The organism is Bacillus sp. MD-5 (genome assembly GCF_002201875.1).
Classification (GTDB): Bacteria; Bacillota; Bacilli; order Bacillales; family Bacillaceae; genus Bacillus; species Bacillus stercoris.
On the sequence record NZ_CP021911.1, the window covers coordinates 345080 to 402750 of the forward strand.

Below are 57671 nucleotides of genomic sequence, written 5' to 3' on the forward strand. Positions count from 1 at the left end.
CGCCTGGATTTTCAGCATTGCGGGCATGATGTTTAGATACGCGAACTTTCAAATCATAAAAAAAGAGCAGGAACTGGTGATTTCAAGAGGAATTATTGAAAAACATCAAGTCACGATTCCGTTGCGAAAAATTCAAGCAATTAAAATAAAAGAAAACATCATCCGCCAGCTTTTCGGCTTTGTAACGGTGTCCATCGTCAGTGCGGGCGGCGGCGACCGTGAAAAAGAAGAAGGTGCGTTGACCATTCTCTTTCCAATGATTCATAAAAAAAAGCTTCCGCACATGCTTCGAACATTTACGCCGGAATACACGCTGGAAGAAAACTGCCGCCGCCTGCCGCGGCGCGCGTTGAAACGCTATTTGTTCCGTTCTGTCATTTTTTCGCTCTTTTTGATCATTCCGTTATGTATTTTCTTTCAGCCCTGGGGCTACCTGTCGGTCATCCTGCTTCCGATTGAATTGTTTTTCGGCTATCTCGCGTATAAAGACGCTGCGTGGACAATCAATGGGAACCGTCTGCAGCTGACGTCTAGATTTATAGGCAGAACAACCGCCATTGTACTCAAAAAACGAATGCAGGTTTGCAAGTTCAGCCAATCCTATTTCCAAAAGAAAGGCCGCCTGTATACCATTTCTACTTCAGTGAAATCATCGAGCCACATGGAAGAATTAACGGTGAGGGATGTAGGTGAAGAGGATGCAGCCTTCATTTTAAACTGGTACTCATATGAAAAAGCGGACGGTTAATACCGCCGCTCTTTTTTTTGCACACACAAAAACGAAAGAAGAAACCCGCCGCATAGTCCAAACAGATGAGCCATCATGTTAATATTGGAGTTGATAAACGACATGAGAACGGCAAATGCGAGCAGTGTGATGATCATTTTGGAATGCTCCTGCCCAATTAGCTCGTTGCGAAAAAGAACCATAAACAGGTACACGCCGAATAGCCCGAAAATGGCGCCTGAAGCCCCGACATGCACGTAATCAAGCGGCTCTGTAACATACGTGCCGATATTGCCGATGATGCCGGAGCCGGCGTACACAAGAAGGAAGCGCGCTTTTCCCAGCATGCGTTCCAAAGCCGGGGCAAATAAAAAGATGGACATGGAATTAAACAGCAGATGTGTGAAACCGGCGTGCAGCAAAATCGGTGTGATCAGCCTCCACCATTCACCGTTAGCGACACCTAGATTATAGCCTGCGACAGTATCCCTCCATAAAACGACTGAATGGACAGGAAGTGAAAAAAACAGCCAAAGAACAGCTTGCAAAGCCAATATAAAGGTGACAACGGGATAAAGCCTGATAAACGTTTGAAAATTTTCAGTCCGTATAAACATTCCGAGCCCCTTTTCTTCATTTTGGTATATCTATAGTAACACGTTTATGAGACAAACCATTTAAATAGTACGTGCGCAAAGGAGGTTATCATACATGATTTACGGCATTGGACTGGATATTACCGAGCTTAAACGGATCGCCTCTATGGCTGGACGCCAGAAAAGGTTTGCCGAGCGGATTTTGACGCGAAGCGAACTTGACCAATACCATGAGCTTTCAGAGAAAAGAAAAATCGAATTTCTCGCAGGCAGATTCGCGGCAAAAGAAGCGTTCTCAAAAGCATTTGGCACCGGTATAGGGAGGCAGCTCAGCTTTCAGGACATTGAAATTAGGAAAGACCAAAATGGCAAGCCCTACATCATTTGTACCAAACTGAGCCAGGCCGCCGTTCACGTATCAATCACTCACACAAAAGAATATGCTGCCGCGCAGGTTGTGATTGAAAGGTTGTCAAGCTAGTCTGCATATTAGGGAAACCCCACTCATATATTTGATAGTGCATTAAGGGAGACAAGTTGTTTGAGGCTTTTATGGTACGCATCTGTTCTGCCTAAACGTGTACCGAGCGTACCGTTAAAGTCAAACAAGCGATTTCTTCCTTTTACATCAATTGAGAAAAAGGGGTTGAAAAAGGTGAGAAAAAGCTTTGTTTTGCTTTTAACGGGACTGCTTGCTGTTCTTATTCTTTCTGCCTGCGGGCAAAAAACACAGCAAGATATTGTGGCCGGGTTAGATGAAAAGGCGAAAGAATACACCTCGTACAAAGCAAAAGCGAAAATGACCATCGAGACAGGGAGTGAGCCTCAAGTATACAATGTGGAAATCTGGCACAAAAAGCCGTCTCTGTACAGGGTTTATTTAGAAAATCCGAAAAAGGACCAAAACCAAGTCATTTTACGAAATGAAAACGGAGTATTCGTTCTCACGCCGTCTTTAAATAAGAGCTTCAGATTTCAAAGCGACTGGCCGAACAACAGCAGTCAGGTCTATCTGTTTGAATCGCTCGTAAAGGATGTTCAAAACGATTCGGATGCAGTTTTCACAGCGAAAGAAAAGAAATACGTATTCGAAACAAAAACAAACTATCAGCATAACAAAATGCTGCCGACGCAAGAAATCACATTTAACAAAAAGGATATGAGCCCGTCATCTGTCAAAGTGATGGATACTGACCGGAAAGTGATGGTCAAAGTAGAATTCAGCAGCTTTGAATTTAATAAACAATTTGATAAAGAATCATTTGACGAAAAGAAAAATATGACCCTTTCTCAAATGGATGTTGCCACAAGCGCGAAGCCTTCCGATACATTCGCGGTCAAAACGCCGCTGGAACTGCCGCTTGGCGTAAAGCTGCTTGAAGAAAAAGATATTTCTACTGAAGACGGGAAGCGCATCATCATGACGTATGGAGGAGAAAAATCATTTACGTTAATTCAGGAAAAAGCCCAGATTGCCAAGGCCTCCTCCTCCGTTACGCTGAACGGCGAACCGGTAAATCTCGGCTACACCATCGGCGCTTTGTCGGATGCATCATTATCATGGACATATGACGGCGTTGATTACCTTCTCTCTTCTAAAGATCTTTCTAAAGAGGAAATGGTGACAGTAGCGAAAAGCATGCAGGGACAATCATCGAAATAACCGCCAAAGGCCAAACATGATTTGGCCTTTTTTTCGTTAGACATCGTTTCCCTTTGGCCTTTAATTTTAGTATGATATGTAAATGATATTGAATAAAAGCTAGGAAGTGTCGTAATGAGCACAAAACCTTTTTACAGGGATACGTGGGCGGAAATTGACCTGTCCGCGATAAAGGAAAATGTCAGCAATATGAAAGAACATATCGGTGAACATGTCCAGCTAATGGCAGTTGTAAAAGCAAACGCCTACGGGCATGGTGATGCAGAAACAGCAAAGGCTGCTCTTGACGCAGGTGCTTCATGCTTGGCCGTAGCCATTTTGGATGAAGCGATTTCACTGCGTAAAAAGGGCTTGAAGGCGCCTATATTGGTGCTCGGCGCGGTTCCCCCGGAGTATGTGGCAATCGCTGCTGAGTATGACGTGACCTTAACAGGTTATTCTGTTGAATGGCTTCAGGAGGCAGCCCGCCACACGAAAAAAGGTCCTCTTCATTTTCATCTGAAGGTCGATACGGGGATGAACAGGCTTGGGGTCAAAACAGAGGAAGAAGTTCAGAATGTGATGGCCATTCTTGACCGCAACCCCCGTTTAAAGTGCAAAGGGGTATTTACCCATTTTGCGACAGCAGATGAAAAAGAAAGAGGCTATTTCTTAAAGCAGTTTGAGCGTTTTAAAGAGCTGATTGCTCCGCTGCCGTTAAAGAATTTGATGGTCCACTGCGCGAACAGCGCCGCCGGACTTCGGCTGAAAAAAGGCTTTTTTAATGCAGTCAGATTCGGCATCGGCATGTATGGCCTTCGCCCGTCTGCTGACATTTCGGACGAGATACCGTTTCAGCTGCGTCCGGCATTCACCCTGCATTCGACGCTGTCGCATGTCAAACTGATCAGAAAAGGCGAGAGCGTCAGCTACGGAGCCGAGTACACAGCAGAAAAAGACACATGGATCGGGACGGTGCCTGTAGGCTATGCGGACGGCTGGCTCCGAAAATTGAAGGGGACCGACATCCTTGTGAAGGGAAAACGCCTAAAAATTGCCGGCCGAATTTGCATGGACCAATTTATGGTGGAGCTGGATCAGGAATATCCGCCGGGCACAAAAGTCACATTAATAGGCCGGCAGGGAGATGAATATATTTCCATGGATGAGATTGCAGGAAGGCTCAAAACCATTAACTATGAAGTGGCCTGTACAATAAGTTCCCGCGTTCCCCGTATGTTTTTGGAAAATGGGAGTATAATGGAAGTAAGAAATCCTTTGTTGCAGGTCAATACAAGCAATTAGCTTACTTATATGGCGAATTTATAAAACAGCTTTGCTTGAAGAGTGAATAATGGTATCATTATCACTGGATGGATAAAAGAGTCGTATCCGTAAGTTTGGTGGAGGTGTATGTTTTTTGTCTGAATCCAGCGCAAGAACCGAAATGAAAATCAGCTTGCCCGAAAACCTAGTAGCTGAATTGGATGGTGTAGCGATGCGGGAGAAACGAAGCAGAAACGAACTGATATCACAAGCAGTGAGAGCGTATGTCAGCGAACGAACAGCTCGTCACAACCGTGATTTGATGAGACGCGGCTATATGGAAATGGCGAAAATCAACCTGAATATTTCTTCTGAGGCTCACTTTGCGGAGTGCGAGGCTGAAACGACAGTTGAGCGCTTAGTCAGCGGAGGATAATCATTTGATTGTGAAACGCGGCGATGTTTATTTTGCTGATTTATCTCCTGTTGTTGGCTCAGAGCAAGGCGGGGTGCGCCCGGTTTTAGTGATCCAAAATGACATCGGAAATCGCTTCAGCCCAACTGCTATTGTTGCAGCCATAACAGCACAAATACAGAAAGCGAAATTACCAACCCACGTCGAAATCGATGCAAAACGCTACGGTTTTGAAAGAGATTCCGTTATTTTGCTGGAGCAAATTCGGACGATTGACAAGCAAAGGTTAACGGATAAGATTACTCATCTGGATGATGAAATGATGGATAAGGTTGATGAAGCCTTGCAAATCAGTTTGGCACTCATTGATTTTTAGACATATTTGCAGGTTGCTCACAAAGAGCAACTTTTTTTGTTTTCAAAAAACATAAACGATATAATAATGAAATAACGAAAAAATATGTTGTTTTTTATTGGGAGGTAAGCGAATTTGATGTCGAACCAGACTGTATACCAGTTCATTGCCGAAAATCAAAATGAACTGCTCCAACTGTGGACTGACACACTAAAAGAATTAAGCGATCAAGAATCCTATCAGCTGACTGACCAAGTGTATGAAAATATATCTAAAGAGTATATCGACATTCTGCTGCTGTCTGTTAAGGACGAAAACGCTGCTGAAAGCCAAATCAGTGAACTGGCGCTTCGGGCGGTCCAAATCGGAATTTCTTTGAAGTTTTTGGCTACTGCGCTTGCTGAATTCTGGAAACGTCTCTACACGAAAATGAATGATAAGAGATTGCCAGATCAAGAGAGCACGGAGTTAATCTGGCAGATTGACCGATTTTTCAGCCCGATTAACACAGAAATTTTTAATCAATACTCAATCTCATGGGAAAAAACAGTATCCCTGCAAAAGATCGCGCTGCAGGAGCTGTCTGCACCGCTTATTCCGGTGTTTGAAAATATCACCGTGATGCCGCTAGTTGGAACAATTGATACAGAACGCGCGAAACGAATTATGGAAAACCTTCTTAATGGCGTTGTCAAACACCGTTCCCAGGTCGTGCTGATTGACATTACCGGTGTCCCTGTCGTCGATACGATGGTTGCCCATCATATTATTCAGGCATCAGAAGCGGTAAGGCTTGTCGGAGCAAAATGCCTGCTGGCCGGAATCCGCCCGGAAATTGCTCAAACCATCGTTAACCTGGGGATTGATTTATCCCAAGTTATAACTAAGAATACCCTGCAAAAAGGAATTCAAACAGCGTTGGAAATGACGGATCGAAAAATCGTTTCATTGGGGGAATAACATTGTGAGACATCCAAAAATCCCGATCTTGAAACTGTATAATTGCTTATTAGTGTCCATTCAATGGGAACTTGATGACCAAACTGCATTAACCTTTCAAGAAGACTTATTAAATAAAATATATGAAACAGGTGCTAACGGCGTTGTCATTGACCTGACATCTGTGGATATGATTGATTCATTTATCGCAAAAGTGCTGGGCGACGTCATAACAATGTCCAAGTTAATGGGGGCAAAAGTTGTCTTGACCGGCATTCAGCCCGCTGTGGCAGTGACGCTGATCGAACTTGGAATCGCGCTTGAGGAAATCGAAACAGCGCTCGACTTAGAGCAAGGGCTTGAGACATTGAAGCGGGAATTGGGGGAATAGCGAATGAACGACCAATCCTGTGTAAAAATCATGACAGAATGGGATATTGTAGCCGCCAGACAGCTGGGACGAAACGTTGCGAAAGAACTGGGTTTCGGCACTGTAGACCAGGCTAGAATTACAACGGCTATTTCAGAATTAGCCAGGAATATTTATTTATATGCCGGCAAAGGGCAGATTGGAATTGAACAGGTCGCAGACAGAGGAAAAAAGGGCCTGAAAATCATAGCGGAAGACCAAGGGCCGGGAATTCCTGATATCCGAAAAGTCATGGAAGACGGATTTTCAACGTCTGGAGGACTTGGTGCGGGACTTCCCGGGGTCAAAAGGCTGATGGATGAATTCAGCTTAAATTCCGTATCGGGGGAAGGAACAGAGATACAAGCCATCAAATGGCTTCGGTAGGAGGTAAGAACGTGGATTTTAGGGAGGTTATTGAGCAGCGGTATCATCAGCTGCTTAGCCGATATATAGCCGAATTAACAGAAACATCTTTATATCAAGCCCAAAAATTCAGCCGAAAAACAATCGAGCACCAAATTCCTCCGGAAGAAATCATCAGTATTCATAGAAAAGTGCTGAAGGAGCTGTATCCAAGTCTCCCGGAAGATGTGTTTCATTCGCTGGATTTTTTAATAGAAGTCATGATTGGTTATGGAATGGCTTATCAGGAGCATCAAACCCTTAGAGGGATACAGCAGGAAATCAAATCAGAAATTGAAATCGCAGCTAATGTCCAGCAGACGCTGCTCGGAACAAAAATTCCGCAGGAGGACGCGCTGGATATCGGTGCCATCAGTGTGCCTGCCAAACAGATGAGCGGTGACTACTACCACTTCGTCAAAGACAAGGAATCCATTAATATTGCAATCGCGGACGTGATCGGAAAAGGCATTCCAGCTGCTCTCTGTATGTCCATGATTAAATATGCAATGGACTCATTGCCGGAAACGGGCATACACCCTTCTCAGGTGCTGAAAAATTTAAATCGTGTTGTTGAACAAAACGTTGACGCTAGTATGTTTATTACGATGTTTTATGCCAATTACAATATGGACAAGCATCGATTTACATATGCTTCGGCGGGACATGAACCGGGATTCTATTATTCTCAAAAAGACAACGCGTTTTATGATTTAGAGGCTAAAGGACTCGTTCTCGGCATCTCGCAGGATTATGACTACAGACAATTCGATCAGCATCTGGAAAAGGGTGATATGATCGTTTTATTTTCTGACGGCGTCACAGAATGCAGAACAGAAAACGGTTTCTTGGAGCGTCCTGATTTGCAGAAGCTCATTGAGGAACATATGTGTTCCTCCGCGCAGGAAATGGTCAAAAACATTTATGACAGCCTCCTCAAATTACAGGACTTTCAGCTTCACGATGATTTTACGTTAATTGTTTTGCGGAGAAAGGTTTAACGTCTGCCAGACGAGGGTATAAAGCAACTAGTGATTTGAAGGAAAATTTGAGGTGATACGGATGAATATAAATGTTGATGTGAAGCAAAACGAGAATGATATACAAGTAAACATTGCAGGAGAAATTGATGTATACTCAGCGCCGGTGCTCAGAGAGAAGCTTGTGCCTCTGGCAGAACAAGGTGCGGACTTAAGAATTTGCCTGAAAGATGTCAGCTACATGGACAGTACCGGATTGGGCGTTTTTGTAGGGATCTTTAAAACAGTGAAAAAACAAGGCGGTTCGCTAAAACTTGAAAATCTTTCTGACCGGCTGATCCGACTGTTTGACATTACAGGCCTGAAGGACATCATTGATATTTCTGCAAAGTCAGAAGGTGGAGTGCAATGAAGAATAACGCTGATTACATCGAAATGAAAGTGCCGGCCCAGCCTGAGTATGTGGGAATTATAAGACTGACGCTGTCAGGCGTCGCGAGCAGAATGGGCTATACGTATGATGAAATTGAAGATTTGAAAATCGCAGTCAGTGAAGCGTGCACAAATGCGGTTCAGCATGCTTACAAAGAAGATAAAAATGGGGAAGTGTCAATACGATTCGGTGTGTTTGAAGACCGTTTAGAGGTTATTGTGGCGGATGAAGGAGACAGCTTTGACTTTGATCAAAAGCAGCAGGATCTAGGGCCGTACACACCTTCGCACACAGTTGATCAATTATCAGAAGGAGGGCTCGGTCTATATTTAATGGAAACGCTCATGGATGAAGTTAGAGTGCAAAATCACTCCGGCGTCACTGTAGCGATGACAAAGTATTTAAATGGGGAGCGAGTTGATCATGACACAACCATCAAAAACTACGAAACTAACTAAAGATGAAGTCGATCGGCTCATAAGCGATTACCAAACAAAGCAAGATGAACAGGCGCAGGAAACGCTTGTGCGGGTGTATACAAATCTGGTTGACATGCTTGCGAAAAAATATTCAAAAGGCAAAAGCTTCCACGAGGATCTCCGCCAGGTCGGCATGATCGGGCTGCTCGGCGCGATTAAGCGATACGATCCTGTTGTCGGGAAATCGTTTGAAGCTTTTGCAATTCCGACAATCATCGGTGAAATTAAACGATTCCTCAGAGATAAAACATGGAGCGTTCACGTGCCGAGACGAATTAAAGAACTGGGGCCAAGAATCAAAATGGCAGTTGATCAGCTGACGACTGAAACACAAAGATCGCCGAAAGTTGAAGAGATTGCCGAATTCCTCGATGTTTCTGAAGAAGAGGTTCTTGAAACGATGGAAATGGGCAAAAGCTATCAAGCCTTATCCGTTGACCACAGCATTGAAGCGGATTCGGACGGAAGCACCGTCACGATCCTTGATATCGTCGGATCACAGGAGGATGGATATGAGCGAGTCAACCAGCAAATGATGCTGCAAAGCGTGCTTCATGTCCTTTCAGACCGTGAAAAACAAATCATAGACCTTACGTATATTCAAAACAAAAGCCAAAAAGAAACTGGGGACATTCTCGGTATATCTCAAATGCACGTCTCGCGTCTGCAGCGCAAAGCTGTGAAGAAGCTCAGAGAGGCCTTGATTGAAGATCCCTCGATGGAGTTAATGTAATGATCCAGGTTGAAGAAAACGAGCATATTCAAACTCTAGTATATCAACTGAATAAAGAAGGAAAATCGATTTGCGGAGACAGCTTTTTTATGAAAGCTGATGACAAGGAATTAATTTGTGCGGTTGCTGACGGACTTGGAAGCGGATCGCTTGCAAACGAATCCTCTGCAGCCATCAAAGACTTAGTGGAAAACTATGCGAATGAAGACGTACAAAGCATTATCGAACGCTGTAATCAGGCGATGAAAAACAAAAGAGGCGCCACAGCATCTATCCTGAAAATCAATTTTGAACAAAGGCAGTTTACGTACTGCTCTGTCGGCAATGTACGGTTTATTCTGCATTCCCCGTCTGGTGAAAGCTTTTATCCTCTGCCGATTTCGGGCTACTTATCAGGCAAGCCGCAAAAATACAAAACGCACACCGCCACTTATGAGAAGGGTTCAAAGTTCATTATACATACAGATGGACTCAACGTACCCGATATCCGCTCCCATTTGAAAAAGGGCCAATCGGTAGAAGACATATCGAATTCGCTGAAAATGTATACGACATCGAGAAAAGATGATCTGACCTATATTCTTGGACATCTGTCCTAGGAAACCAGAAAAAGAAGCTGGACATCCGGCTTCTTTTTTTGCGGTTGACTATTAGTAAGTGCGCTTATTATAATTAATAAGTGAACTTATCATTTTTGGGGGCTTATGGGATGTGGAATGATGAATACAATGCGATAGCTGATGCGAATATAGAAAAAATCTGGAGCCGTTATCAGGAAACAGAAACATGGGATCAATGGGATGCGGGTCTTGCATCAGCTTCTTTGAAAGGACCATTTCAAAAGGGAACGGAAGGAACATTGCTTCTGCAAGGAAAAACAGTTCCTTTTTGGTTTGAGCATGTGGAGAAACATCGGTCATTTTCTATCATGGCCAACATGCCGCATAACAATGTAAAAATGGAATTTTCTCACGTGCTTCAAAAGCAAAAAGAAGGTTTGCGTATCACACATGGAATTGTATTAGAAGGTGCTGAAGCAAAAAAATGTGGAGAAATCATTGGTACTGAACTGTCTAAAGACATCCCGGCGGCTGTCAGCAGGCTTGTTCACCTATGCGGAGGAGTGATAAAATGAACACAAATTATTGGATCGGCGTTGTGTCAGAGCAGCATGTATTAAAAGGTGCTGCCGGCGGTTTTGCACAGCTGTGCCATGGAAAAAAAGCCCCGCTCGCCAAAATGAAAGAGGGAGATTGGCTGATTTATTATTCTCCGAGAGACGCATATCCAGATGGCAAACTGCTGCGAAGCTTTACTGCGATCGGCAAAGTGAAAAGCGGAAATATCTATCCGTATCAAATGGCTCCGAATTTTATTCCATACCGATTAGATATAGACTATTATCCATGCCATAAAATCGGTTTTTACGACATTAAATCAAAGCTTGAATTTGTTCAGGAAACCAAGCATCTTGGCTTTTTATTTCGGAGAGGACATTTTGAAATCAGCAAAAATGATTTTTTGACAATAGCACAAGCGATGGGAGTTAACATAAGTGGAATGGCACTCTAAATTTAGCGGTCCGAACACAAGCCCGGGCTTTTTATTATGGCAGGCCACGCAAAGCTGGCAGCGGAAAGTGGGAAAAGCATTGGCTGAGTTTGACCTGACCCACGTTCAATTTGTTCTGCTGACCTCGTGCAAGTATATGATTGCTCACGGAGAAACCGTCACGCAAAAAAAACTTGCAAGCTTCAGCCAGACCAATATCATGATGGTTTCGGAGGTTGTACGGACGCTTGAGAAAAAAGGATTTATCCAAAGAAGCAAAAATCCCCAGGATAAAAGAGAGGTTCTTTTGTCGATTACAGAAACAGGCGAAGAAAAAGTAACAGCGGCTCTGCCGATCGTTGAGGAGATTGATCAAGTTTTCTTTTCAGCTGCGATGAAAAAAGAGAATTTTCTGAGCGGCTTACAGGAACTATTGAAACATGAGTAAAGATACGGGCAGCGCCAGCTGTCTTTTTTTATGTGTTTTTTTCGGTTTTTGATACACTAGAGAAAGAACGACAATATTGGAGGCTTTGGTTATATGGAAACGTCAGCCCTTTTAAAACAGCAAATTGCGAAAGAAATAGGTTTGTCACAAAAACACGTTGAAAGTGTCATCCGCCTGCTGGAGGACGGCAACACAGTCCCGTTTATTGCCCGGTATCGAAAAGAGCAGACGGGTTCAATGGATGAGGTTCAGATTCAAACGATTTCTGAACGCTGGCAATACATACAAAACCTGAATCAGCGAAAAGAAGAAGTCATCAGGCTGATTGCAGAGCAGGATAAACTGACAGATGATCTAAAACGTAAAATCGAGCAATCGGTGAAGCTTCAGGAAGTGGAAGACCTTTACCGCCCTTATAAACAAAAACGCAAAACAAAGGCGACAGTCGCTAAAAGCAAAGGCCTGGAGCCGCTTGCCGACTATATCCTGACACTCCCCCAAGATGATCGTCTGGCAAAAACAGCAGAACAGTACATCAGCGAAGAAAAAGAAGTGTTCACACGAGAAGAAGCGATTGAAGGCGCCAAGCACATTATTGCGGAACAAATCTCAGACGAGCCGTCTTTCAGAAAGTGGATTCGCCAGGAAACCTTCAAAAAAGGAACCATTAAGTCTGTTGCCGGAAAGTCGGCAGACACGGACGAAAAAAATGTGTATGAAATGTATTATGAATATGAAGAGCCAATCGCAAAGGTCGTTCCGCACAGGGTGCTGGCAATGAACCGCGGCGAAAAAGAAGACATTTTAAAGGTATCGATCGAACCGCCTGCGGATCACATTAAAGCGTATTTAGAAAAACAAATCATCAAAAACCGCTCAACATCCGTAAAAGAGATTTTACAGGAGACAATTGAGGACAGCTATAAAAGACTGATCCAGCCGGCAATCGAGCGTGAAATCAGGAAAGAGCTCTCAGAAAAAGCCGATGAACAGGCGATTCATATTTTCTCAGAAAACTTGAGAAAGCTTCTGCTTCAGCCGCCAATGAAAGGCAAAACTGTGCTCGGTGTTGACCCAGCCTTTCGAACCGGCTGTAAGCTCGCTGTGTCAGATGAGACCGGAAAAGTCTTGAAAATTGATGTAATCTATCCGCATGCGCCAGTCAACAAAACAAAAGAAGCCCATGAAAAAGTGAAAAAGATTCTTGAGCAATATCAAGTCGAGATGGTGGCGATCGGAAACGGCACAGCATCCAGAGAAACAGAACAATTCATTGTCAATGTACTAAAGGATATGCCGCGCAAAATTTATTATGTAATTGTCAATGAAGCTGGAGCAAGCGTCTATTCGGCTTCTGAGCTTGCCCGAGAAGAATTCCCTGACCTTAAGGTTGAAGAGCGCAGTGCCGTATCTATTGCGCGAAGACTTCAAGACCCGCTCGCGGAGCTCGTTAAGATCGATCCAAAGTCTGTGGGTGTCGGACAGTATCAGCATGACGTCAGCCAAAAGCGCTTAAATGAATCTCTGCGGTTTGTCGTCGAAACGGTCGTAAACCAGGTTGGAGTAAACGTCAACACAGCATCTGCCGCGCTGCTTCAGTATGTAGCGGGATTATCGAAGTCTGTCGCAGGCAACGTTGTCAAAAAACGTGAGGAAATCGGAAAGTTTTCAAATCGAAAAGAACTGAAGGACATCCCAAGGCTCGGTGCGAAAACTTACGAGCAATGTATCGGTTTCTTAAGAGTGCAGGAAGGAACAGAGCCTTTGGATAGAACAGGCATCCACCCGGAAAGCTATAAAGAAACAAAAGAGCTATTGAAAAAACTCGGGCTTTCAACAGAACATATCGGCACGGCGGAATTGAAGGACAAAATCAATCAGCTGGCACTTTCTGAAACGGCAAAAGAGCTGGGAATCGGCGAAATCACTCTGAAAGATATTTGTGAACAGCTGACAAGGCCAGAACGCGATCCCCGTGACGAGGTGCCAAAGCCTTTGCTGAAAACAGACGTCCTTCAGCTGGAAGATTTGAAAGAGGGAATGGAACTGCAGGGCACCGTGCGCAATGTAGTGGACTTTGGAGCGTTTGTTGATATCGGAGTCAAACAAGACGGGCTTGTGCATATCTCAAAACTCAGCAATCAATTCGTCAAGCATCCTCTTGATGTTGTCTCTGTCGGCGATATCGTGACAGTTTGGGTTGACGGCGTAGATGTACAAAAAGGCAGAGTATCGCTGTCTATGGTAAAATAAAAGCACTGCTTACGAGCAGTGTTTTTTCCTATAGAAATACCAGCATTGATTCAGCAGTTTAATTTGGTAATTATCTTTTTCAAGGAACGCTTTTTGCATCTGCTTTTTAAGCCAATTTGGCATAGGCTCATTCCTCCTCAGCTTTTATCATAAGAGGGACAGTGATTACCATATTGTATGCGAACGGTGAATTGTCCCGTTCAATGTTTTTTAAGTGAGGTGCACTATGGATAATATAGAGCTTCAAAAGCTGACAGAGGATATTTCTGAAACGTACTTTAAAAAGCCGTTCCGCCATCAGGCGCTTTTTAATGACAGGCTTAAAACCACTGGCGGCAGGTACCTGTTAACCTCCCATAACATTGAATTGAACAGAAAATATTTGATTGAACACGGCAGGGAGGAACTGATCGGCATCATCAAGCATGAGCTCTGCCATTATCATCTTCACCTTGAAGGAAAAGGGTACAAGCACAGAGACAGAGATTTTAGAGTGCTTTTGCAGCAAGTCAACGCGCCGAGGTTCTGTACACCCCTTAAGAAAAAAGCGGAAAACAAAAAAACTTATATGTATATCTGTACGGCCTGCGGCCAACAGTATATAAAGAAGCGGGCTATGAACCCTGACAGATACAGATGCGGAAAATGCCGCGGGAAAATAAAAAGAATTTTTTCGTGAAAAAGGTTGACGAATATGGCAAGCCTATGTTACATTATAAAAGTCGTCACGAGAGATAAATAAAAACATTTACCTCTTGACACTGAAAATCAAGGCTGATATAATAAGTCTTGTCTCATTATTCCACAGTAGCTCAGTGGTAGAGCTATCGGCTGTTAACCGATCGGTCGCAGGTTCGAATCCTGCCTGTGGAGCCATATTGGAGAAGTACTCAAGTGGCTGAAGAGGCGCCCCTGCTAAGGGTGTAGGTCGCGTAAGCGGCGCGAGGGTTCAAATCCCTCCTTCTCCGCCATAAGATTTCGATATAAGTTCTCAACCATCGGCCCGTTGGTCAAGCGGTTAAGACACCGCCCTTTCACGGCGGTAACACGGGTTCGAATCCCGTACGGGTCATTCCATTTCGTTGGGCTATAGCCAAGCGGTAAGGCAACGGACTTTGACTCCGTCATGCGTTGGTTCGAATCCAGCTAGCCCAGCCATTTTTATTTTTTGAAATCGAATAGTAAGAGCCATTAGCTCAGTTGGTAGAGCATCTGACTTTTAATCAGAGGGTCGAAGGTTCGAGTCCTTCATGGCTCACCACTTATCTTTTTGCGGGTGTGGCGGAATTGGCAGACGCGCTAGACTTAGGATCTAGTGTCTTACGACGTGGGGGTTCGAGTCCCTTCACCCGCACTTTATTTACAAAGTGCACGCAAATGGGTTTTACTAGGTTAAGAGCCTACTAAACCAGCACAAACAATTTAATGATCACGCGGTCGTGGCGGAATGGCAGACGCGCTAGGTTGAGGGCCTAGTGGGTGAATAACCCGTGGAGGTTCAAGTCCTCTCGGCCGCATCAATGATACCAAGGGTTTAGAGTACCTTGGTATTTTTTGTGTCTTTTGAACAGAACGTATTTTGTGACTAAAACTGACCACTTACTTTAAGTAGGTGGTCTGATTTGTCCGCAAAAGTATATAGTTAAATAAGATAAAAAGGCATAGTATATTAGCATACAAAATATGTTATGTCCTTTTTGTTTTAATAACGCATCCGTTATTTTAAGCGTACGATTTTACTTTATTATGGAATAAAAACAAGTGTCGGTCAGCTTGCTTCCATCTGCGGATAAATCATCATTTCTTAAAGTGCCTTCGAATACAAACCCAAGTTTTTCTGGAATAGCACGACTTTTGAGGTTTGTTGATTCACATCTTATTTCAATTCTTCTAAATTTAATATTATGTAACCCAAAGGTAGCTAATTTTTTTACTGCTTCTGTCATATATCCATTCCCGCCAAATTTAGTATTTACCCAGTACCCAATTTCACATTTAGGAATGGTCCAGTCAATCCTCTGAAGGCTAGTTATTCCTATAAAGTTATTGCTAGCTTTATCAAAAATAAGAAAACGAAAACTTTCCCTCTTTAAAAAATTTATATGAGCATTTCTTAAATTTATCTCTGTTTCTTCAACAGTAGGAAGTTCTTGAGCAAATGGCAACCACGCTTTTAATTCATTAAAGGAATCCCTAATCGCTTGGTTTACAATTTTTCCGTCTCCTGTTTGGTGTGGTGCTCGAAGGATTAGTCTTTCTGTTTCCAATTGTAAAGGCACATCTAACAATAAAGGATTCATTTGATTTCTCCTCTCGGAAGTTCAATGTTAAAAATTGAAAATAAGTAATGAAAACTCTTATCTCTAAGAAATAATTTTTGAGGACGAGTTACAACTTCTTGGTACCTATTTGTTTATCTATGACACCTCCAGTAAGAATTGAATATTTTTTATTCTCATCAAAGAATTTTTTCACCTAGAGTAATTCACATTTAACCTCACATACATTTGATTTTGGTTTGCAATTCATCGATCTTATTAAGTTCATACTCATAATCACAGTTTTCTTCTAAAACAAAATTCATAGTTTCAAAGAAACTTCTCGCATTCTTTAAGAGTGATTCAAAAAAATCAAGTTTCGGTAGCAACACTTTTTGTTGTTGGCCAATCTGAAATAACAACATATCATTCGATATTGATTTCATTTTCAATAGAAGGGGTTGATCTGGAAAATAAGTTTCGCTTTCTCCTGTTTCATTAGCTTCTTCAATTAGATTTAAAAAATAAGCCCACAATTGGTCAACCAAGTCCCACATAGTGACATCAAGCAAAACTTTTTCACCATATTTTAAAATAATCGCCCCTGATAAATAGTAAGAGTCTAACTGTGGTTTTATGTTCTTTAGTCCCTCTATATTGCTAAGTGGAACAAAGTAATCGTCAATATTATTTTTTAAGATTGAAAGATCGTTTATCTTCTTATTTGGCCTAAGAATTAATGATTGAATATAAAACATTTTACCTCTCCTATTTTTCAGGATAGAATTGTTCTACTCTCCCTACCTCATACGATCTTTATATCTTTTGCTCCGTTTCAGCTTCAGATAACAAGGACTTGGCTTCAAAACTGTCAATGTAGAGAATTCATAACTAAATATTACCATAGATGTGAAAGAATCAAAGGAGGTACTGAATCTTAGATCCTTTAAACATAATGGGACTTACAAAGTTGAGGGATTTTATTTAGAGGAAGATACCAAAAATACTAGTATCTTTATTATTTTTGGTTTAGAGGTATAAGTCTTTATAGAACATATTCAAATTAATCATCATCTAAAACTCATAACAAACGTAGGTGATGGGAATGAAAAAGGAATTGCAATAAATATAGATTTCAAAAGGTGAGAGTCTATCTTAGAAAACCATACCAAAGCATCTTGGTATGGTTTTCTAACACCTTTATTTTGAGAATTGTAAAGATTAATCTTCCCAATCCTCATCTTCATCTAAGTCCTCTTTACCTTTTTCAAGTCGCTGAAGAAAAAATTCAAGAAAATTACATGCAGCAGTATAACCATATCCTTCACTGTTATCCCAAAGAATAACTGGACACTCTCCATCCACCATTCTGTTTGTATCAAGACAATAAGAGAATTCATCTATATACTCAATAACAACAAGACCTGGTATAAGACCGTAAAATGTTCTGTATTCTTTTGTTTGCTCTACAACTTCAGCACCTTCAGAGTCATAACCAAGGATCATTGTTCCGTATGCACCACCAGAACCATACTCTTTTAAAAACCATTTATAACTTTCGGGGAGAGAAACTTCAAGTTCTTCTTCTATCTCGTGAATCTCTTTTTCGCTGACTCCTCCAGTGATAATAGAGAATTCTTTGTTTTCTTCTAAAAACTTTTGTATTGTTGAGTAATCCATAAAATTCACCTCTTGCTGTTGTTTTTCAAATTGTTGTGCTCTCCATTTCCAATATCCCTTTCTAAATTTGTCCAAATTGTCATGCTATGTTGCATAAGAAAAAACCAGCTTTCACGGTTGAGGAGTTAGTGGAAATTATCAACGATAATAGATAAAAGCCAACCATTGTTTAAATCGGGTTGCTGCTCCATTTTTACTCCCAATTAGAAATTACAAATAAATGCACTTAATTAAAAAGAATTCGGCGCTATATAGGATTTGTGACGGGAAATACAGGTTTCACTTTATTGAGAGCTGATGGAAAATAAAGAGACAATAAATATTGTTGCTGGCTTGTCTCTTTATTCCATAAGGAGGCTCTAACTTTGCCGATTCAATCGTCTTTGTCTCAGAATGCCGATTATTAGAAAGGAAATCACTCCAATAATGCCGTAAATAAAAAAAACAACTAAAAGTTTAAGGTGTTCCAATGACGTTAAGAGAATCAGAATAAAAGGTATAAAAATTAAAAATATCAAGTTCAAAATAGAGCGTTTATTTACTAGAACCCACTTTCTCTCAATCATGTCATCCAGACATGCAACTAAAAAGAATAGACCAAATAAACCAGTTGTTAATTTTGTTATGTTCCAGAATGGATGTTGGGAAAAACCTAGGGAAAATGCAAGAACTAAGTATAATACAACTAGTGCTGAAATAATTGGAGGAATAAATACATCTTTTAAATTAGATAGTGAGCGAGTTATAGTTTCCATAATGCTCTCACTATATATAATGTTATCATTGAACTTTATTAACTTAATAGCCTTTAAAATTTCATTTTTTATCTTTTCTGATTTATACCCACTAGATTCATCGAGGTTTTTTTCTAAGATGTTTCTTATTATCAAATAGGTTTTTAAATCAAGCAATGGTAGTTGAGTTTGTACATATTTTAAAAATTCATCATCGGTCAAACTTTCTCTTCCAATAGTATGATACTGTTTTAATATCTCTGAAATAATCTTTAGTGAATTTTCTCTCTCTGTCTTTCGAAGTTCCTTATCTTTTTCATAAACAGATTTGATTTGTCGGCTTAGCCAAATAGTGAATATAAAAATAAGTGTTATAGTTAGACCAAGCAAAGTATTGTCTCCAACAAGGTTTTTAACAGAATCCAATATTAACTTTTCCATTCTTTGTTCTCCTTAGCATCATTCTTTTAATTAAATAGTATACTGCTGAGCAATGATTAAACTGAAGAATTTCATAAAAAGAAACCAGTTCAGATAAAGAACTGGTTAGAATAAACTCAAAGAATTAATGATTAAATAAAGTTTTCTTTGAAAGAACGAACTTTTCAGTATTGAATGATTGGTTATCTTGTTTCCATTTCACTTGAACCGTTATCTTAGATCCTTTTAGATCAGATTCTTCTAAACGCTCTAAAAATGAAAATGATTTTTCTTTAGCTGATCCATCGCTAGAGGTACCACCTGAATAATCTTTCATAGGGATATCGCTGTTAAAATCTGAAGAATCAAGAAGTGTTTTATTATCTTTCATTATTGTTATTGATTCTATATAAGTTTTATCAGTTTTATCTTTATCGCCAATCCAAAGAATCTCCCCGCTAAACTCTTTTGGAGCATCTTCATTCTTTTTAAAGACTACTTCCCAGTTGTGATCCTTACTTTTACCTTCCCAGTTAGGATATTCGAGATTGTAATGGTTATAGGTTTTTAATGAGAAAAACACTAGGAAAATAATCACCAAAGCAGAAATTGTAAATAAAATAGGTCTTTTATACTCCTTTTTCATAAATAACCTCCAAAAAATGTATTGATTTTTCCTCAAAAAGTAATTACTATATGATAGTACCATAAATTCAAAAAAGGAGAAACAAATGAAAAAAATTGCACTTAGTCTTATAGTAACATCAGCTTTGAGTTTCACTTTCCTTAATAATGCTCATGCAGCTGAAGCTGAAAATGAGAACTTAACAGTCAAGCAAGGGGAAACCGAAGTTCAAAAGTATTTAAAAGCACAACATTTGAATTATAACATTAATTCTCAGGATTACATTAATTTTCTTCAAAGTATTAATGAAAAAGCTGATGAGATAACAAAATCAGGTTATAACTTTTCTTTAATGGAAGTCTATTCAGATACTTATTTAGAGGAATTGGCTAAGTACGCCGCCCAAGAAGAAAAAAAGGATGAGAATGGTGAAGTAGAGGTTGAAAACTTTGATCTTCCTAAACAAGTTGAAAATGAAACTGTTAAACAAGTACAACAAGAAAATATAAAAGAAGACAAACAAGCTGAAGCAAAAGTTGAAGAAATTAAAGAAGAATCAGGTCAGATTCCAATTGACTATATGGCAAGTACTAATTCTAATTCCTTTTTTGTAACTCAATTGGGGTCTAGTTACAGTAGATCGGCTGCAAAAAAATACATGGTTAACAATTGGAATAAGAAGACGAGTCAATATGGGTACTATGGAGAAAATAGCGGTGGAGGAGATTGCACAAACTATGCATCACAGGTAGTTTTAGCTGGTGGAATGCCAATGAATACTACGGGGTTCAGCTTTAATCGTGGTCACCATAAAACCACAAAAGGTTGGTATAATCAATCAGTGCCTAGAAGTGCGGCAAGAACATATTCAACTTCATGGACTGTTGTTTCAGATTTTTATACATATTGGGCCGGTACAAAAAAACATAAAGTATACAATTTAACAAGTCCTAAGGATGTTTCAAAGTATGTGAAGACAGGTGACGTTATTCAGATGTACTCTAAGTCGTCTAAAAAATGGAAGCATACTGCAGTTATCTATGATGTTTATAAAGGGTATCCAAGATATTCTGCACATTCAAGTGCACACTTATATGCACATTTAGAAAAAGACTGGAAATCAAAGTATTATAAATATAGAGTTATCAAATTCTAACCCTAACAAAAATTGAACTAGTTACTTTGTGTGACTGGTTCTTTTTTGTCTAAAAAAACTAGAGATGGATTATCGGATATTATCTATAATGAATACTCACTCCATTTTCACACCTGGAAAATTAACAACACTAAAATCATTTGAACATAATGAAAGTTGATGAAGAAGGAAATAAGGGGGGGATTTGCTCAATTATTGACCATTATTCATACAAACTATTGAAATGATGTAAAGTGGGGTTAGAAAGTGTAATAAAAATAAACTTTCATCACCAATGTTATAGATTTACTATGTTGAGAGCCTTTCTAAAACAAACAAGAAAATCTATGATATGTAATCAAATCAAAAAATAAACGGAAAAGATACCAGTTCAAATTAAAAGAACACGAGTTTATAGTAAGCTCAAAGATTAACTTCCTATATATTGTAAAATAAACTTCATATTTATTTACATATAGAGATTGGAGTCTGAAATGAAAAAAAGTAAGTTTATTTTAGTAACTATTCTTTCTATTATTCTATTAGTCTTTTTAAGTTGGTTCTTTTATACTGCGACCCATCAGCCGTCAATTCTAAAGGGACACTCAAAAGATGGAAAATGGAGTGTTATCTATTCTCCTGAAAAAGACATAGATCTTGCAAGGCAAGACTTATGGGCGGTTCATATTACATGGAAAAGGGATTCTGAGTTTTCAATAAAAGAGGTTGTGTTTAAAGAAAATGGTGTTGTTGAGGCATCAGGTGACGCAACAGATGAACCTAAGAATGCTAAAAAAATAGCAATAGCGATAATGGGAGATCCACCAAATATGAATAATGATTATACAGTAGAAGTTATTTGGGAAGAGAATGGGAAAACACAAAAAGACATTATACAAGTAAATAAAGAAATCAAGCGGTCTTTTGTTATTCCTAATGTAATAAAAAGAATTTTAAGTTTAGGATAAAGCTAAAATACTCTCATGGCATAAAAATTTTTAAAAAGCAGGTAAATAGCGCCTGCTTTTTCGTGTTTAATCTTAATTTTTCACCTTAACTGATTACTTCGAGCAGGGCTGTTACTAAGTAAACATCAATAATAAGGTAATTTTTTTAAAAAGACCGCTACTCCAATTTTACTCCTCAATATGAATAAATCATTATAAAACTTTATAATCAATATAAATAAACACTGATATATAAAGGTTTTATAACAGAAAACAAAGATTCACTTTATTGAGGGCCTAGTGGGTGAATAACCCGTGGAGGTTCAAGTCCTCTCGGCCGCATCTCAATGATACCAAGGGTAGAAGATCTTTGGTATTTTTTTGTGATCTTTTTTATTTTTAAGGTTTTTACTTCTTTTTACTCCACTTGTTAGAATAATTCATCCCTTGTAACTTTTGGACGAATTAAATAATTAGGAGTGGAAATAAAAAAATGTACATCACAAGTTTTAGAGGGTGAATAAAAAGTGGAAAAGAATTTATTGTTTATCTATACTTAAGAAGGAAAAGGAATTAGATGTTTAATTATGAAAACTTTCACTTATCAAAAACATGATCATAATAGGTATAAAACACACCGTATAACATGGTTGCAACCGTAAGTTGACAAAGTGCATTTGCTGGAAGATAGAAAGGAGAGCGCTGTTTTCATACAATGTAGTCATCAAAGTAAAGGAGTTCTTAACTATGACATTTGGTGAAAAACTTTTTAAGTTGCGAAAAGAAAAAGGTCTGTCACAGGAAGCTTTAGCAGAGAAAGTAAACACGACAAGGCAGGCGATTAGTAAGTGGGAAAATGGGCAAGGGTTTCCTGAAACAGAAAAGCTTCTAATGATTGGAAACATTTTCGAAGTATCAATTGATTATTTGTTAAAAGACTCTGCTGAACCTCGTCCCGATAACAAAGAAGGATATTATGTAAGCAGAGAAATGGCAGACGGCTTTTTATTGCATCAACGCAAAGTTTTCAAGTATTTATCTTTCGGACTGAGCATGCTTATTTTTTCCACTGTCCCTTATTTGGTTTTTAAACAAGAACCAGCTATTTATACACTCCTTATCATTATTATAGCAGTACTCGGCATTGGAGCTATTGTGACAGGAATGATTACGGAAGAAGATAAATATAAGGTACTCAAGAAAGAGGCTCTGATTTTTGATCAAAATCATCATAAAGAGCTGACAGCGAGATATAAAGATATTAAAAGAAGGTATGCTGCTATCATGGTCGTTGGAGTTTGTTCTATTGTAGCAGGCGTAATTCCTTTTCTTCTTGAAAGAAAACATATAGCCTCAGGTTTAATTGCCTACTATCCAGTTTGTGTAGTTTTGATAGCTGTAGGTGTCTATATCTTGATTCGTACCTTGCCAATCATAGAGGCATATCAAATAATGGTGAAAAACGAAGAGTATATAAATAGATTCGGCTTTAAGCTTAGTAAAAAAGTGAGAAAAAGAATGGATAATATCTAATAAAAGAGCCTAAAAAGGTTCTTTTTTTCATTATGAAAAAAGATTAAGCTCTCAGTTAATCTTAATTTGAAATAGGTTCATTATATTTTTAAATAAATTCATGTACTAGGAGTGAAAATATGAAAACACATATTACATGGCTTCAGCTTGTTTATTATTGATCTAGCTGACCGGATTTTCAAAGGATAAAAATTATATTTCTGACAGAAAAAATCAAAAAATTAAACCATATAGAATCAACAACAAGCGCTTCGGAAAATAAAGCATTTTTTAATTACTCTGACATAGATAAGCGATATGAAACAGTTAAGAAGCATACAATCGAAAAAGGGTTTTATTATGGATTCCCTTCTCGTTCAGATAAAAAGCCAAAAAGATGGGGAATATACTGGGATTATTCTGTTATATCGGATTTCAACAAAACAATGTCTTAAGTCATCATTGATTTTGGTGCCCAATTAGTTGCCCGGAATTCATGAAAAGGAATAAAATAGGTGTAAATAAAGTTGCTATTTTTAAATGAGAATCAATTCATTATCGTAAAAGCAATAACTAATCGCGAAGAAAGGATAATCAGTCAAATGAAAACATTAGTTATCGTTGTACACCCTAATTTGGAAACGTCTGTTGTCAACAAAACCTGGATGAATCGTTTAAAGCAAGAGAAAGACATTACGGTTCATGACCTATACGGTGAATATCCTAATTTTATCATTGATGTGGAAAAAGAGCAGCAGCTCCTGGTAGATCATGAGCGTATCGTGTTCCAGTTCCCAATGTAATTGGTACAGCAGTCCCGCGTTACTAAAACAATGGGAAGATGATGTGTTAACACATGGCTGGGCTTATGGAACTGGGGGAACTAAATTGCATGGAAAAGAACTACTCTTAGCTATCTCCTTAGGTGCACAGGAATCTGATTATCAAGCAGGCGGAGAATATAATATCACGATCAGCGAGCTTATCAGACCGTTTCAAGTCACTGCTAACTATATAGGAATGCGTTTTCTCCCTGCGTTTACACAATATGGGACACTTTACCTTTCGAAAGAAGATGTTAAGAACAGTGCGGAGAAATTGGTTGACTATCTTAAAGCTGAGCATTGATCCGGTATTCGCGAGGGAAGCTGAAACAAATGATGTGGTGTGAAAATAAGGGTTTGTGATAGATTTTAATAAACTTAATTTCAAAGTTACATCGAATATTGATGCAGGGGGGCATAGAGCGAGGGCTTAAAATTAATTAAAGCAGGGCAATCTACATATTTTTTGATGAAATGTAGAGCTCCTTGGTCTCTAATAGGTGCCCAATTTGTGCCCAGAATTCATGAAAAATGATGAAGATAAGTATAAATAAAATAAACAGATGCTTCGAATAAAAGCTTTTGCAACTTGATATATTTTTACTATGTTGAGGGCCCAGTGGGGTGAATAACCCCTAAAGGTTCAAGTTCTCTCGGCCGCACCCCTATAATACCAAGGGTTTAACCATCTTTGGTGTTATTTTTTTATGCAGAAAAACGACTATGAAAGATCGCATGCTAACCAATACTCGCCAGTTATTTAAAACCACTTATTATATTTGATATTCCCCTGGCCAAACCAAATAATTCAAAAAACGGTATCCTACATAGAACAGGTTTAGAGAGTATGTAATGAACGAAAGATATGGTCTAACTGTTTTCTTTTTGAACATTTTCATTACTTCTTTATATTATCAACAAACACCAAAAGGATTTTAATGGAAATCAAATGATTGGCGTATGTATCTCTAATTCTCAAAATGAATGAATAGTCCTTTTTAAGATTTACACACAGTCATTCTCCAAGGGAAAATGACTCAATTTTTCGATTTTTTATGTAAATCAAAAAAGGATCATGTTAGAGTAGGTGTGCTGAAAATAATTTAAAAAATTATTTTGCAATATGATTAAAGTAATATTGCCAGAGAGTTATAATTGGATAAAATTGTAAGTGTTTAATACACTGGGGCTGCAATCAAATATGCACCTGGAATCAATTGCTAAACGGAGGAGTTTAAATGAACAACAAGAAAAATATATTTGATATTGTAATGTACATTATTTTCGGTGTGTTAAGTCTTTTTCTAGTTGCAAAAACTGATTATGGCACTGGAGTTTTAGTGTTTGTTGCAATTTTATACCTCGCTGTACTTGCTTATAAAATTAAGCAAGTATTTAGTAATTCAGATTCTTAAGGTGTAACACAAGGAGGATTTTAATTGAGAAAGAAAAGAGTTATTACTTGTGTTATGGCTGCATCATTGACTTTAGGCTCACTTTTACCTGCAGGTTACGCTTCTGCTAAGGAGGACTCTAAGACAACCCCTTCTTACGAAGAACTAGCACAACATTACAAAATGAAAAGTGAAAAGATTTCATTGAAGGGGAAATTAGTTGAAATTGAGTATGTGAGTGGAAATGAATCTCACAAAGTTCAGATGAACGGAAATGATCATACTGTAAAAGTTTGGCGATGTCACTGATACTGAGTGGCGGACTGTAACATTCCAAGCAAAAATCGAGTCGGGATTTGCAGGCAAAACGATTACAAACGTGGCAACTGTAAATGGCAGCGGTATTGATAATCCTGATAAGCCAAAAGCAGAAATGAATGTTGTATCGAAAGGTTCTGAGAAACCAAATGAACCTGCTAAGTCAAGCAAATCAACGCCAGAAAAAACAGGTGAAAAGACCAATGCCGGAAAAGAGCTTCCAGATACGGCGACAAATCATTATAATATTCTTCTTGTTGGTTTTGGATTATTGTTAATTGGATCTGCCCTCTGGTATTTTAGAAGGAAAAGAAATGCCTAAATGCAAATCATAAAAAAAGCGTTTCCTTTGTTCATCATAGCTGCCGGACTCATTTTCATAGGGTATGGGGGCTGGAAAGTGGTGGATACCAATCAAAAGACAGCTGAAGCTTTAGAAGAAGCCAAGCTGGCAGCAGGGCATCCTGAAACCAAAAAAAGCAAGGAGAAGGACACTTTTAAACCCAAGGTCGGGGAAGCTGTCGGTGTTCTTGAGATTCCTAAAATAAACGCAGAACTTCCGATTGTAGAGGGAACAGACGTAGATGATTTGGAAAAGGGCGTCGGGCACTACAAGGAAAGTTATTATCCAAATGAAAACGGACAAATTGTGTTATCGGGACATCGGGATACCGTCTTTCGCCGGACAGGGGAACTAAAAAAAGGTGATCAATTAAAGATTCTGCTGCCATATGGGAGTTTTCAGTATAAGATTGAGAACATGAAAATTGTTGATAAAAATGATACTTCCATTATTACGCTGCAGCATAAAAAAGAGGAGCTCATTCTAACTACGTGTTATCCATTTTCATATATCGGCAATGCACCGAAACGATATATTATTTATGGAAAACGAATTTGAGAAAATCTGGAATATCAAAGATTAGGCTGACGAAAATTGTTCGTCAGCCTTTTCATCATTAGGCAGTGTATAGCAAAAGTCTCTCCGATAAATGAAGACAAAAGCCTGTCGCAACGAGCTAATGTAACATATGGAATGATTTTTGAGTGTCAAAATAAAGAGGGCTAGAACACCATATTGCGATTGGGGTGAATGTCCTAATAAAGCCAAGAAAGATGATTTGAGTCAAGTTTAACAAATAATGCTGTCAATATTAATTTGCAGTTATTTCCGACTCTTGATATAATAAAGAAGAATTATTTTTGTTCGGTGTAAAGGATAGTATGAAGATTGACTTTTCGTCTTGATGTTACTTGGGCAAGGATAGTAACACAATGTGTGGTTACACACTAGGAGGCAACAAAAATGGAACAAGGTACAGTTAAATGGTTTAATGCAGAAAAAGGTTTTGGCTTTATCGAACGCGATAATGGAGACGACGTATTCGTACACTTTTCTGCAATCCAAAGTGACGGATTCAAATCTTTAGACGAAGGTCAAAAAGTAACTTTTGACGTTGAGCAAGGTGCTCGTGGAGCTCAAGCTGCTAACGTTCAAAAAGCTTAATCTTCAATCGTTTATACAAACAGGCTCTTTATAGAGGGCCTGTTTTTTTATGTTCTTTGTAAAATAATCAATAAAAAACCTGCTCAACGTTCGAGTAGGAGATGGTACAAGGTAATAGAAGAGGTAAAACTTCAAAGTTGAAGAAATAGGGGGAAAGAAACCAAAAGCAAACTATATAAAATAGTTTGCTTTTTTTTGGTTATGAATTCACTTGTTTTTCTTTCTCTTTAATCACTAATAAAACACCGCTAAGAATTAAAAACGAACCTATCCAAAACGTCCCGCCTATTTGTTCTCCCAGCAGAAGCCACCCAAGTAATGTTCCAACCAGAGGCTGAAAAAAGAAAAAGAGGCCTCCACTTGAAGCGTTTAATAGCTGTAACCCGCGATTCCACAATAAAAAGGCACAAGCTGTTGAAACAATTCCCAAATACAGAAGACCACCTAGAATTTTAGGGTCAAGCAGTTGTGACGTAAACATGGTGCTAGGTTTTACAAAAGGAGTTAGCGCCACAATGGCAACAAAAGTTGAATACGTTGTAACAAGTATAGGTGAATAACTGCTTGGAACGCGTTTGATCAGCACTGACATAAGTGCCCATGTAAGTGCTGCAACAAGCAGAGAAATACCGCCAAGCTGATGAGATGTATCAATATGTCCGTTTCCCACAATACATAATACACCTATGGTCGCTAAAATAATTGAGATTCCTTTTTTGATAGTCAATGGTTCCTTGAGTAATAGACGAGCGAATATAACCATAAACGCTGGTGTTGAAGACGTAATAATTGCTCCCATTTGTGCTGAAGACAACATCGTTCCATATTCTTGTGTAACAATTGAAATCGTGTTGCCAACAATTCCAATGGCAATTATTAATAAAAGGTCGCGTTTATGAATTTTCCAAGATTGTCTCTTTATGAAACCAATGATTAGAAGTGCAAGGATGGCGATGACGTACCTCATCCAAACCAATTCAAAAGGCGGAATCACTGCGACAACAACCTTAACCACAACATACATGCCACCCCAGATACTAGCGGCTAAAGCTAAATATATAGAACCTAACAAGGTATTTTTCATTTTTTTGTTCCCTCCGTATTTAAAATTAGGTCATTACATGCCCTAACGGAGAGAAGTAGTCACTTTACTCCATTAAGGGCGGAGAAGTGCTACTGGAACATCATTTTCAAATAGTGGAGCTAAAAACATGTTGATATCACCTCGATTTTTAAGTTGTTTCTCATTATACAATGCCGTTTTTAAAACCGTAAACACTTTAAAGGGTACCATTAACAGGAACCCCATTTCTAAACTTTATAAATTAATGCTTCGTATGAATTTTTTTGTATGTTAATGGTGTCATTTTCACCGCTTGTTGAAATTTACTTATGAAATAACTGGTACTGTTAAATCCAACTTGATAAGACACTTCTGTCACATTGGAGTCAGGGTGCTGGAGTAATAATAAGCTTTTTTGAATTCGATAATCCATTACATAACGTAATGGCGTTTGATTCAGCATTCGTTTAAAATAACGGCAGCATTCAGAACGGCTCAGTTGGCCAGCTTTTGCGATATCCTCTAATGTAATTTTTTCAGCATAATGGAGATGGATCCAATTTAACATTTGTTTCATTCGATGGCTTTTTATCATTTCAGATTGATCGTACTCCAATTGAAAGCCATTAATGACCAGGTTTTTCCACATTAACGTTAATTGCATGGTAATGTCAATCTCATAAAGTGATGTCTTTTGTTGAATCAATTGATTTATTTTTTTTACAGCTTCAAGAATGTTTTTTGCCCAATGTTGATTTCCGTCCAAATATAAATAGGATAAATTGGTTGAAAACATATAGGGCTGAACATAGCTTGAATAAAGTTCTTGAGATAAAACGAAATGGGGTGACACATTTAAGCAAATATACGTACAATCCGAGCCATCCTTTTCTTCTGCCATGTGCAGGCAGCCACTATTGATAAATAATCCATCCCCTTCTTTAACCACTATTTTTTCTTCATTTATTTGAAAGACAGCTATCCCTTTTAGTATCAAAACAAATTGAATTTCATCATGCCAATGAAGCGGAATATAGCCATTTATATTTTGATTGATCCTTGTCTCGTAACAGGCAACCGGTAATTCTACCGTCCGGTGCTCTGTTAATTCTTTTAAATTTTGATCGATCACAAAATTCTTCATTTGGACATCCCCACCTCAATATATTTATATTTTTTTATTATATTTGAGTATTTTTTATAAAGGTATGCATTTATCATAACACTATTATTATATTTATTAGTGAGGAGTCATGTATGAATACTTCCAAAAGAGGAATGGGATTGTTCTATGTTATAACAGGGGCTACATGTTGGGGAATTGGAGGCACGGTAGCTAAAAAACTTTTTCAAGACTATCAAATTGATGTCAATTGGCTTGTAACGACACGTTTGCTTACGGCTGGAATGCTACTTTTAATGCTTCAATTGTTCAGAAAGGACCGGTCTCAGGTTATTGGGGTTTGGAAAAACAAAGCGTCAGCTGGTCAGCTTCTTATTTTCGGCTTATTGGGAATGCTTGCTGTGCAGTACACATATATGGCATCCATTCAACACGGGAATGCTGCCGTTGCTACATTATTGCAATATTTATCCCCAGTAATCATTATTATCTACTCGCTTGTGCGAAAACAAACTGTTCTTACTAAACAAGATAGCATTACTGTTGTACTTGCTTTAGCGGGTTGCTTCTTTTTGTTAACAAATGGGTCAACGTCTCAACTTTCAGTGCCGGCAGCTGCAGTAGTATGGGGAGTTTTATCAGGGTTCGCGGCAGCTTTTTATACTTTATATGCCGTTGGTTTATTACATAAATTTGATTCTCTTGTTGTAGTGGGGTGGGCAATGATAATCGGCGGTTTTGCATTGAGCTTTATCCACCCGCCATGGCAGCTGGATTTTCAGCGTTTACCCGTTGAGGCGTATGCATATATCTTATTCGTGATATTATTTGGAACAATGATTGCGTTTTGGTTCTTCATAAAAAGCTTGGAAAGCCTTTCTCCCAAAGAAACAAGCCTGCTTGGCAGTCTAGAGCCTCTATCAGCAGTTGTAACAACTGTCGTTTGGTTAAAAGCGCCATTTGGTTCTTTTCAATGGGTCGGTGCTTTCTGTATTATTGGGATAACTTTAATATTGGCTTTAAATAAAGAGACTTCTATGCAGAGTAAAAAGTCGATATGAAAGATTAGGAATCATGCAAATCGGGATATATAAGGGCTTGAACGGTCCAGCAATGAAAAACACTGGTGGAGTTTGAGCCCTCTCGGCTGCATCAGGGATACCAAGGGGATTGCCGCCCTTGGTATGATTTCTTCAAGAACCTTCAATGCCTCTTCCCTGATCGAAAATAGTATTACTTTTTTGCAATTGGTATCCAAATTTCACTTTTAAATGATGGTGATGTTACATCCTTATGCTCATTCCACAGTATTTCCGGGCCTTCTATTTGTTCGTAATTTGACGATGGAAACCATTCGGAATAAATGCGTCCCCACACTTCTTGCAGTGTATCCGGAAATGATCCGATAGCTTCGAATACCGCCCATGTTGAGGCAGGAACTTCTAGCTGTGAGAGGTGATTTGGACACTGCTTTGTTGTAGCTGCACCAATATAATGATCAAGTTCTCCTTTTTCCTCTGCCCGACCTTCAGAAAAATTTGTGGATGCGCTAATGAGCCCTAATGGTGCTACATTAGAAATCGCTTTTAGTTCACTTATTGCTTCTTCATCTAAACTTTCCCACATAGCTGCAATTTCCGGATGAATCCCTTTGAAAATAATAGGAACTCTTTTTGTAATCCCAACAATGCGAAATGCCTCTTTTTCTTCAATGCGATAGTTCATTTCACTTCCTCCTTTGATTGATAATTGGAAGGTCATTTTTGGATAAGCTTTAAGGGAATGGCCATTAAGCCTGGCTTTTGATGGGTTTACGCCATGTAAGTTTTGGAATGCCCGTGTAAAAGAATCTGGTGAGTTATAACCGTACTTGATTGCGATATCAATCACTTTTGCATGGCTGTCTTTCAGTTCAAAAGCTGCAAGAGTAAGTCGTCTGCGACGAATATATTCCGATAATGAAATACCTGCAAGGAAGGAAAACATCCTTTTAAAATGATATTCAGAGCAGAAAGCAAGCTTTGCTGCTTCTTTAAAATCAATATCATGAGTGAGGTTTTCTTCAATATACTGTAATGCCCTGTTCATACTTTTAAGCAAATCCATTTATTTGGCCTCCTTTAACCAAAGAATAACAGGAGTGAAATGTATCTATCCGACATTCTGTGCACAGTTTTGCAGGATGACTTATATGAAATAAAGTAAGTGATTCACTTGTATTTGTACAGGTTTTATTGAAGCATGCTGTTCACAAAAGGCATCAATAAAAGAAAGTTATAATTGTCTTATAAGCAGCACATTCCTATAATTGAGGGAAAAAGGATGCGAATCATGCCTATCAATTCTTTTGAAAACTATCCGATGAGTTGGAAGCCATCGATTGATAAAGCTGAAAAGCCTATTTATAAAGCAATTGCAGGGCAATTGGAACAGGATATTATAAACGGAGTATTATTACCTGGAACAAAACTTCCTCCGCAGCGAGAATTGGCCGATTATTTAGATTTAAATGTGAGTACGATTTCCAAAGCGTTTAAAGTGTGTGAGTTAAAGGGGCTGCTGAGTGCGACTGTAGGGAGCGGCACATTTGTATCGTATGATGCGTTATCGAATGCGTATTTACTTGAGGATACAAAGCCGACACATTTAATTGAAATGGGAGCAATACTTCCAGATCACGCTTCATATGAGCCCTTGTTACACCAGCTGAAAAACATGGTTCAGGAGGAGGATTATGAAAAATGGTTTAGCTACGGCCGGGCAGGCGAAAGCCTTTGGCAAAAGGATGCAGCTGTAAAGCTCATCCAAAGAGGCGGGTTTGAAACAACTGTTGATCACATTTTATTTGCAAATGGGGGGCAGAATGCGATTGCTGCAACATTGGCGAGTCTTTGTAAGCCTGGAGATCGCATCGGTGTTGACCATCATACGTACCCTGGCTTAAAAACTGTTGCATCATTGCTTAGTGTGCAAATCGTACCGATAAAATCAGAAAACGATGAAATGAGTCCGGAGTCACTTGAATATGCGTGTAAAAATGAAAATATTAAAGGTTTGTATTTAATCCCGGATTATCATAATCCGACGACTTCCTTTATGTCTGTTGAGAATCGAAGAATGGTTGCAGACATTGCAAGGAAATATAATCTGTTTGTTATGGAAGATGCATCGTACCATCTTCTCAACAAACATCCGCTTCCGGCACTCGCTTCATTCGCACCGCAACAGGTTATTCATATTGCAAGTTTATCAAAATCGTTAGCGCCAGGTCTGCGTTTGGCTTATGTAGCAGTGCCGAGACAATATAAGGAGCCAATATCAAAGGCGCTTTATAATTTAAATATAACCGTTTCTCCGCTATTAGCTGAACTTACTGCTCGCACGATTGTATCAAATCAATTTGAAGTCTTAATTGAGCGTCATCGTGAACAAACCATTCGCAGAAATCAACTCGTAAACCGATATGTTGCGGGATATACATGTTTAGGCATTGAAACAGGCATTTTTCGTTGGTTGTTGTTACCGGGTAAAATGACTGGTGCCGAATTTGAAGAGTTGGCTGCGCGACATGGCGTGCAAGTGTATGCGGCTGAACGCTTTGTAGTGGGAAATAGTTGTCCTGAAAGAGCTGTAAGGGTTTCTGTCTGTGCACCGAAAACACTTGAAGAGCTTGAGCAAGGATTAATGATCTTAAAACGTTTACTAGACGGCCTTACCTAATATTGTTTGCCATACAATTATGACATTGTATGGCTTTTTTGTGCATGTTATGATGATCCACATCTAGAGGAAGGTTTATACAAATTTAGGCTTTTAGAAAGGAAGGTCAGAATATGGCAGACAAGGACAGCGTAAAAGCAATAGACGTCCATACAGCTTCGTTACAAAGCTACATCAATTCCCCAGAAAAACAAAAATCGTTATACAAGCGTACATTATTCGTTGTGAGTATCTCACAAATTTTTGGCGGTGCAGGGCTGGCGGCAGGGGTGACTGTCGGTGCGCTTATTGCACAGCAAATGCTAGGCACCGATGCGTTTGCGGGTCTGCCTTCTGCTTTATTTACTTTAGGGTCAGCAGGATCCGCATTCATTGTTGGTAGGCTTTCTCAACGTTACGGCCGTCGCACAGGTCTTTCAGCTGGCTTTATGATTGGCGGACTTGGAGCAATAGGAGTGTTGATGGCAGCAATTTTAAATAGTATTTTCTTGTTATTTGCTTCATTGCTTATTTATGGTGCAGGAACAGCCACAAATTTACAAGCCCGTTATGCAGGCACAGACTTAGCAAATCATAAGCAGCGAGCGACAGCTGTTAGTATGACAATGGTTTTTACTACATTTGGTGCAGTGGCAGGTCCAAGCTTAGTGAATGTGATGGGTGATTTTGCTCTTTCTATTGGTGTTCCTTCACTTGCTGGTCCGTTCATTTTAGCCGCAGCAGCATATATGTTAGCAGGTGCAGTCCTTTTCATCATGCTTCGTCCAGATCCTTTAGTTATAGCAAGAACAATAGAAGCCGCAAATGTAGAGCCTGGTGATAAACGACATGTGGCGGCTGCTGAGCATACAGAAAACAAAAAAGGCATCATCGTTGGGGCAACGGTTATGATTCTTACTCAAATTGTAATGGTAGCTATTATGACAATGACACCGGTTCATATGAGTCATCATGGGCATAGCTTGGGTGCTGTCGGTCTTGTTATTGGTTTTCATATAGGTGCTATGTATCTCCCTTCACTGGTTACAGGTGCCCTTGTTGATAAGCTGGGACGTACTGCGATGGCGATTGCTTCTGGAACGACACTTCTTCTGTCAGGTGTAATAGCAGCATTTGCTCCAGGTGATTCTATGGTTTTTCTTATCATTGCTCTTTCTTTACTTGGATTAGGGTGGAATTTTGGCTTGATAAGCGGGACTGCCCTTATTGTAGATTCAACTGATACTGCCACACGAGCTAAAACGCAGGGGACAGTGGATGTTCTGATTGCCTTGTCAGGAGCTGCTGGCGGAGCATTATCTGGAATGATTGTGGCAGGTTCAAGTTTCCTAGCATTATCACTTACTGGAGGGATTTTGTCCTTATTACTTATTCCAGTAGTGGTATGGTCTAGGGCGGCTAAGGTGTAGGATTGTTTAGATTCCATTAATTTGTTATATTGTTAGATAAAGGTTTGTGAGTCGTTTAATATTCTAACCAAATATGAGTTTTTTCTTTAAATCTAGTTAAATAAGCCATTTTGCTAAATATGACTTATCGCTGTGACATATGAATGCATACCTTTCATTAGGTAACATAAAATGGTAATCGGCGTTAAAAAAAGGCCGGAATACTCGCTTTAGGTGAAGGAGTCATAACGTTGTTAAAAAGAATTTCTCTTGTTTTTGTTACATTAATGATGTCCATCGTTGCGGTTTTAGTGGCTGCCAAAGATTCCCCTGGAGATCACGTCGTTTCATTTGAGCAGCCTATTATCTTATTGATCTCAATTGGGATCGTTGTATTTTTATTTATCCCGCCATTAGCCATGTCTTTTTTCGATAACGGGGTTGTAAGAATCATATCAGGGGTATACCAATGTTTTATCGTTTTCACTTTTCTGGGGCTCATTCCAATTGGATTTCTTATTCCCAATGGTTTTTGGACAATTATGGTTTCTATTGCAGGCACTTTAGTCAGTATAGCTAGTGTTGCAGTGACTTTATGTATTGGGAACAAAACAAGGTGAGAAGGCTATGTGGGCCTTCTCTTTTTATGTTGTTGCATCATCTCCACTTTCAGCTTAATCTATTACATAATAAGACCAGGAACATATAGAAGACGAGGAACCAATTAGCCTTAATTAAAAATACCCGGAAAGTGGGGAATTCCTTCATGACAAATAGCAGAACGAATCCGAAGGTTGATGATTTTTTAAATAAAGCGAAAAAGTGGAAGGAAGAATTTGAGAAGTTGAGAGCCATCATTCTTGACTGTGAGCTTACTGAAGATTTTAAGTGGATGCATCCTTGTTACACATACAATAATAAAAATGTCGTTTTAATACACGGTTTTAAAGAATATTGTGCGCTTCTGTTTCACAAAGGTGCCTTATTACAGGATGCCCACGGAATTCTCATTCGACAAACGGAGAATGTACAGGCGGCGCGCCAGATTCGGTTTACCAATGTTCAGGAAATAAATGAGATGAAAACCATTTTGAAAGCCTATATTCAAGAAGCCATTGAAGTTGAAAAAGCGGGTTTGAAGGTGGAAGTTAACAACAATATTGAATTGAGCATTCCTGAAGAACTTCAAAATAAATTCGATGAAATCCCTGAATTGAAAACTGCTTTTGAAGCATTGACCCCGGGACGGCAAAGAGCATACACTCTTTATTTTTCTCAAGCCAAACAATCCAAAACCCGAGAATCAAGAGTTGAAAAATATGTGCAAAAAATTCTCGATGGAAAGGGATTAAAGGATTAGGAATGATCTATTCGAACGACGATAAACAGTGCCTATATAGGCAAACGCAGCTTAATAGGATAGTTTCTATAGAAGAAAAACAAGCATAGTAAGATGCTTGTTTTTTCTTATCTGCCTATTATGAATTAGTCAGGTGCAGGCAAACGTAAACTGTTTAATGAATCATCATGATAGTAATGAGCCGCTTGATTTTTTCATCATCGCCTGTATCAACGTACACTTTTTTTGTGTTTTTTATGATACTCTCAGTCACTTCCCGCATGACGCCTTTTTCGAGATTATCAGCGGAATCCCAGCGTAAAGGCACATTGTATACATAAATCGTGCCATCCCCATTACCATGATAAGTGACTGATCCATCCACTAAACGAGAACCTGCTAACTGGGTCACATCTTCTGGATAGCTGGCACTTGTATCATCATTAGGGTTAATTGGCTCACCAGCTGAAATATGCCGAACATTTAATTCATCTATCTCTTGATTGGGTCCAAGTTGAAGCCAAACTCTGGCATATTCGATTTTCTCAGAAGAGTATGCTGCCAATACATTGTCTTCTTTGCTTTTCTCTTCTTCTGAAGTGGTCTCATTTGAAGCTTTTGTTGCGGGTTCTTCTGATCCTGTTTTTAGCTCGGATTCATCCTTGCGTATTTTGGTGCTGTCTTCAGTCTCAGTGTGTTTTTCGTCAGATTGTACAGCAGAAGCTTGATTTGAAGGTTGATGTGCTTCTTCATCCTTACTGTCCGTACATCCAGCAAGTAAAATCATGAGCAGCAGGGCAGTATTGCAATAACAAATCTTTCTGTGTTTCTTCATTCTTTCATTCCTCTCCATTAACTCAGGCCAGCTTCCTATATAAATTGATGTATCTAAATATTACCATGGAATAGATAGGATGTTATTGAAAACGGTTTAAGAAGAGGAAACAATCTTAAATAGCATCGCCAAAACTTAAGAATTCTTAAGAAGTTTTGCCCCTTTTTCTTCAGGTTTTGAATGTAGAGTGGGATATAAATGCAAAACAAATACGATATGCCTTATCCGCCTCGACCGCATACAAAATACCAAGGGTTGCTGGCCCCTGGTATTTTTATGCCTTCATGTATTATTGAGGTTTACGCTAAAGGCCTTACTTTGCAAATCGCCGAGCAGCTGCAACGCACATGATAACGGCGATATTTACTGCTACGAGTGTCCAGCCCACTTTCTCGTGCAGAATCACTGAGGCAAGCAGCAATCCAAAAAAAGGCTGGAGAAGCTGGAGCTGCCCAACCGCCGCAATCCCCCCTTGGGCAAGACCTCGATACCAGAACACGAAGCCGATCAGCATGCTGAATAAGGATACATATGCAAGACTGAGCAGCGCGGGAACGCCGATGCCCGACCAGGAGTCCGGTGTAAAAAAGAACGACAATGGCAGCATAAGAGGAAGCGACAGGACGAGTGCCCATGAGATCACCTGCCAATTCCCAAGACGCCGTGAAAGCTTGGCCCCTTCTGCATAACCAAGACCGCATACAACGATGGAAGCCAGCATGTACACATCGCCTAGCGGAGATGAACCTCCCCCTTGAATCAGGGCGAAACCTGCTACCAGCAAGCTGCCGGCAGCTGAGAAAATCCAGAAGACGGGCCGAGGGCGTTCACCCCCGCGCAGTACGCCGAAAACCGCCGTTGCGAGTGGAAGGAGTCCAATGAAGACAATGGCGTGTGCGGATGTGACATGCTGAAGCGCTAAAGCTGTCAGCAACGGGAAACCAATCACTACGCCGAACGCGACCACTAACAATGAAATGAGGTCTCTTTTGGCAGGATGCTGCTGCCGGAAGATGAGAAGGAGACCTCCCGCCAGTACACCAGCTATCGCAGCACGGCAAACGGTGAGAAATAACGGATCGAAGTCTAACACAGCCATACGGGTCGCAGGCAGCGAGCCGCTGAAAATGAGTACGCCTATAAAACCATTTATCCAGCCATTTGTTGTTTTGTTCATTATAATCACTCCACATATGTTTCTTGTTCATTGTCTGTATTTTCTTAACAAAGCCGGTAGCTAAGGATTACAATGACTATAAACTGGAATTGGCCTTTTTTAAACGGCCAGTTTTCATAAAAAAATGCATACCAGTTAGGAGAACAACGTGCAAATGGATATCACGCCTTTTTTGAATAGAAACCTGGATAGTCCGCTTTATCAGCAGCTTTATCGGTATTTTAAAGAAAATATGCATCAGGGCCGTATTCAAAAAGGAATGAAGCTTCCTTCAAAAAGGCTCCTGGCGAATCAGCTTTCCATCAGTCAAACGACTGTAGAACGTGCCTATGAACAGCTTGCTGCTGAGGGTTATATAGTGAGCAAGCCAAGAAGCGGGTGGTTTGCTGATTATCATAATCCTGATTTTGCCTATGGCAGAATGCCAAGCACAGCACCCATTCAACAAGAAACAGAAGAAAGCAAACAATGGATTGATTTCCACTATGGAAATGTAGATTCTTCTTACTTCCCTTTTTCCGCATGGAGAAAAAGCATGGTCAATAGTTTGGACCGATATGGACACGAGCTTTATCGGCCGGGACATGTGTTAGGAGAGTTTGAGTTGAGAACACTCATTGCAGAGTACTTGTATCAATCTCGGGGAGTTCATTGTGCCCCTGAACAAGTGATTATAGGTGCCGGGAACCCTATTCTTCTGCAAATCTTGTGCCAAGTTTTTGAGCCGAATATTTCTATAGGATATGAGGACCCTGGTTATCCAAGAGCACGCAAGATTTTTGAAGCCAATCGCATGAAGATTGTTCCAATACCAGTCGATGATGAAGGAATCTGTATAAAGAAGATCAAAGAACAGCAGCCAAATCTTGTATATGTCACACCTTCCCATCAATTTACGCTGGGAACAATCATGACGATCAATAGAAGAATTCAGCTCCTCAAATGGGCGGCTGAAAATCAATCCTTTATCATAGAGGATGACTATGACGGGGAATTTAGGTACACAGGACAGCCGGTTCCTTCTCTGCAGGGGCTTGATCAGCATAACCGCGTCATTTATATGGGCACTTTTTCTAAGTCTCTTTTGCCCTCGCTGCGTATCAGTTATATGATTCTTCCTTTGCCTCTTTTAAAAAAAGGCCATGAAATCACGTCCTTATATAAGCAGACAGTGTCCTGCCACAGTCAGTTAACGCTAGCTGAATTTATAAAAAATGGAGAGTGGCAGAAACACATCAACAGAATGAGAAAACTTTACCGTAAAAAAAGAGCCATTGTATTAGAGGCAGTGCAAAGGGAGTTAGGAGAGCATGTTAGGATTCGCGGAGAAAACTCTGGACTTCGTATCTTACTTGACGTTTATTTGCCATTTGGTGAAAAAGAGTTAATTGAGAAGGCGAAAAAACATGGCGTAAAAGTTTATCCTGTTTCTCCTTCTTATCAACATCATCCTCCTGTAAAAAGGATCTCACTTGGATTTGCAGGGGTGTCTGAATCAGACATAAGAGAAGGCATAAAAAAACTCAAAGCCGCTTGGGAGATATGAGGGAGCTTTCAGTTTTGCGAAAAACCCAAGTGACGATTAAGTGTTGAGAGCTGTTCAGTTTCCAGTCTATGATAAGCCTTGCGTCATTCCATTCTCTTAAACGAAAACCAGAGTTTTTGATTTGCTCATCACAGTGCTAAACTAAACATAGATAATGAAAAAATAGAGGTGTAAGAATGAAGTTAGATGAGTTTACAATTGGCCAGATTTTCAAAACGAAATCATTAAAAGTAACAAAAGATGATATTATGCGGTTTGCGGGTGAATTTGACCCTCAGTATATGCATGTAGATGAAGAAAAAGCGAATAAAGGCAGATTTAATGGAATTATCGCTTCGGGCATACAAACACTGGCCATATCTTTTAAACTTTGGATTGAAGAAGGCTTCTATGGAGACGATATTATAGCCGGAACAGAGATGAATCATATGACATTCATAAAACCCGTATATCCGGATGATGAATTGTTTACAATTGTTGAAGTTATTGATAAGCAGCCAAAGAGAAATGAATTGGGAATACTCACTGTATTGTTATCTACTTATAATCAAAAAGAAGAAAAAGTATTTGAAGGTGAATTATCCGTATTGATAAAACGATAACTCAGAAAGCCCGCTTTCCTAAAGCAGGCGAAAGATTTTAGCAAGTTTCTTTTGAAAAATAAGAGGTTAAAACATCATAAACAATAGGCAAAGAAGTAAATCCCTCATCTTCTAGAAAATGACCTCCGTGCTGAACTTCATATAACGCAGCGTCAATGTGTTGTGCCAGATCCTTGCTGAATGAAAAAGGCACAATTTGGTCGTCCTTAGAAGCAATGACAGCACGGTGCTTCGCGGACTCGATGATTTTTTGATGATCAAACGATCCCTGTGTAAATTCATCTAGCATCTGTAAAGTGGGCAACGATTTAGCAAAGCCGGAAACAAGGATGATTCCGCCAAGCTGTTTTCGTAATTGAATATGTTCTAAAAATCTCAAAATGGCGGGGCACCCTAAGCTGTGCGCAACCAAATACGTATTTTCGTGTAAAGTGTGCTGATATAAAGAGAGTGTATCCAGCCAATCCTCAAGTTTTGGCTGGAGCGGATTAGGCATGTTTAAAATGTCTGCTTGGACCCCATCCGCGAGCAGACGTTTTTTCAGCCAAGGGAACCAATGATTTGTTGAGGAGGCTCTGTAGCCATGAATGATATAGACTTGTTTTGTCATTTTTTCCTCCTAAGAAATATTTTCATTCAGTATAAAATTCCTCTCATTGGGAAACAAGTACGCACTTTTTTGTAAGTAGCTTTTACGTATGAGGCATTCCTTGTGCCATTCCCCACTTACACATTTCATCTATAAGGGGATACAAAGACAGCCCTCTGTCAGATAACGAATACTCTACCTTCAGAGGTGTTTGAGAAACCTCAGACCGATGAATAAGGCCGTCAGTTTGCAACTCTTTAAGCTGTGCGCTTAACATTTTATGGGTAATGGAGGGCATAGCCCTTTTCAGCTCGCCGTATCTCATCGTTTTTTCACATCCTAACTCATAGAGAATTCTCATTTTCCATTTTCCCCCTATAAGAGATAAGGTGTATTCAAACGGGGCTTGTTTACTGCGGCAAAGATTATTCATTGTCATTAACCCTCCTTTTTTAAGTATCATATCAGAATAAACCAGGATTTTCGGTGTTGAGGTTTGAAGGGCCTGGCGGGTAAATCTGAGGGGGCAAGTTCTCTCGGCCGCGTACATGAATGTTCTCATTCAAAGAGGGTTACCTTACTGTTAATTACTTTATTTAAAAAAACGCATGTTTTTAGCTGAAAATAACTATTATGGTATATTTAAATATAACGAAATATAAGAGAAATGAGGAATGGTATGAATACACCCAAAAAACATAAGAAATTTAAAGCGAAAATGATTTTCCAAATCATCATGGTTATCATTGGAGGAATCATAGCGGCATATGGACTAGAAACAGTACTCATTCCAAACAGTGTATCCGATGGAGGGGTGACGGGTCTTAGCATCGTTGGTTCACAGCTCTTCAACTTGCCGCTGGGGATTTTGATTGCGGTTATCAATATTCCATTTGTCTGGTTAGGATATAAGCAAATTGGGAAAAGCTTTGCATTATTATCAATTATCGGAATCATATCGCTTGCCGCGGGGACAAGCTTTTTCCACCACACACCCGCTATCATAGAAGGAGATACCCTGTTAATTACCGTTGTCGGCGGGATTATCCTTGGATTCGGAATGGGGCTGGCGCTGCGTAATGGCGGCGCATTAGATGGCATTGACATGCTTGCTGTGTTGCTATCCCGAAAACTGCCGTTTGGAACGAGCGATCTCATCCTATTCTTAAACCTTTTTGTGTTTATTTTTGTTTCCACAGTATTTGGCTTACAAGGGGCGTTGCTTTCAGTCATTGCTTACTACATTGCATCCAAAGTGATTCATGTTGTTGAGGAAGGTTTAAGCGGGTCCAAAACCTTCCAAATCATTACAACAGAACCCGCATTAATGGTAGAGACAATACGTGAACAATTAGGCCGAAGCGCCACATATAAAGAAGCTTACGGGGGTTTTTCCCACGAGAAATTTAAAGAAATCACATGTGTCATCAACCGCTTAGAAGAGACCAAACTAAAGGAAATTATTAATGATATTGATAAAACTGCCTTTGTTACCGTGTATGATGTAGCTGAAGTGAAGGGCAGCAATTTTAGAAATCTCAATCATCATTAGAAAAAAGCGGTAACTGACATGCCGCCGATAAATATAATCAAAAACACTTTTTGAGGGCTTGAGGGTGTAACCGTAAAGGTCTGAATTATAGAAATACCAAGGGTGTCAAAACCCTTGGTATTTTTTCTGCCAAAAATAAGCCATTTTGGTGAAAGATTATTTCTCTGTGGCGAAATAAAGCGAAGCGATGACCGGAAAAGCGATACCAATCCATAATGCTGTACTCCACCCGCCTGAGGCATATGCCCATCCTCCAATAGATGACCCTATAGCACCGCCTAGAAAGAAGATTGCCATGAATAATCCGTTTAATCGACTGCGAATTTCAGGCGCCAACGAAAAAATGGCACGTTGACTGAGCACAAGGTTTGCAGATACGCCCATATCTAACAGAATAGCGGCAGCCACTAGAACTGTTATGCCGACGGGGGAGCTGCTCTGAATCAGGAGCGGCAGTAATAAAGAGACAATGACAACACCGAGAGCGATTCCAGTGGCAATCCGGGTCAAGCCGCGATCAGCCAGACGGCCGCCTATTGGTGCAGCGACTGCACCCGCAATACCTACCAATGCGTAGAGTGCTATTGCCTTCTGAGAAAAATGAAAAGCAGGACCGGACAATAATAAAGGAACAGTCGTCCAAAACAAGCTGAAAGCTCCAAATACAAATCCATGATAGATGGCACGGCGGCGTAAGACTGGAGTCGTGCGCAGCAGCTTCCACATTGAACCGAGTAATGCCGTATAGTTTGTATTGGCTGTTGGTTTTCTGGCAGGAAGCACTTTTGATAATACGATGGCCAGGGCAACACTTACCACGGCGGACAAAGCAAATATTGCATTCCACCCCCAAATATCAGCGACTAGACTGGATATCGGCCGAGAAAGCATAATACCGAGTAATAAGCCGCTCATGACATTGCCAACAACCCGGCCTCGTGCAGCGTCTGATGCAAGGTATGATGCAAATGGAACAAGCACCTGGGCTGCGATTGACCCCAATCCGATGAAAAATGAAGCTGCTAAAAACAGTGCTCCATGCTTCACAAATGCTGTTAGTGTCAAAGCCGCTGCGCTTAGCAGGAGCGATGCAACGACAAGTTTTTTGTTTTCGATAATATCTCCTAAAGGGACAAGAAATAGTAAGCCGGCAACGTATCCGATTTGGGTTAGTGTGACAATCAATCCAGCACTGCTTGGAGAAAGTCCAATTGCCTTACTAATTAATCCGACCAAGGGTTGTGCATAGTAAAGATTAGCAACAATGATACCGCATGCCGTTGCGAGAAGAAGGGTTAAACTGGGCGAGATCTTCTGACCTGCTTGTTTGTTTCCATTAGCCATAAGAATGAACTCCTTTTTAAGTGGTTTTTGAGTGTAATCATGACTTCTATCATGTTATTTTCTAAACTGAACGTTCAGTTTTGTTGATTAAGAAAAATAATATGCTAAACGTTCAGTTTTGTAAATAGGCTTCTGTTTTCTTTTTTTATAAAGGTTAAGTATACTGAACGTATCGTTTATATTTTGGGAAGGAATGATTCATGTGCAGAGTAAACGAGGGCGGCCGCGTGATGAAGGAACGCATAAGGCGATTCTCTCTGCAGCCTATGACCTATTGCTGGAAAAAGGCTTCGATGCGGTGACAGTCGATAAAATTGCCGAGCGTGCGAAAGTGAGTAAAGCAACGATTTATAAATGGTGGTCTAACAAGGCTGCCGTTATCATGGACAGCTTTCTTTCGACCGCGACGGACAGGCTGCCTGTGCCTGATACAGGGTCGTCAGTACATGATATAGTAACCCACGCCACGAATTTAGCAAGGTTTTTGACAAGCAGGGAAGGAACCGTTATTAAGGAATTAATAGGTGCAGGTCAGTTGGATGAAAAATTGGCAGAAGAATATCGCACACGATTTTTCCAGCCTCGCCGCCTCCAAGCGAAAGGCCTTCTAGAAAAGGGAATTCAGAAAGGTGAATTGAGAGAGAATCTTGATATTGAAGTAAGTATAGATCTCATATACGGACCGATTTTCTATCGTCTGCTTATAACAGGGGACGAGGTGAATGACTCTTATGTGCATGATTTGGTGATGAATGCGTTTGAAGGAGTTCAAGCTACGTGAAAGATTTGGTACAGAAAGCCTTCAAAGAACGGGGAGAAATCAACGGCCATTTCGTAGATGTCATGGCAATGGGGAAAATACTTGCAGTATAAAACAGGCCTCTAAAGAGGCCTGTTTTTTTTAATGACCGGATGCTCCGTCTATATTCAGCATTGGCTGAATGACCACTCCCTGCAACTTGAAATCGTCTCATTTTTATCATGATCTGGATCATGATTGAAAACAGCCGGTCCCATACAAATAAAATGGCATTCTTCAATGTCAAAATAATCAAATCTAATGTGTAATGAAGCAATGCAAAGGGTTTTCAGAAGGAGGTTGGTGTTAAGGAATCAAAAAGCCTTGATGTTCCAAATATAAGGGATTGTTTATATAAATAATAGTTTATATAATGGCGGAGGCGCTAAAAAAACGCGGGGAGAGACTCATGCTTTCGTTTAGACAAACAGAGCGCTGTATAAAGAAACGTAAAGGGGAATGTATAGACATTTGTTGCTTATATAACGAGTTGTGAAGGACGAGTGCATATGACTTTTGATGTTGCGGCGATGACTCGCTGTTTAAAAACACTTAGTGATCAAACAAGGCTTATAATGATGAAATGATTTCTTGAACAAGAATATTGTGTCTGTCAATTGGTTGATATGTTCGAAATAAGCCAGCATTTGCGAAAATTAAAAAACGCAGGGTTTGTGAGGACAGAAGAGGCCAATGGCGTTATTATTCAACATTGCAATTGATCTTACATCAAATCGATCAGGAGGATGAATTGTTAAACCACATCAAACAAAAGGAAACTCAAGCGTGTTGCCAGTAAGGAGGCATTAGATTGACATCAATGATTTTGGCGGTATTCATCTTTTTATTAACTCTAGTATTGGTCATATGGCAGCCGAAAAATTTATCAATAGGGTGGTCAGCCTGTGGAGGCGCAGCTTTAGCTCTAGTAGCAGGTGTTGTCAATTTTCATGATGTGTTAACTGTGACAGGGATTGTTTGGAATGCGACATTGGCTTTTGTGGCTATCATACTGATATCGTTAATTCTTGATAATATCGGTTTCTTTGAATGGGCAGCGCTTCATATGGCTAAGGCTGCAAAAGGAAACGGTGTGCGGATGTTCGTTTATGTATCTATATTAGGAGCTATCGTCGCTGCGTTATTTGCAAATGACGGTGCCGCTCTTATATTGACACCAATTGTATTAGCAATGGTCAGAGCATTACATTTCAATGAAAAATTAGTTTTTCCTTTTATCATTGCCAGCGGATTTATTGCAGATACGACCTCGCTTCCATTAGTAGTGAGCAATTTGGTCAACATCGTTTCAGCGGATTATTTTCATATTACATTTATTGAATATGCATCCAGAATGATTGTCCCGAACTTGTTTTCGCTCCTGGCGAGCATCATTGTGCTTTACCTTTTCTTTAGAAAAAGCATACCAAAACGTTATGATCTGTCTGAGGTGAAGAAACCTATTGAAGCGATTAAAGATCAAAACATGTTCAGACTATCGTGGTATATCTTGGGGCTCCTGGTGGTTGGATATTTTGTAAGTGAATTTTTATCTATCCCTGTATCAATGGTAGCTGGCAGTATTGCAATCATTTTTTTAATCGCTGCGAAAAAGAGTCCGGCCGTCCATACAAAGAAAGTGGTGAAAGAAGCGCCATGGGCTATCGTATTCTTTTCAATTGGCATGTATGTTGTTGTATATGGTGTCCGAAATGCCGGATTAACTGATGTCCTTTCAGATGTCATTCAAGCCGCAGCTGATCACGGGATGTTTGCCGGGACAATTGGAATGGGCTTTATTGCGGCCATTCTTTCTTCCATTATGAATAACTTGCCGACTGTTATGATTGACGCATTGGCTATTGCCGGTACAGATACACATGGGATGATGAGAGAAGCGCTTATTTATGCAAATGTGATCGGTTCAGATTTAGGGCCTAAAATAACGCCGATTGGTTCCTTGGCGACATTATTATGGCTTCATGTTCTTTCGCAAAAAGGTATGAAGATTTCCTGGGGCACGTATTTTAAGACAGGAATTATCCTCACGATACCCACTTTATTGATCACACTTGTCGGCCTGTATATTTGGCTGCTGATCATCCATTCTTGTTTCTAAAAGGACAAGTCAATATATCAAGGAAAACATTGCACAGGTAACTCTTGCCGCAGCCAAATGGCTGAAGGGTGGGGGGAAATACTTGGAGACAAGTGGAATGTGTACAGCGCAGGAATCGAAGCTCATAGATGACACCCGAATGCTGTCAATGCCATGAAAGAAGCAGGGATTGATATTTCAAATCAAACAACGGATATCATTGATCCGAACATTTTAAACAATGCTGATTTCGTTGTTACACTCTGCGGGGTGCAGCAGATAAATTGGGGGTTTGATGATCCGGCAAAAGCACACGGAACAGAAGACGTTTTTCCAATCCGTGCTGAAATTAGTGACCGTTTGCTGAAATTGGGGAATAAATGTGCTGTTCAACAGGTGTCTGCGAGCTGAGTGCAGAGACCTGTTTTTTGTTTTCATTTGTCTGAGATCCGTAACAGAGAAGTTATTTAGCTTGTGACGGAGGAAAATTGATTTTGTTAACAGAATCATGAAGGAGAAGAGTTGTAAAGGGGTTGTTTGTTTGAAGGAATTAACGAAAGAAAAATATAGCAGCTTAAAAACAACGTTTGCTGACAAATATTGTCCCACATTTGTCTATTCAATATTAGACCAAGCCATTCCGGGAGCTGTTTATGTAGATGACCAAACTTGCCCTAAATCGTTTTTTATAGGAACGAAATCAGGCATTTATTTTATTGCGGGAGACCCGGAGAATCAAGTTTTTAATGATTTCATTGCTGAATATTATGAAAAACAAGCGAAATCAACAAAACGATTTACCCTGTTTTCTTCCAGTGATAGATGGGATAGCGTACTGAAAACCATATTGAAAGATGACATGAACCAAATGAGGAGAATGGCATTTTCTTTTCGGCAAAAACCCTCTAAACCGCCTTTTGAACTTCCAAAGGGGCTTGTATTGAAAAGAATAGATGAAGATATCATGACAAACAGCACAGCTTTTAACAGAGCTTATTATGAGGAGTATTGGGATTCTGTCTCACAGTTTTCTTCAAAAGGTTTTGGATTTGCCGTATTACATGGCAATCATGTAGTAAGTGAGTGTACTTCTATATTTGTAGGGCATGGATTAGCGGAAATGGATATCTATACACTTGAAGAATACAGAGGACTGGGCTTAGCTTATTGCGTAGCAAATAGGTTTATAGCGTTTTGTATGGAAAATGGGATTGTTCCTGGGTGGGATTGTGATGTTTGCAACAAATCGTCCATTGCATTAGCAGCTAAACTAGGGTTTAAGAAAATAATCGAATACTCTCTTTTTTATTCCGGGAAATCATAAAAAAGAGAAGAGGCAAGAACTCTTCTCTTTACATGAGTAAGCGGTTGGTGAATAAGGGTTTTATTTTATTAAGAATCTAGATTTAATTGCTGGCGAAGTTTCTTCGATAAGTCCTTTCTCGTTTCATCAGTTACAACGTGATACCATAAGTGATCTATCTTTTTATCCTCACCTTTTATTTCGATCTGTTTGACATGTTGAACGGCTTCTTTATAAGAGCGTTGAATATCAATCATTTTATCAAGTGTTAAGTTTGTTTGTATATTTTTTTCTAAGGCAGCCAAAATTCCTTGATAGTTTTTTAATGATTTTAATTGTGCTCCTTCGTGAATAATTTGGTTAATGATTTCTCGCTGCCGCTGCTGCCGCCCAAAATCACCGCGAGGATCTTCTTTTCTCATCCGTGCGTATTTAAGGGCAACCTTTCCATCCAGGTGCTGTTCCCCTTTTGGTATATGCACCCCTTCAAGGGTAAAAGGGAAATCATTATTCACTGTGATTCCGCCAATCTCATCTACAATATCTTTAAACCCTTCCATATTGACTTTGATATAATAATTGATTGGAATGTTTAAAAATTGTTCAACGGTTTGAACGGCACCTTCAATACCCTCGTAAGTATATGCTGCGTTCATTTTAATGTTGGTATTCTTTGATCGCATAAATACTCTGGTATCACGCGGTATACTTACCATCGTCGATGTTTTCGTCTCTGGATTTAAAGTCAGTACGATCATCGAATCAGGTCGTCCTTTATCACCGGGGCGCTCATCTACTCCCAGCAAAAGAATCGATATAGGATCATGTCCAAGACTAGCATCTTGTTGCTTAGAATCTCTTTGCAGAGGTTCATACATATGGTTGACCGATTTTGCTACGTTTCGGTAAATGCTATAGCAGGTCAGGCCTCCAATGGTTAACAAGAGGGCTAGAACAAACAATAAAATACTCTGCATTTTCAGTTTCCTTCTCCCGATTTTCACTATCAAATTCCTTCCTGATCAAGTTGAATATTTATATATTGTACTGGTTCTTAACGATTCTCTAATAAATAATTCTTTTATCTCCGTGATATTTTGTAGTTCATATAAGATACTTTAAATTTATACTTCAATTGAATCTGAATTGTACCGGTTTGATTGAATCATGAATTGCTTTCATTTCGTATCCACTTTCCCGGAAATATTTTAATAATTGTTCCAAATACGCCGCGGTAGTCGGCTTTTCATGCATTAATACAATAAGCGGCTCTTTTCCTTCAAGGGTTTTGACTTGCTGAATGACACTCTTAACAAACTCTCCATGAGTGTACTTCCAGTCCTCTGAGTCAACCGTCCAATCCCACAGGTTAAAATGATCACGCTCCACAACATCTCTAAAAGGGCCAGTAATGTAAGGCTTTGACCCGTAAGGTGCTCTTATTAAATGCGTGTTGACTTTGGTTGTTTCTTTAATGTAGTCCAATGTATCGTTCATTTCTGCAGCAAAGCTTTCAGGGGATTTATAGATCTCGGAAACCTGGTGCGTCACGCCGTGAGACCCAACAGAATGACCGTTTTCCGCCATTTTTCTCACAATATTAGGATTTCGCTCGATATTTGGTTTTAACATAAAAAACGTTCCCTTTGCATTGTATTTATGAAGCAAATCCATAATTTTCTCTGAAGCAGCAGGGTTTGGTCCGTCATCAAATGTTAAATAAACGACCTTCCCGATTTCAGCAGGTTTTTTTTGTTCTTTTTTCTGTGCTGAATTTTTGTGTGTTTCTATATGCGCCTGCTCAGAAGCGTTTGTACTTTCTTTTATTGGTTCCTGCTTTGGGCCGGCAAGTGCCTTCCAGGAAATGCATAGTAACGTTACACCTAGAATAATCAATATCCCAAAACCTATTTTTCCTATTTGATTCAACTTACGATCCCTTCTTGGTGAATTTGACACTTTTTCCAACACTCCTCAATTGTAGATATCAAAACTAGTTTTCTCGCGAACGAGTCACATAAATTAGAAGGCCAATGAAACTTTGGAGACAAAGCCCGGTAAAAATGATGCTCTTTTAATATAGATGGGAGTTATCGCAGAAGTTTGATCAACTTGTAAACAAAATGTCAACAAATGAAGGAATCATTGTTATGTAATATCTTGTAGGTATAAGAAAAAACCTTATTTCTATTCAATAGAAATAAGGTTTACTTGAAGGATATGATATAAGAGCGATCGTCAAAAAATCGGGCTGATGAGTTTTCCATAGAAGTATACTGGTTTTGTTCATAAACAAGCAGGTTGCTGCCATCTGGACTCCAATATATTTCTGATGGGTTGGCGCCGTGGTATATAGGTTCTGCGTAGAGGACATTTTTCCCTTGCAGCTTTCCTGCATAAGTATTGTCCTTGTCATATAAAGAGTAAGCGATCTTCTTTCGATCATTAGATATGGTAAAAACAGCTACATTTTCGAGCAGAACAGAGAGCTCACTGTTTCTGAGGTCGTATTCGTATAAGGTTTCTCCGATACCTAAAAATACAAATTGGTCATTGTTTAACCAAACAGGTTTACCATAGGGGCTAATCTGCCGCTTATTTTGAATAGTGATGCTGTCACCGCTGATGGTCCCCGTCATAATGCGGTATTGTTGCCCTTGTAACATGGTAAGCAGCAAACTACGTCCATCATCTGAAATGGAAACTGCCGTAAGCGAATCCTTTTCATCAACATTCTTCAATGGATACGTTTTGAGGGTTCCGGAATCTATGTTGAATACATTGACCGCAGTCTGGTCATTTTTTGTCGTGTCAATGACAAGATAACAAATGTATTTGCTATTATTTGACCATGAAATATCCTGTACAAAGGCATCCTTGCTAGAAGAAAAACTGGCTATTTCCTTTTTGTTTCTGTTCGTCAGTGATATTAGATTTAGTGTTATCTTATTTGATGACATCGTTAATCCGGCGATACTTTTCCCGTCGGGAGACAACTTAAGGTTGGAAGTATTGCGGTCAATGCTCTGCAGAGTTTCAGGTTTTTCAAAAGGATAGGAGACATTCTGAAGATGCTGCGCTTTACCTTCCGTTGTGTCATTTCCTTTGAAAAAACCAACTACAGCGTTTGATGAAGACCAGCCAAGCAACTGGTCAGCTTGAGGGAGGCGATATATCTTCTTCACCTGAAAGGAGCCCGACTTCTGATCGTCATCAATCTGGCTCTCTTCCTTGTTTGGAATGATGATGGTTTCAGATCGCTTGCCCATATTATAGCTGGATACAAAAATCAAGGAAATCAATAATATCCCTGACAATATAATAAACCGTTTGTTCTTCATGATCATTTCTCAACCTTCATGTAAGCTAGTACAATAGTGATGATTGTATGTTTTTCTTCGTAGAACATCTTGATTGTTCCTCCATGTTTTTCGACAATTGTTTTAACTATGCTTAACCCCAACCCTAAACTTCCTTCTTCCGTCACCTTTTGGTTTATTGAATAAAAAGGCTGAAACACTTTTGTGTATTGGTTGTCGTCATATGGATCACTTGGATTTTTGAACATAAAAAGAACCTGATCTCCCGCAACTTTAGCCTGAATCATGATTTCTGAATGAGATAAACTGTATTTGATCGCATTGTCCAAAAGATTAATAAAGAGTTGGCGCACTCTATTCTTTTGACCATACACATAGAGACTGTCTTCTATCTCATAGGTGATCTTCTTTTTATATCGTTCTGCACGAAATTTCATAGATTCGCATACATCTTTCAAAATCGTTCCTGCATCAATCCTATCGAATTGTTCTTTAGAGGTTTCTCTAGATACCTCAAGAAGTTTTATAACCAAATTGTGCAGACGCCGGCTTTCTTCAACAATATGATTCATTCCTTTATCAAAAAACGCCTGATCTGATTCCCCTTTTTGTTTTATGATTTCAGCATAGCCTTGAATAGAAGTCAGAGGTGTTTTCAGTTCATGGGTCATATTGTCAAAAAAACGTTTTTCCTGTTCATTAAGTTCCTTTAACCTATCCCGATCTTTTTCGATAGTTGAAATTTGATCCCTAATTCTGGTGATCATATCATTGAAATTAACCGTAAGCTGGCCAATTTCATCTTTTCTAGAAAAATGGATATCCACATCCAGCTTTCCCTTTTTGACTTCTGAGGTGGCCTCTGTCAGCTTGACGATTGGAATCGTGATGTGTCTGGAGAGTATATAAGAGAAAAGAAACGCCGCCACAAATATCGCAAGAGCGATATAAAAAATAATATTTAAAATCTCTCCGCTTTGTTTGTAAAGCAAATTAAAATCTTTAGAAAAACGCAATATGCCAACTTTTGCACCATCAATGACAACTGGATAAGAAAAAAACACCTGTGCTTGATTTCGATCATAGGTGATATGATAAGCATTTTTTCCGTTAATTGCTTTTGTTAGGTCCTCGTCAATACCTTGCGAAAACACTGTTTTATTAGAAGAAGACAACAAAGTGCCATCTACGGTATAAACGCCTACATTGCTTCCTGTTGAATGAGTTAAACTATCCACTATTTCATCGGCCATATCGCCGAAGTATAGTTCATTGTTTTTATAATGATTGATTAAAAATGCTTGATTGATATACATGATGCTGTTTTTTTTTAAGTCTATTAAATCTGAGGTCACAATTTTTTCATTGCTTGACCAAATGACGCTTTTGACCGTTTGATTAAGCACTAGGAAAGAGAGAGAAAAAATCAGAAAAAAACCAATAATAAATTTACCCTTGATCGTCCGTAACACTCTCTACTCCTCCTACTTCTCGAATTTATATCCAATGCCAAACACTGTTTTAATGAGGTCGCTTGCATCCAGTTTTTTACGGAGTCTTTGGATATGAGTATCTACCGTACGTGTATCCCCGGCAAAATCGTAGCCCCAAACAAATTCCAACAGCTCTGAACGTGTAAAGATTTTTCCACGATGGTCAATCAATGTCTTAAGCAGATCAAATTCTTTAGGAGTCAAATCAACAATGATCCCATCTTTTTTTACTATTCTTTCGTCTGGGATCATCACAATATTTTTTAGTTGAATGTGATCCTCATTAGACGATCCTCGATCATTCACATGGTTAGCTTGTTCAAGACGCCTGAGTATTGTACGAATTCTGGCGATAACTTCACGCAAGTCAAATGGCTTTGTAATATAATCGTCAGCCCCAAATTCCAACCCAAGGACTTTATCAGTGATATCTGACTTTGCGGTGATCATAAGTATAGGGATATTATAGCGTTGGGTCACTTTTTTACAGATATCCAATCCGCTGCAATCTGGCAGCATCCAATCAAGCAGCAGAAGATCGGGTTTGAATTGGTCTAACTGTTTCATCCCTAAAGCTCCGTTAGATTCAGTACACGTTTGAAAACCTTCCTGCGTAAGCCCGTATGAAAGCAGATCTGCTATTGCTTCATCATCTTCAATAATAAGTATTTTCATTTTATCCATTATTTCATTCATTCCCTGTTTCATGATTAAATTGAATATATCTATCTTAGAGTCTGCAATATCACTCATTATAGCATTCTTTTTAATAGCGATTATTCAGAACTTCAGATCAAACTATAATTGGATATATTTTCACCATCGTCAACAAAATCGGGGGAATTGAGCTATCGTTTGATTAGAGGACTATGGTAAACAATTTTAATTGATAAATGAGCTTATTAAAAAGAAACCAAATGATGCGGGTATCTTCTTTATTTATGTATAAGAGCGTTTCCATATCGTTTGATTTTATTGGGTGTTAAATAGGTAAAACATACCCCGCCAACTGTAACCACTCCGCCTAGCAGAGAGATCAGTGTGGGTATTTCGCTGATCCAGATCCAAGATATGATCAAGGCTAAAGCCGGTGTAACATAAAGTGAAAGGGTTGCTTCTGAAGCACCGACGAGTGAAGTAACATATGCAAGGGCAAAGTATGGCACAACTGTTGGCAATAAACCTAAATAAACAATCGACAATGTAGCGTTCAAAGGTGCGTCTATCACCTCCGAGCCTAAGCCAGGCAAAAAAATAAGCATAGGTATTGTTCCGCCCCAAATGGTAAATGTAACAAATGGAATAAAACCATATTTTTTTATATAGCTAGGTTGAAAAACGAAGTAAATACTTTCAGAAAAAGCTGCCAGCAGGATAACCAAGATACCGCTCATTGAATATGTAAAGTCTCCCGCCCCAAATGCAATCAATAATACACCCAATAAACTGATCATAGAGCCAAGCCATTTCGTAAATCCAAAATGCTCTTTGTAAAACAGGCGGGATAGCATGGCTGAGAAGATCGGTGCCGTAGTAACGAGTAAGCTTGCAACTCCGGCACTAACTGTTTTTTCACCGATGTTCAGCAAAATGTGATACAGTGCAAAACCTAAAAACCCTAAAAGAAAAATGGCAGGAATGTCTTTCAAGTCGGGTAGGCGCATCCGAGTCAAAACAGCAAAAAGCAATAATGCCATAGAGCCGATTAACAAGCGAAATAAAGCAAGGTGTTCTGGTGTGTACCCTTCCAGACCTGCGCGAATTCCCGGAAAAGCAGATGCCCATAAACAGATCATCAGACTGTTTGAGGTGATCAATTGAACTGTTTTCTTTTGCATATTTCCCTCTCCTCTTTACAAAAACCAACCAGTTATTTAATGTGTTTTATATTAATAAAGATTTGGTGATATGGCTTCAACCAGTTAAACGGATTTTGACCCAACCAATTTAGTTTAAGGAGACCGATTTTATGAGCTTTCCAGAAGAAAAAAAGATGAAAAAGCTCCCTAAGTACAGACAAATCATTCATTTTATTAAAGAGAAAATAGGAAATGGAGAGTGGCCGATTGGAAGCAAGATTCCAAGCCAGCGCACGCTTGCAAAAGATTTTCAGGTAAATCGGAGCACAGTGATTACAGCCTTAGAGGAATTGATGGCCGATGGGCTAATAGAAGGCACAATGGGGAAAGGCACAGTTGTTATCAACAACACATGGACACTGATGGCTAAGAATTCTGCTCCCGATTGGGATCAATATGTCACCTCTGGCATTCAGATGCCAAGCCGAAAAATTGTTCAAGAGATCAATCAATCAGAATCAAATACAGACCTTATACAGCTAAGTAAAGGTGAACTTTCAGCTGAGATTTTTCCTTTGGCTGTTATGAAAGAGATGATGGGGAAGGTATCTCATCACATGGAGGCATTCGGATATGAAGAACCAAAAGGTTACTTACCTTTGAGGGAGGCATTAAGCAACTATTTAAAAACCATTGGAATCAACGTCTCATCTTCTTCCATTCTGATTGTCTCAGGAGCGCTGCAAGCCTTGCAGCTGATATCAATGGGGCTGTTACAAAGAGGATCAACCGTATATCTTGATCAGCCCTCCTACCTTTATTCATTACACGTGTTTCAATCTGCCGGTATGAAACTCACTGGTCTTCCTATGGATCAAGACGGGCTTTTGCCGGAAAGTCTTCATTTGACAAAAGGTGAGCGGGGAAGGGCTATCTTATATACAAATCCATGTTTTCACAATCCGACTGGTATTCTCATGTCTAAAAAGCGGCGGGAAGAAATCCTAGCAGTAAGTGAGAATACACAGCTTCCTATTATTGAAGATGACATTTATCGTGAGTTATGGATCGATGAAATCCCGCCATATCCTATTAAAACAATTGATAAAAATGGACATGTACTGTATATAGGAAGTTTATCGAAAACTTTAAGCCCAGGTTTGAGGATTGGATGGATCGTCGGACCGGAACCGGTGATTGAACGTTTATCTGACATTAAAATGCAAACAGATTACGGATCCAGTTCGCTATCCCAAAGAGTAGCGGCGGAGTGGTTTACTTCCGGCCAATACCAGCAGCATGTAGAAAAGGTTAGGCAGCATTTAAAGGTGAGAAGAGAATTGGCCTTGAGTGCTTTAGAAACTCATTTGAAAGATGTGGCGACATGGAATATCCCAAAAGGAGGGTTTTTTGTCTGGATAAAAATATTGCCTTCCATATCAATGAAATTACTTTATACTAAAGCCTTATCAAAAGGGATTCTGCTCAATCTGGGCAGTATCTATGCTCAGGAAAAAGGGAATTATATTCGCTTATCATATGCTTATGCATCTCTTAAAGACCTTCAAAAGGGGATTTATGAGTTGGGTTTGATGATAAAAGAATTGGCAAGTAAGTAACTTTTATATCCTTAAATGGATGTTTCACTAAAAAAGAGATCAAGCCTAATGATCGCTTGATCTGATAATAACAAGGGTTACTAGAATAGACCAAATCATGGTTCGGTCTCAAAATAATCATGTCTCTGAACGAAAGGTCTTTCCGACTTCTCTTCCTAAACCAAAGTAATGTCTGAAATTATAGATCAGTGGGCTCCATTTGGAGGGGTTGATATGGTTTTCATCCAGTATAATACTTTCATCGGCATGAAAGTGCAGTGCCTGCGTCTCTACAATGGCAAATGACTGATCATATTCTGGAATCCGAATATGTTTCACTTCGGCTTCGATTTGGATAGGACATTCTTTAATTCGTGTTGGTGATACTGTTTTTGATTGTAAAGGCGTTAACCCTGCTGCCTCGTATTTTTCTTTTTTATATGTAAATCCGAGCTGCTTCTTTAAAGGCGGTATACTTTTTTTTCCGCTATAAGATGAAATTCTTTCTACGTTTTCCCATAAATCCGGGCCAGGCAAGTTTATGACACACTCTTTGTGTCTTTCCAAATTGTCGATGGCTTTTCCGCCCAGTCCTACTCCAAGGATTATATAATGTCCAAGAGCCCAAGAAGAAGACATAGGACTGATATTGGTGGTTCCATCCTCATTCAACGTGGTTAGAAGAAATGTCGAGGTTCCATAATACATAATCTTTGGCTTGATTTCTTTAAAACGAAGATTGTCTCGCTTTTTAATGTCCAACGCTATTCCTCCTTGTCATGCTTACATTTATATTGTAAAGGATTAACATTTCAACTATCATCGAAATATGAATGTAAGGAGGAAAATCATGAATCCTAATATTGCAAAAATCTCTTCGTTGCTATCAGATCCCTCGCGTTCTTCCATACTTTTGAGTCTAATGGATGGAAGGATACACCCTGCGGGAGAGCTTGCATATCTCGCTAACATTAAACCTCAAACCGCAAGTTTTCACCTGAATAAATTGCTTGACGCGAAGCTGATTAGCGTAGAAAAGCATGGAAGACATCGGTATTACAGATTGTCTAACTCAGATGCTGCTAACGTGATCGAACAATTGCTTCATATTGCGCCTGAAGGTAAAGTCAAATCTTTAAAAGAGTCAAAAGAGAAAAAGGACTTGCATTTCGCCCGTACCTGTTATGATCATTTGGCAGGTTATGTGGGCGTACAAATGGCACATTCATTAGTTGAGCAGGGGATGTTAAAAAAAGTTGATTTAAACTTTGAGGTGACTTCAGAGGGTGCTTTGTTCTTTTCGAAGTTAGGCATCAATGAAGAGCAACAACGGAATAAGAGGAGAGCCTTTGCCTGCTGCTGTTTGGATTGGAGTGAACGGCAGCATCATATTGCAGGAGCATTAGGAAACGCCCTATTGATGCGCATGTTAGAAGAAGAATGGATCGTTCGTATGCCTAAAACGAGAGCGATCAGGATTACACCAAGCGGGAAAATCGCGTTTGAAAAGCACCTAAACGTGAAGCTTTAGGATTTTGAAACGGAAACACATGATGATGCGGCACGATATCCAGGAGAAGGAGTAAGATTCGTTCTAATCTTACTCCTTCTTCTTATTTTGAAACAGCTCGATTCCCCATTGCAATAGAGATGCGGTTCCAGCTGTTTATTTGATTAATGATGAGAACAAGGTCAACATATTGTTTTTCATCATAATGTTCCCGCACCCGATGATATAGCTCATCAGGAACCCTTTTAGATGGAATGAGCGTGATGTGTTCAGACAGTTCGAGAGCAACTTTCTCTTCAGGGGAGTAAAAATCACATTCATTCCAAGCATGTAAACAGTAAATTCGCTGTTCAGTTTCTCCCATTTTACGGGCATCGGAAGTATGCATATCTATGCAGAAGGCACAGCCGTTTAGTTGAGAAACTCTGATTTTGATTAGTTCTCTCGTGGTTCGGTTCATTGAGGATTGTTTCGTGTATGTCTCCATA

The 57671-nt window shown here is 39.5% G+C and carries 61 protein-coding genes, 7 tRNA genes and 6 pseudogenes (2 of these 74 running past the window's edge); 51 read left to right on the plus strand and 23 right to left on the minus strand.

Annotated elements, in window-relative coordinates; translation table 11 throughout:
- A protein-coding gene (locus CDO84_RS01595; RefSeq protein WP_040084116.1) for a PH domain-containing protein crosses the window boundary here: on the plus strand, nt 1–748 show its 3' portion. Its footprint begins 734 nt before the window's first position; the window shows 748 of its 1482 coding nt (coding positions 735–1482); its start codon lies beyond the left edge, outside the window; the stop codon is at nt 746–748.
- Here the strand turns inward: CDO84_RS01595 and CDO84_RS01600 are convergent.
- Nucleotides 745–1344, minus strand: a complete 600-nt coding sequence (locus CDO84_RS01600; protein ID WP_040084115.1) for a rhomboid family intramembrane serine protease — start codon at nt 1342–1344, stop codon at nt 745–747. The genes CDO84_RS01595 and CDO84_RS01600 overlap by 4 nt on opposite strands.
- 94 nt (nt 1345–1438) lie before the next feature.
- On the opposite strand from CDO84_RS01600, the gene acpS reads away from it, so the two are divergent.
- From acpS to CDO84_RS01685, 17 genes and pseudogenes are all read left to right on the plus strand, one after another.
- Entirely contained in the window at nt 1439–1804 is a 366-nt protein-coding gene (gene acpS / locus CDO84_RS01605) for a holo-ACP synthase (RefSeq protein WP_014475874.1), read from the plus strand.
- 165 nt (nt 1805–1969) lie between these two features.
- Entirely contained in the window at nt 1970–2986 is a 1017-nt protein-coding gene (locus tag CDO84_RS01610) for a LolA family protein (RefSeq protein ID WP_003234282.1), read from the plus strand.
- 114 nt (nt 2987–3100) lie between these two features.
- Nucleotides 3101–4270, plus strand: coding sequence for an alanine racemase (gene alr / locus CDO84_RS01615; RefSeq protein WP_040084114.1), 1170 nt, complete (start codon nt 3101–3103; stop codon nt 4268–4270).
- Between the two features lie 115 nt (nt 4271–4385).
- Nucleotides 4386–4667, plus strand: coding sequence for a type II toxin-antitoxin system antitoxin EndoAI (gene endB, locus CDO84_RS01620; protein ID WP_040084113.1), 282 nt, complete (start codon nt 4386–4388; stop codon nt 4665–4667).
- Between the two features lie 4 nt (nt 4668–4671).
- Entirely contained in the window at nt 4672–5022 is a 351-nt protein-coding gene (gene ndoA / locus CDO84_RS01625; RefSeq protein ID WP_003156187.1) for a type II toxin-antitoxin system endoribonuclease NdoA, read from the plus strand.
- Between the two features lie 114 nt (nt 5023–5136).
- On the plus strand, nt 5137–5961 hold the full coding sequence (gene rsbRA / locus CDO84_RS01630) for an RsbT co-antagonist protein RsbRA (RefSeq protein WP_014662853.1): 825 nt from the start codon (nt 5137–5139) through the stop codon (nt 5959–5961).
- A 4-nt stretch (nt 5962–5965) separates the two neighbouring features.
- Nucleotides 5966–6331, plus strand: a complete 366-nt coding sequence (rsbS, locus tag CDO84_RS01635; protein WP_003225190.1) for an RsbT antagonist protein RsbS — start codon at nt 5966–5968, stop codon at nt 6329–6331.
- Nucleotides 6332–6334: 3 nt separating this feature from the next.
- Nucleotides 6335–6736 carry a serine/threonine-protein kinase RsbT gene (rsbT, locus tag CDO84_RS01640; RefSeq protein WP_003240352.1) on the plus strand — a complete coding sequence of 134 codons (402 nt, stop codon included), beginning with the start codon at nt 6335–6337 and terminating at the stop codon, nt 6734–6736.
- 11 nt (nt 6737–6747) lie between these two features.
- The gene (gene rsbU / locus CDO84_RS01645; protein WP_014662854.1) at nt 6748–7755 is read left to right on the plus strand and encodes a phosphoserine phosphatase RsbU; all 1008 of its coding nucleotides are present in this window, start codon (nt 6748–6750) and stop codon (nt 7753–7755) included.
- Nucleotides 7756–7816: 61 nt separating this feature from the next.
- On the plus strand, nt 7817–8146 hold the full coding sequence (rsbV, locus tag CDO84_RS01650; protein ID WP_014662855.1) for an anti-sigma factor antagonist RsbV: 330 nt from the start codon (nt 7817–7819) through the stop codon (nt 8144–8146).
- Entirely contained in the window at nt 8143–8625 is a 483-nt protein-coding gene (gene rsbW, locus CDO84_RS01655; RefSeq protein ID WP_003234299.1) for an anti-sigma B factor RsbW, read from the plus strand. Before rsbV ends, rsbW begins: the two co-directional genes overlap by 4 nt.
- Complete coding sequence (sigB, locus tag CDO84_RS01660) at nt 8591–9379, plus strand: RNA polymerase sigma factor SigB (protein WP_014662857.1); 789 nt, start codon at nt 8591–8593, stop codon at nt 9377–9379. Before rsbW ends, sigB begins: the two co-directional genes overlap by 35 nt.
- Nucleotides 9379–9978 (plus strand): phosphoserine phosphatase RsbX, encoded by a 600-nt coding sequence (gene rsbX / locus CDO84_RS01665; protein ID WP_040084112.1) that lies wholly within the window; start codon nt 9379–9381, stop codon nt 9976–9978. The genes sigB and rsbX overlap by 1 nt, the downstream gene beginning before the upstream one ends.
- A 300-nt stretch (nt 9979–10278) precedes the next feature.
- Nucleotides 10279–10514, plus strand: a pseudogene (locus CDO84_RS21625) (hypothetical protein).
- A complete protein-coding gene (locus tag CDO84_RS01675; protein ID WP_040084111.1) occupies nt 10511–10951 on the plus strand; it encodes an EVE domain-containing protein in 441 nt (146 codons plus the stop codon). Before CDO84_RS21625 ends, CDO84_RS01675 begins: the two are co-directional and overlap by 4 nt.
- Nucleotides 10935–11378, plus strand: a complete 444-nt coding sequence (locus CDO84_RS01680) for a MarR family winged helix-turn-helix transcriptional regulator (RefSeq protein WP_040084109.1) — start codon at nt 10935–10937, stop codon at nt 11376–11378. Before CDO84_RS01675 ends, CDO84_RS01680 begins: the two co-directional genes overlap by 17 nt.
- Nucleotides 11379–11471: 93 nt before the next feature.
- Nucleotides 11472–13631: a Tex family protein gene (locus CDO84_RS01685; protein ID WP_040084106.1), complete on the plus strand. Its 2160-nt coding sequence runs from the start codon at nt 11472–11474 to the stop codon at nt 13629–13631.
- A 9-nt stretch (nt 13632–13640) separates the two neighbouring features.
- Here the strand turns inward: CDO84_RS01685 and cmpA are convergent, their stop codons facing one another.
- The gene (cmpA, locus tag CDO84_RS01690; RefSeq protein ID WP_003225207.1) at nt 13641–13754 is read right to left on the minus strand and encodes a cortex morphogenetic protein CmpA; all 114 of its coding nucleotides are present in this window, start codon (nt 13752–13754) and stop codon (nt 13641–13643) included.
- A gap of 103 nt (nt 13755–13857) precedes the next feature.
- On the opposite strand from cmpA, the gene CDO84_RS01695 reads away from it, so the two are divergent.
- From CDO84_RS01695 to CDO84_RS01730, 8 genes are all read left to right on the plus strand, one after another.
- On the plus strand, nt 13858–14310 hold the full coding sequence (locus CDO84_RS01695) for a SprT family protein (protein ID WP_040084104.1): 453 nt from the start codon (nt 13858–13860) through the stop codon (nt 14308–14310).
- A 122-nt stretch (nt 14311–14432) separates the two neighbouring features.
- Nucleotides 14433–14507, plus strand: a tRNA-Asn gene (locus CDO84_RS01700).
- Between the two features lie 4 nt (nt 14508–14511).
- Nucleotides 14512–14602 (plus strand) — tRNA-Ser (locus CDO84_RS01705).
- Between the two features lie 29 nt (nt 14603–14631).
- Nucleotides 14632–14703, plus strand: a tRNA-Glu gene (locus tag CDO84_RS01710).
- 11 nt (nt 14704–14714) lie between these two features.
- A tRNA-Gln gene (locus CDO84_RS01715) sits at nt 14715–14789 on the plus strand.
- A 27-nt stretch (nt 14790–14816) separates the two neighbouring features.
- Nucleotides 14817–14892 (plus strand) — tRNA-Lys (locus CDO84_RS01720).
- A gap of 11 nt (nt 14893–14903) precedes the next feature.
- A tRNA-Leu gene (locus tag CDO84_RS01725) sits at nt 14904–14985 on the plus strand.
- 79 nt (nt 14986–15064) lie between these two features.
- Nucleotides 15065–15148 (plus strand) — tRNA-Leu (locus CDO84_RS01730).
- Nucleotides 15149–15367: 219 nt separating this feature from the next.
- Here CDO84_RS01730 and CDO84_RS01735 read toward each other — a convergent pair.
- The 5 genes from CDO84_RS01735 to CDO84_RS01760 all read right to left on the minus strand — a co-directional run bounded on the left by CDO84_RS01735 (nt 15368) and on the right by CDO84_RS01760 (nt 19369).
- The gene (locus tag CDO84_RS01735) at nt 15368–15931 is read right to left on the minus strand and encodes a GNAT family N-acetyltransferase (RefSeq protein ID WP_040084102.1); all 564 of its coding nucleotides are present in this window, start codon (nt 15929–15931) and stop codon (nt 15368–15370) included.
- Between the two features lie 197 nt (nt 15932–16128).
- Nucleotides 16129–16647: a hypothetical protein gene (locus tag CDO84_RS01740; RefSeq protein WP_014662892.1), complete on the minus strand. Its 519-nt coding sequence runs from the start codon at nt 16645–16647 to the stop codon at nt 16129–16131.
- A 463-nt stretch (nt 16648–17110) separates the two neighbouring features.
- Complete coding sequence (locus tag CDO84_RS01745; protein WP_014662893.1) at nt 17111–17569, minus strand: SMI1/KNR4 family protein; 459 nt, start codon at nt 17567–17569, stop codon at nt 17111–17113.
- Between the two features lie 359 nt (nt 17570–17928).
- A complete protein-coding gene (locus CDO84_RS01755; protein ID WP_040084100.1) occupies nt 17929–18744 on the minus strand; it encodes a hypothetical protein in 816 nt (271 codons plus the stop codon).
- A gap of 124 nt (nt 18745–18868) precedes the next feature.
- Nucleotides 18869–19369, minus strand: coding sequence for a DUF4944 domain-containing protein (locus CDO84_RS01760; RefSeq protein ID WP_040084099.1), 501 nt, complete (start codon nt 19367–19369; stop codon nt 18869–18871).
- 85 nt (nt 19370–19454) lie between these two features.
- On the opposite strand from CDO84_RS01760, the gene CDO84_RS01765 reads away from it, so the two are divergent.
- From CDO84_RS01765 to cspC, 10 genes and pseudogenes are all read left to right on the plus strand, one after another.
- A complete protein-coding gene (locus CDO84_RS01765; RefSeq protein ID WP_040084097.1) occupies nt 19455–20504 on the plus strand; it encodes an amidase domain-containing protein in 1050 nt (349 codons plus the stop codon).
- 473 nt (nt 20505–20977) lie between these two features.
- Nucleotides 20978–21451, plus strand: a complete 474-nt coding sequence (locus CDO84_RS01770; RefSeq protein WP_040084095.1) for a hypothetical protein — start codon at nt 20978–20980, stop codon at nt 21449–21451.
- Nucleotides 21452–22177: 726 nt separating this feature from the next.
- Nucleotides 22178–22963 (plus strand): helix-turn-helix domain-containing protein, encoded by a 786-nt coding sequence (locus CDO84_RS01775; protein ID WP_040084094.1) that lies wholly within the window; start codon nt 22178–22180, stop codon nt 22961–22963.
- Nucleotides 22964–23082: 119 nt separating this feature from the next.
- Nucleotides 23083–23331 (plus strand): annotated as a pseudogene (locus CDO84_RS01780) (hypothetical protein); the annotation flags it as partial.
- A 213-nt stretch (nt 23332–23544) separates the two neighbouring features.
- Nucleotides 23545–24070 (plus strand): annotated as a pseudogene (locus CDO84_RS01785) (NAD(P)H-dependent oxidoreductase).
- 934 nt (nt 24071–25004) lie between these two features.
- Entirely contained in the window at nt 25005–25181 is a 177-nt protein-coding gene (locus tag CDO84_RS01790) for a hypothetical protein (protein ID WP_040084093.1), read from the plus strand.
- Nucleotides 25182–25205: 24 nt separating this feature from the next.
- Nucleotides 25206–25454: pseudogene (locus CDO84_RS01795) on the plus strand (hypothetical protein); the annotation flags it as partial.
- 85 nt (nt 25455–25539) lie between these two features.
- On the plus strand, nt 25540–25800 hold the full coding sequence (locus CDO84_RS01800; RefSeq protein WP_040084092.1) for an LPXTG cell wall anchor domain-containing protein: 261 nt from the start codon (nt 25540–25542) through the stop codon (nt 25798–25800).
- A 9-nt stretch (nt 25801–25809) separates the two neighbouring features.
- Nucleotides 25810–26379, plus strand: coding sequence for a class D sortase (locus CDO84_RS01805; protein WP_082033073.1), 570 nt, complete (start codon nt 25810–25812; stop codon nt 26377–26379).
- A 405-nt stretch (nt 26380–26784) separates the two neighbouring features.
- Nucleotides 26785–26985, plus strand: coding sequence for a cold shock protein CspC (gene cspC / locus CDO84_RS01810; protein WP_014662910.1), 201 nt, complete (start codon nt 26785–26787; stop codon nt 26983–26985).
- 199 nt (nt 26986–27184) lie between these two features.
- Here the strand turns inward: cspC and CDO84_RS01815 are convergent, their stop codons facing one another.
- Entirely contained in the window at nt 27185–28069 is an 885-nt protein-coding gene (locus CDO84_RS01815; RefSeq protein ID WP_040084089.1) for a DMT family transporter, read from the minus strand.
- 241 nt (nt 28070–28310) lie between these two features.
- On the minus strand, nt 28311–29192 hold the full coding sequence (locus CDO84_RS01820; RefSeq protein WP_040084087.1) for an AraC family transcriptional regulator: 882 nt from the start codon (nt 29190–29192) through the stop codon (nt 28311–28313).
- A 113-nt stretch (nt 29193–29305) separates the two neighbouring features.
- On the opposite strand from CDO84_RS01820, the gene CDO84_RS01825 reads away from it, so the two are divergent.
- Entirely contained in the window at nt 29306–30232 is a 927-nt protein-coding gene (locus CDO84_RS01825) for a DMT family transporter (RefSeq protein ID WP_040084086.1), read from the plus strand.
- A 172-nt stretch (nt 30233–30404) separates the two neighbouring features.
- On the opposite strand, the gene CDO84_RS01830 is transcribed toward CDO84_RS01825, so the two are convergent.
- Entirely contained in the window at nt 30405–31277 is an 873-nt protein-coding gene (locus CDO84_RS01830; protein ID WP_040084085.1) for an AraC family transcriptional regulator, read from the minus strand.
- A 225-nt stretch (nt 31278–31502) separates the two neighbouring features.
- Between CDO84_RS01830 and CDO84_RS01835 the strand changes: the two genes are divergently transcribed.
- From CDO84_RS01835 to CDO84_RS01850, 4 genes are all read left to right on the plus strand, one after another.
- Nucleotides 31503–32891 carry an aminotransferase-like domain-containing protein gene (locus CDO84_RS01835; protein ID WP_040084084.1) on the plus strand — a complete coding sequence of 463 codons (1389 nt, stop codon included), beginning with the start codon at nt 31503–31505 and terminating at the stop codon, nt 32889–32891.
- Nucleotides 32892–33004: 113 nt separating this feature from the next.
- Entirely contained in the window at nt 33005–34300 is a 1296-nt protein-coding gene (locus CDO84_RS01840) for an MFS transporter (RefSeq protein WP_040084083.1), read from the plus strand.
- Between the two features lie 230 nt (nt 34301–34530).
- The gene (locus CDO84_RS01845) at nt 34531–34899 is read left to right on the plus strand and encodes a hypothetical protein (protein ID WP_014662918.1); all 369 of its coding nucleotides are present in this window, start codon (nt 34531–34533) and stop codon (nt 34897–34899) included.
- A gap of 146 nt (nt 34900–35045) precedes the next feature.
- The gene (locus CDO84_RS01850; RefSeq protein ID WP_040084082.1) at nt 35046–35639 is read left to right on the plus strand and encodes a YdeI/OmpD-associated family protein; all 594 of its coding nucleotides are present in this window, start codon (nt 35046–35048) and stop codon (nt 35637–35639) included.
- A gap of 154 nt (nt 35640–35793) precedes the next feature.
- Here CDO84_RS01850 and CDO84_RS01855 read toward each other — a convergent pair whose 3' ends face one another.
- Together CDO84_RS01855 and CDO84_RS01860 are read right to left on the minus strand one after the other, a co-directional pair.
- Nucleotides 35794–36453 (minus strand): hypothetical protein, encoded by a 660-nt coding sequence (locus CDO84_RS01855; RefSeq protein WP_040084081.1) that lies wholly within the window; start codon nt 36451–36453, stop codon nt 35794–35796.
- A gap of 313 nt (nt 36454–36766) precedes the next feature.
- A complete protein-coding gene (locus CDO84_RS01860) occupies nt 36767–37630 on the minus strand; it encodes a DMT family transporter (RefSeq protein WP_014662921.1) in 864 nt (287 codons plus the stop codon).
- Nucleotides 37631–37784: 154 nt separating this feature from the next.
- Between CDO84_RS01860 and pdxR the strand changes: the two genes are divergently transcribed.
- Entirely contained in the window at nt 37785–39176 is a 1392-nt protein-coding gene (gene pdxR / locus CDO84_RS01865; RefSeq protein ID WP_040084079.1) for a MocR-like pyridoxine biosynthesis transcription factor PdxR, read from the plus strand.
- A gap of 176 nt (nt 39177–39352) precedes the next feature.
- Nucleotides 39353–39778: a MaoC family dehydratase gene (locus CDO84_RS01870; protein ID WP_014662923.1), complete on the plus strand. Its 426-nt coding sequence runs from the start codon at nt 39353–39355 to the stop codon at nt 39776–39778.
- A 37-nt stretch (nt 39779–39815) separates the two neighbouring features.
- On the opposite strand, the gene CDO84_RS01875 is transcribed toward CDO84_RS01870, so the two are convergent.
- Together CDO84_RS01875 and CDO84_RS01880 are read right to left on the minus strand one after the other, a co-directional pair.
- Nucleotides 39816–40388: an alpha/beta hydrolase gene (locus tag CDO84_RS01875; protein ID WP_040084078.1), complete on the minus strand. Its 573-nt coding sequence runs from the start codon at nt 40386–40388 to the stop codon at nt 39816–39818.
- An 82-nt stretch (nt 40389–40470) separates the two neighbouring features.
- Complete coding sequence (locus CDO84_RS01880; RefSeq protein WP_040084077.1) at nt 40471–40800, minus strand: winged helix-turn-helix transcriptional regulator; 330 nt, start codon at nt 40798–40800, stop codon at nt 40471–40473.
- Nucleotides 40801–41046: 246 nt separating this feature from the next.
- On the opposite strand from CDO84_RS01880, the gene CDO84_RS01885 reads away from it, so the two are divergent.
- The gene (locus CDO84_RS01885) at nt 41047–41919 is read left to right on the plus strand and encodes a YitT family protein (protein WP_014662926.1); all 873 of its coding nucleotides are present in this window, start codon (nt 41047–41049) and stop codon (nt 41917–41919) included.
- Between the two features lie 156 nt (nt 41920–42075).
- On the opposite strand, the gene CDO84_RS01890 is transcribed toward CDO84_RS01885, so the two are convergent.
- A complete protein-coding gene (locus CDO84_RS01890; protein WP_040084076.1) occupies nt 42076–43263 on the minus strand; it encodes an MFS transporter in 1188 nt (395 codons plus the stop codon).
- A 202-nt stretch (nt 43264–43465) separates the two neighbouring features.
- Between CDO84_RS01890 and CDO84_RS01895 the strand changes: the two genes are divergently transcribed.
- The 5 genes and pseudogenes from CDO84_RS01895 to CDO84_RS01915 all read left to right on the plus strand — a co-directional run bounded on the left by CDO84_RS01895 (nt 43466) and on the right by CDO84_RS01915 (nt 47484).
- Nucleotides 43466–44044 carry a TetR/AcrR family transcriptional regulator gene (locus tag CDO84_RS01895; RefSeq protein ID WP_080478165.1) on the plus strand — a complete coding sequence of 193 codons (579 nt, stop codon included), beginning with the start codon at nt 43466–43468 and terminating at the stop codon, nt 44042–44044.
- A gap of 527 nt (nt 44045–44571) precedes the next feature.
- A pseudogene (locus tag CDO84_RS01900) lies at nt 44572–44861 on the plus strand (ArsR/SmtB family transcription factor).
- Nucleotides 44862–44873: 12 nt separating this feature from the next.
- Nucleotides 44874–46181, plus strand: a complete 1308-nt coding sequence (locus CDO84_RS01905; RefSeq protein WP_040084075.1) for an arsenical efflux pump membrane protein ArsB — start codon at nt 44874–44876, stop codon at nt 46179–46181.
- A gap of 12 nt (nt 46182–46193) precedes the next feature.
- A pseudogene (locus CDO84_RS01910) lies at nt 46194–46571 on the plus strand (arsenate reductase/protein-tyrosine-phosphatase family protein).
- A 97-nt stretch (nt 46572–46668) separates the two neighbouring features.
- Nucleotides 46669–47484: a GNAT family N-acetyltransferase gene (locus CDO84_RS01915; protein ID WP_082033067.1), complete on the plus strand. Its 816-nt coding sequence runs from the start codon at nt 46669–46671 to the stop codon at nt 47482–47484.
- Nucleotides 47485–47552: 68 nt separating this feature from the next.
- On the opposite strand, the gene CDO84_RS01920 is transcribed toward CDO84_RS01915, so the two are convergent.
- From CDO84_RS01920 to CDO84_RS01945, 6 genes are all read right to left on the minus strand, one after another.
- Complete coding sequence (locus CDO84_RS01920; RefSeq protein WP_029878427.1) at nt 47553–48440, minus strand: LCP family glycopolymer transferase; 888 nt, start codon at nt 48438–48440, stop codon at nt 47553–47555.
- 154 nt (nt 48441–48594) lie between these two features.
- Nucleotides 48595–49422 carry a polysaccharide deacetylase family protein gene (locus CDO84_RS01925; protein ID WP_031315635.1) on the minus strand — a complete coding sequence of 276 codons (828 nt, stop codon included), beginning with the start codon at nt 49420–49422 and terminating at the stop codon, nt 48595–48597.
- A gap of 248 nt (nt 49423–49670) precedes the next feature.
- The gene (locus CDO84_RS01930) at nt 49671–50810 is read right to left on the minus strand and encodes a hypothetical protein (RefSeq protein ID WP_014662937.1); all 1140 of its coding nucleotides are present in this window, start codon (nt 50808–50810) and stop codon (nt 49671–49673) included.
- Nucleotides 50807–52255 (minus strand): HAMP domain-containing sensor histidine kinase, encoded by a 1449-nt coding sequence (locus CDO84_RS01935; RefSeq protein ID WP_040084073.1) that lies wholly within the window; start codon nt 52253–52255, stop codon nt 50807–50809. Before CDO84_RS01935 ends, CDO84_RS01930 begins: the two co-directional genes overlap by 4 nt.
- 12 nt (nt 52256–52267) lie before the next feature.
- A complete protein-coding gene (locus CDO84_RS01940) occupies nt 52268–52960 on the minus strand; it encodes a response regulator transcription factor (RefSeq protein WP_040084380.1) in 693 nt (230 codons plus the stop codon).
- A 251-nt stretch (nt 52961–53211) separates the two neighbouring features.
- Nucleotides 53212–54114: a DMT family transporter gene (locus tag CDO84_RS01945; RefSeq protein ID WP_040084072.1), complete on the minus strand. Its 903-nt coding sequence runs from the start codon at nt 54112–54114 to the stop codon at nt 53212–53214.
- 131 nt (nt 54115–54245) lie between these two features.
- Here CDO84_RS01945 and CDO84_RS01950 point away from each other — a divergent pair, with 131 nt between their 5' ends.
- Nucleotides 54246–55694, plus strand: a complete 1449-nt coding sequence (locus tag CDO84_RS01950) for an aminotransferase-like domain-containing protein (protein ID WP_040084071.1) — start codon at nt 54246–54248, stop codon at nt 55692–55694.
- A gap of 117 nt (nt 55695–55811) precedes the next feature.
- On the opposite strand, the gene CDO84_RS01955 is transcribed toward CDO84_RS01950, so the two are convergent.
- Complete coding sequence (locus tag CDO84_RS01955; protein WP_040084069.1) at nt 55812–56435, minus strand: flavin reductase family protein; 624 nt, start codon at nt 56433–56435, stop codon at nt 55812–55814.
- Between the two features lie 88 nt (nt 56436–56523).
- On the opposite strand from CDO84_RS01955, the gene CDO84_RS01960 reads away from it, so the two are divergent.
- Entirely contained in the window at nt 56524–57204 is a 681-nt protein-coding gene (locus CDO84_RS01960) for an ArsR/SmtB family transcription factor (RefSeq protein ID WP_040084068.1), read from the plus strand.
- An 82-nt stretch (nt 57205–57286) separates the two neighbouring features.
- Here CDO84_RS01960 and CDO84_RS01965 read toward each other — a convergent pair whose 3' ends face one another.
- On the minus strand, nt 57287–57671 hold the 3' portion of the coding sequence (locus CDO84_RS01965) for a carboxymuconolactone decarboxylase family protein (protein WP_040084067.1). The gene runs 59 nt beyond the window's last position; only the last 385 of its 444 coding nucleotides appear in the window; its start codon lies beyond the right edge, outside the window; it ends in the stop codon at nt 57287–57289.

Bases quoted from the DNA above. Each gene is read 5' to 3' on its own strand.
- rsbW (WP_003234299.1), top strand. From the start codon at position 8,143: ATGAAGAATAACGCTGATTACATCGAAATGAAAGTGCCGGCCCAGCCT.
- rsbV (WP_014662855.1), top strand. From the start codon at position 7,817: ATGAATATAAATGTTGATGTGAAGCAAAACGAGAATGATATACAAGTA.
- CDO84_RS01950 (WP_040084071.1), top strand. From the start codon at position 54,246: ATGAGCTTTCCAGAAGAAAAAAAGATGAAAAAGCTCCCTAAGTACAGA.
- CDO84_RS01960 (WP_040084068.1), top strand. From the start codon at position 56,524: ATGAATCCTAATATTGCAAAAATCTCTTCGTTGCTATCAGATCCCTCG.
- CDO84_RS01940 (WP_040084380.1), bottom strand. From the start codon at position 52,960: ATGGATAAAATGAAAATACTTATTATTGAAGATGATGAAGCAATAGCA.
- CDO84_RS01765 (WP_040084097.1), top strand. From the start codon at position 19,455: ATGAAAAAAATTGCACTTAGTCTTATAGTAACATCAGCTTTGAGTTTC.
- CDO84_RS01855 (WP_040084081.1), bottom strand. From the start codon at position 36,453: ATGAAGAAACACAGAAAGATTTGTTATTGCAATACTGCCCTGCTGCTC.
- CDO84_RS01840 (WP_040084083.1), top strand. From the start codon at position 33,005: ATGGCAGACAAGGACAGCGTAAAAGCAATAGACGTCCATACAGCTTCG.
- CDO84_RS01745 (WP_014662893.1), bottom strand. From the start codon at position 17,569: ATGGATTACTCAACAATACAAAAGTTTTTAGAAGAAAACAAAGAATTC.
- CDO84_RS01930 (WP_014662937.1), bottom strand. From the start codon at position 50,810: ATGATCATGAAGAACAAACGGTTTATTATATTGTCAGGGATATTATTG.
- pdxR (WP_040084079.1), top strand. From the start codon at position 37,785: ATGGATATCACGCCTTTTTTGAATAGAAACCTGGATAGTCCGCTTTAT.
- CDO84_RS01880 (WP_040084077.1), bottom strand. From the start codon at position 40,800: ATGAATAATCTTTGCCGCAGTAAACAAGCCCCGTTTGAATACACCTTA.
- CDO84_RS01835 (WP_040084084.1), top strand. From the start codon at position 31,503: ATGCCTATCAATTCTTTTGAAAACTATCCGATGAGTTGGAAGCCATCG.
- CDO84_RS01735 (WP_040084102.1), bottom strand. From the start codon at position 15,931: ATGAATCCTTTATTGTTAGATGTGCCTTTACAATTGGAAACAGAAAGA.
- CDO84_RS01830 (WP_040084085.1), bottom strand. From the start codon at position 31,277: ATGGATTTGCTTAAAAGTATGAACAGGGCATTACAGTATATTGAAGAA.
- CDO84_RS01825 (WP_040084086.1), top strand. From the start codon at position 29,306: ATGAATACTTCCAAAAGAGGAATGGGATTGTTCTATGTTATAACAGGG.
- CDO84_RS01760 (WP_040084099.1), bottom strand. From the start codon at position 19,369: ATGAAAAAGGAGTATAAAAGACCTATTTTATTTACAATTTCTGCTTTG.
- CDO84_RS01890 (WP_040084076.1), bottom strand. From the start codon at position 43,263: ATGGCTAATGGAAACAAACAAGCAGGTCAGAAGATCTCGCCCAGTTTA.
- cspC (WP_014662910.1), top strand. From the start codon at position 26,785: ATGGAACAAGGTACAGTTAAATGGTTTAATGCAGAAAAAGGTTTTGGC.
- CDO84_RS01600 (WP_040084115.1), bottom strand. From the start codon at position 1,344: ATGTTTATACGGACTGAAAATTTTCAAACGTTTATCAGGCTTTATCCC.
- acpS (WP_014475874.1), top strand. From the start codon at position 1,439: ATGATTTACGGCATTGGACTGGATATTACCGAGCTTAAACGGATCGCC.
- CDO84_RS01775 (WP_040084094.1), top strand. From the start codon at position 22,178: ATGACATTTGGTGAAAAACTTTTTAAGTTGCGAAAAGAAAAAGGTCTG.
- CDO84_RS01755 (WP_040084100.1), bottom strand. From the start codon at position 18,744: ATGGAAAAGTTAATATTGGATTCTGTTAAAAACCTTGTTGGAGACAAT.
- CDO84_RS01945 (WP_040084072.1), bottom strand. From the start codon at position 54,114: ATGCAAAAGAAAACAGTTCAATTGATCACCTCAAACAGTCTGATGATC.
- CDO84_RS01675 (WP_040084111.1), top strand. From the start codon at position 10,511: ATGAACACAAATTATTGGATCGGCGTTGTGTCAGAGCAGCATGTATTA.
- cmpA (WP_003225207.1), bottom strand. From the start codon at position 13,754: ATGCCAAATTGGCTTAAAAAGCAGATGCAAAAAGCGTTCCTTGAAAAA.
- CDO84_RS01740 (WP_014662892.1), bottom strand. From the start codon at position 16,647: ATGTTTTATATTCAATCATTAATTCTTAGGCCAAATAAGAAGATAAAC.
- CDO84_RS01695 (WP_040084104.1), top strand. From the start codon at position 13,858: ATGGATAATATAGAGCTTCAAAAGCTGACAGAGGATATTTCTGAAACG.
- CDO84_RS01685 (WP_040084106.1), top strand. From the start codon at position 11,472: ATGGAAACGTCAGCCCTTTTAAAACAGCAAATTGCGAAAGAAATAGGT.
- CDO84_RS01850 (WP_040084082.1), top strand. From the start codon at position 35,046: ATGACAAATAGCAGAACGAATCCGAAGGTTGATGATTTTTTAAATAAA.
- CDO84_RS01820 (WP_040084087.1), bottom strand. From the start codon at position 29,192: ATGAAGAATTTTGTGATCGATCAAAATTTAAAAGAATTAACAGAGCAC.
- sigB (WP_014662857.1), top strand. From the start codon at position 8,591: ATGACACAACCATCAAAAACTACGAAACTAACTAAAGATGAAGTCGAT.
- CDO84_RS01920 (WP_029878427.1), bottom strand. From the start codon at position 48,440: ATGCAGAGTATTTTATTGTTTGTTCTAGCCCTCTTGTTAACCATTGGA.
- CDO84_RS01885 (WP_014662926.1), top strand. From the start codon at position 41,047: ATGAATACACCCAAAAAACATAAGAAATTTAAAGCGAAAATGATTTTC.
- rsbT (WP_003240352.1), top strand. From the start codon at position 6,335: ATGAACGACCAATCCTGTGTAAAAATCATGACAGAATGGGATATTGTA.
- alr (WP_040084114.1), top strand. From the start codon at position 3,101: ATGAGCACAAAACCTTTTTACAGGGATACGTGGGCGGAAATTGACCTG.
- CDO84_RS01870 (WP_014662923.1), top strand. From the start codon at position 39,353: ATGAAGTTAGATGAGTTTACAATTGGCCAGATTTTCAAAACGAAATCA.
- CDO84_RS01815 (WP_040084089.1), bottom strand. From the start codon at position 28,069: ATGAAAAATACCTTGTTAGGTTCTATATATTTAGCTTTAGCCGCTAGT.
- CDO84_RS01915 (WP_082033067.1), top strand. From the start codon at position 46,669: ATGAAGGAGAAGAGTTGTAAAGGGGTTGTTTGTTTGAAGGAATTAACG.
- CDO84_RS01770 (WP_040084095.1), top strand. From the start codon at position 20,978: ATGAAAAAAAGTAAGTTTATTTTAGTAACTATTCTTTCTATTATTCTA.
- CDO84_RS01790 (WP_040084093.1), top strand. From the start codon at position 25,005: ATGAACAACAAGAAAAATATATTTGATATTGTAATGTACATTATTTTC.
- rsbX (WP_040084112.1), top strand. From the start codon at position 9,379: ATGATCCAGGTTGAAGAAAACGAGCATATTCAAACTCTAGTATATCAA.
- CDO84_RS01875 (WP_040084078.1), bottom strand. From the start codon at position 40,388: ATGACAAAACAAGTCTATATCATTCATGGCTACAGAGCCTCCTCAACA.
- CDO84_RS01860 (WP_014662921.1), bottom strand. From the start codon at position 37,630: ATGAACAAAACAACAAATGGCTGGATAAATGGTTTTATAGGCGTACTC.